We start from the raw sequence: 57,671 nt of genomic DNA, 5'->3' as shown, positions 1-57,671 counted from the left end.
TTTTTCCAGTATCCCCGCCCGCGCACGTTTAACCTGGGGCTGAATGTGACATTTTAACGTTTACGGTTCACGGTTTTCAGTTTACAGTCAACCGAAAACCGTAAACCGAGAACCATAATCTTCAATCATGAAAAAACACCTCATTTTACCCATACTAGCCGCCGGTTTGACGCTGACTTCCTGCGAAGATTTTCTCAAGGAACATCCGACCGGCTCCCTAACCACCTCGTCCTCGGTTTCCAGTCCGGAAATTGCCCGGGCGTTTGCCGACGGCGCTTACTCGAACATCACCACCTGGAACAACGGCGGGGGCGGCTGGGGCGGCAACAACGCGTCGCTGCTGGAATACATGACCGGCAAAGCCGACGGTAATTCGCAGACGGAAGCCTTCAAGTTCTACAACCTGGAATACACTTCCAACGCGTTTTACATCGACAACTGGTGGTCGGGCATGTTCTCCGGCATTGCCCGCGCCAACCTCGCGATTCAGAAAATCGGGGAAATTGCGACCTTGCCCGCGGCTACCAAAACCAACATGATTGCGGAAGTGCGAACCATGCGGGCGCTTTATTATTTTCAGTTGGTGCGCATGTTTGGTGATGTTCCGAAACTGACTACGCTCGTTACCGAACTGGGTCAGGTGGCCACCAAACGGTCGCCGGTGAAGGAAATCTACGACGAAATCATCATTCCGGACCTGCTGGAAGCGGAGAAGTCGACCTTGCCCTGGCGCGACACCGGTGGCCGGATTTCGATGGGCGCAATCAAGTCGATTCTGGCGGACGTATACCTGACCTACGCCGGTTTTCCGGTTAAAGCCGGGGCGCAGGCTTATACCGAATCGGCCAAACGTTCGAAGGAACTCCTCGACAACGGCACGTACACGCTGTTCACGGAATACACGGACATGATCGTTCCGGCCAACCGCAACACGAAGGAATTTATCCTACAGGTGCAGCACGAAAAAGACATCCGGAACAACGGGATGACGCCGGTTATTCTGCCAACACTACGCGGTATTGCCTCGTATTCAGACGAATACGGCGGTTTGATTCCGCGCAAGGAGTTCGTGGAGAGCTACGAAAAAGGCGACAAACGCACCCAGGAAAAGCAGTTCTACTATACGTTCTACAAAGGCCATCCGTCGGATTATCCGCTGGGCGACCCGCGCCGGGAGCGGCTGGATCTGGGCGGTTATTACATCTATAAGTACTTTGATGTTCAGGCCGTTGACAACGACGCCAAAGCCAATATCAACTTCACGATTTACCGGCTGGCGGACGTGATGCTGATGTACGCCGAAGCGTCGAACCGGGCGGAAGGCAAGCCCAATGCACAGGCTACCAAAGCGCTCAACGACATCCGGGCGCGGGCGAAGCTGGCTCCGGTGACGACCACCAACGTCGACGAGTTCGAGCAGGCGGTTTGGGCCGAGCGGTATTTTGAACTCGCTTACGAAGACAAAATGTGGTTCGATATGGTTCGGACGCGGAAAGTGCGCAACGACATTACCAAGAAATGGGATGATTTTGTCGGCCACACGACGGTTTACGGCAAGACCTTCACCGCCAATCAGTTGCTGCTGCCGATTCCGCTGCGCGAGATTAACAACAACCGCAACCTGGTGCAGAACCCCGGTTTTTAAGATTCCGAGTCATTCATCAACAACTAGCGTTTGCCGACCCCGCCGGAATACTCCGGCGGGGTATATTGTTTAACAAATCTTAACTTGGATGGAACTGACGGCTCCATCTATCTTTACCAGCGTACCGCAACCGACTTTGGCAGTGAAATACCTTCTCGCTCTTTTATTCAGTACTGCGTTCCTCCGTCCGGCTTTTTGTCAGCACCGCCAGCAGTATATTGGCGGTTATACCGTCTTCACCATTCCATTCAAGGGTGATTCCATCACGTTCGCCGTAGTGGCTAAGGAGAGTGAACTGAACCAGCAGAAACCGATTTTTCTGTTTCGGCAAGGCTCTTTACCTATTCCGCTTTTTACAATCAATCCTAAAAATAACCGCCCTTCTCTAACGGAATTACCCATCACCTGCTACGACCATGAAGCGGAGTATTACAGCATCCTAATTGCCAAACCGGGTGTTCCGCTGGTCGTTGCGGATTCCTATCTGGACACGTTGTTCAACACCCGCAGTAACCCCAAACCTGAGATGTACCCGGCTACCTACCTGGCGCACAACTACCTTGATTATTACGTTGATCAGACCAATGCCGTTCTGCAGTTTGTCCTCAGCCAGCCCTGGGCTGATCCGAAACGCGTTGTGTTAACAGGTGGTTCGGAAGGGTATTATGTAGCGATTAAAACCGCTTTTACGAACAGAAAGGTAACTCATTTAATTGCTTTTTCAGGTGGTTTGGAGGGCCGCCAGCAATCCATCATACGTCAGGAACGAATGAAAGGATACACGGGCGAATCTACCCAGGAAGAAGCCCAGCGCAGCGTTGAGGCTCGGCAACAGCAGTGGGCAGCTATTTGCCAGGATTCATTGAATGCAACCGCAACGCTCGGCGATCCAAACCGGACGACGTATTCGTTCTCTCACGGGCACAACAAAGACTTTTTGCTGGCATTGACTATTCCGATTTGTATCGCTTATGGTACTGCCGATATCGGTTCTACGTCCAACGATATTTTACCGATGGAATTTGCGCGTCGCGGCAAGACCAATCTTACGCTGAAGGTCTATCCCAACCATGATCACACATTTCATAAACTAATTTATAGCCCTGAAGGTAAGGTGATTAACAAAGTGTATAATGGGACAGCGGTGGCAAAAGATTATTTCGAATGGCTAAAGGCGCATTGAGTTTTAATTATTCTCCAACTAACAACAGCCTATCTGAGCGTACATCCTGCCCATATGTTACCTCAAAATAACTGTCCAATCGCATTCGGCATCTTCTTTGCTCCACTCAAACTTATTGCGTATTTTTACAAGAAAACTATTTTTCGTTTACTTTAGTATTTGTATATTGTTTACAAAAAAAGGATGAAAGAGGATTCGCTGGCCAATAAAGCATATACTGAACTACGGAAAAAGATATTGTCAAACCAAGTCGTATCCGGCACCCGGCTGAAAGAAGACATTTGGGCGACCCGGCTGGATGTCAACCGCATGGCCATCCGCGAAGCCCTGACGCGGCTTCTGGGTGAGCAGTTGGTGGTTTTGGGTGAGAAAGGCGGTTTTTTCGTTAAGTCCCTGGTGGCGGCCGACATTCAGCAGATTCGCGAGTTGCGGGAAATTCTGGAACTGGGCGCGATCCGGCTGGCGATTCAGAAAATCGACGACCAGCACATAGACGAGCTGGAGCGGATTTGCGATGACTTTACCTCCATGATTCAACGCGGTTATTTTGGTGGAGCCTGCGAAGCTGACGTAAAATTTCACGAAACGCTGATCGACAGTGCCGACAACGAAAAGTTGAGAAACCTCTATCAATCAGGTAATATTCCTCTTTTTCACCAGAAACTCGGGCAAACCCAGACCCATATGGACGATTACGAATTGACCGATATGGAACACCGGCAGATCCTGAAAGCCCTCAAAGAAAAAGACCTCAAGTTAGCCGAAGAAACCCTTACCAGACACTTAATTCGGGGCGAAGTATCCTCCCTTGACCTGGATTAATACCGGTTTTCCTCCAAATCCAGCTCCCCATCTTCCGCGCGGTTGTCCGGACTATTCCGATCCGCCTTTCCTTTTTCTCTTACTCTAAATTTGACTCGCTCTGGCGGTCCAGCCCTGTAGCTTCCATTGCTCCATATTGCTTTCGAAGCAAAACAGTTTCGTAGACAATGCTATGTCCCCGCTCGCGAAATCCTTTATTTTCTCAAATCGAAAAAAAATAATAGATAATTTTTTTGTAAACAAATTTACAATATATTTGTAAGCATAAATCGATTATTAATACTTCATCGCGTAAGCCAATCCAAGTTCAGTACAGCGAATAAAAGATACTTTTGGATTCTGCCTTTTTGAGATAGCGCCCCTGCTTCAGGAATCTAAAAGCCGATTTCAACGATAAATTCCGTAGCCAGCCTGGACCTCGCATTCAGGATTTGTTTACAATTTTCTTTCTGCCAAGACTGTATCCATTGCCAATTCCGGAAAACCGGGGATCAAAGAAATAGTGCGCTGAATACGAATTGCGAATCAGTTAGTCAATATCCCTTAATTAACCACAAAACGTATTGGTATATGAAACGAAGAAAATTTTACCAGATAGGGCCGGGCTATGTCCTGTTGCTTGCTTTTTTTCTCTGTACGTATGGGCCACTGGCCGCTCAGGATGCGCGGGAAATACAGGGCGTGGTGCTCGATAACGTTAGTCAGACACCACTACCGGGCGTTAACGTCGTCATAAAAGGCACAAGCAGAGGAACCGCTACGGGAGCCAGCGGTCAGTATTCGATTAGCGCCAAACCGAGCGATGTGTTGATCTTTTCGTTTATCGGTTACGTCACCCAGGAAATAGCAGTAAACAGCCAGACGGCCATTAATATTAATTTAGCCGCTGATGTACAGTCACTTAATGAAGTTGTGGTAACGGGTTATTCCAGCCAGCGTAAGAAAGATATCACCGGTTCCGTAGCGGTTGTCGACATGAAAGGGGTAAAATCTTTCCCGGCGGGTTCGGCCGTTCAGGCCCTTCAGGGGCAGGCTTCCGGGGTCAATGTCATCACGTCGGGGGTTCCGGGTGCCAGCAGCAATATTTTTGTTCGCGGGGTGACTTCCTTTGGCAATACGCAACCGCTGGTTTTGGTAGATGGCATCCAGGCCGATCTGAATAACATCAGCGCCGACGATATTGAGTCGATTCAGGTGTTGAAAGACGCCGGAGCGGCCGCTATTTACGGGGTCCGCGGTTCAAATGGGGTACTGATTGTTACCACTAAAAAGGGAAAATCCGGCAAACCGACCATTACCTACGACGCTTATTATGGAATGCAAATGCCGCTGCCCGGCAACCCGTTTGACCTCCTGAATTCCGAAGACTTTATGAAGGTGGTCAAAATCGCTACACCCAATAATGTCCTTTTTGCTAACGGAATGCCGGACTTTTTGTATGCAGGGCCGGGCGTGGCCGGAGCCGCAAAAGCCGGTGATCCTGCCGTCGATCCGGCTAAATACAGCTACGATCCGATCAATACGGCCAATAATTATTTGATTCAACAAGTCAATAAAACCGGTACGAATTGGTTCCAGGAACTCTTTAATCCGGCTCCCATGACCAGTCATAACCTGACGGCGAGTGGTGGAACCGATAAGTCTAATTATCTGCTTTCTCTGGGGTATATTAACCAGCAGGGAACGTTGATGGAAACGTACTTAAAACGGTACTCGGCTCGCGTCAATACGGCGTATAAAATTGGTAAAAATGCCCGGATTGGTGAGAATGTAAACGTGTTTTATAAAGATTCCCCCGGTTTTGGTAATCAGGCCGAATTTGGAACGCTTTCGGCAGTGTATAAAATGATGCCGATCATTCCGGTTTACGATATTAAAGGCAATTACGGAGGGACGTTTGCCGGACCCGGTTTGGGAAGTAATCAGAACCCGGTTGCCATGCAAAAACGGACACTTAATAACCGAACTTATTCCTGGAATATCGTCGGCAATGCGTACGCCGAAGTTGATTTCCTGAAAAACTTCACGGCCCGCACCAGCTTCGGTGCCACGATCGATAATAACTACGCCCAGAATTTTAACTACACGCAATACGAAAACAAACAGGGGAACAGTAGCCCGAACAGTTATTCGGAAAGTGCGAGTTTTAACAGCACTTTGACGTGGACCAATACATTGAAATATAATACCCTGATCGGGAAGCATTCCATCCAGGCACTGGTCGGTTCAGAAGCCATTAAAAGCTCGGGTCGCGGACTGGCGGGAGGTTCCCAGAAATTCTTCTCCACCGATTATAATTACCTGATTCTGGGCAACGGGACCACGGGCGTTACGAACTCCAGCAGTGGTTACATCAACAGCTTATTCTCGCTTTTTGGACGCGTTGATTACGCCTACGACGACAAATATTTAATCGGAGCCACCATTCGCCGGGACGGTTCGTCCCGCTTTGGTAGTGAAAGCCGGTACGGTGTCTTTCCGTCGGTTTCGGTGGGCTGGCGGGTTTCCAACGAAGCCTTCATGAAAGATGTCAGTTGGGTTAATGATTTGAAAATCAGAGGTAGTTACGGTGTTTTAGGTTCCCAGAATAACGTGGCGCCCGAAAATGCTTTCAGCTTGTACGGTGGTGGTTATGGCACGGCTTACTACGACATTGCCGGAACCAGCAATACCGTTCAACAGGGATTTATCCAAACACGGATCGGCAACCCGAAGGCGGGTTGGGAAGAAAATGTCGTTTCCAATTTTGGACTTGACGCGACCGTCCTCAACAACAAACTGGACATTTCGGTTGAATATTACAAGAAATCGATCAACGGTTTGTTGTTCACCCAGCCGCTGCCGGCCACCGTTGGCGGGGCTACCGCTCCGGTCGTCAATATCGGAGATATCCAAAATAAAGGGGTTGATGCTTCGGTGACTTATCGCGGCACAATCACCGACGGATTGCAGTTCTCGATCGGAGCCAACATCACAACCTATAAGAACCTCGTTGTCGATATCCCGAACCCCGGTTATTTTGAAACCTCGAGTTTGCAGGGAATGGGGAACCTGGTCCGGAATCAGGAAGGTCAGGCCGTCAGTTCGTTCTTCGGATATGACATTCTCGGGCTTTTCAATTCCGCAGCCGAAGTAGCCGAATCACCGGCGCAGAGTGGTGCGGCACCGGGTCGTTTTAAATACCGGGATGTGAACGGCGATGGCGTCATTACACCCGATGACCGCACGTTTTTGGGTAGCCCGAATCCGGATTTTACGTACGGAATCAATCTCGGATTTAATTACAAAGGCTTTGATTTATCGACTATTCTTTACGGATCGCAAGGCAACGAAATCGTCAATACAATCCGCTCGTATACGCACTTTTACGCCGGATATGTTGGTAATAAAAGCAATGTGTTGCTGAATGCCTGGACGCCGGAAAACAAGAATACGACTGTTCCTATTATTGAAACCGGTGCTTCGTTAAGCACATCGGGTGCGCTGAATTCATACTTTATCGAAGACGGTTCTTACCTGAGAATGCGGTCGTTAATTCTCGGATATACGTTTCCTTCGAGCATTTTACAGAGAATAGGTATCGGAAAACTGCGGGTTTACGCACAGGCCGCCAACTTATTTACCATCACAAAATATACCGGTTTGGATCCGGAATTAGGAGGTAGCAGCTCGGCTTTTGGGGTTGATTTCGGGAATTATCCGAACAACCAGCGGAATTTTCTTCTCGGCGTCAATCTCTCCTTTTAAAACAAACCCTGTTGAAAAATAAAATCATGAAAAGAATTCAGTTAAAACCGATTTTAACAGGCTGTTTCGTCACCCTTTTATCCTTATCAGCCTGCAAAGAAGAGTTTCTGGAGAAACAACCCATCGGCTCGATCAGCGAAAGCACCTTAGCCACGAGATCCGGCCTGAAAGGTGTATTGATTGGCGCTTATTCACTGCTGGACGGCGTTGGTGCTGTCGGCGGAAGTTTCTGGAGCAGCCCGACGGTTTTGTCGAGTATGGCGTCCAGCGATGCGCACGTCGGAACCGAACCAAACGGCTTGCTGGCGTCGTACGAGGCCTATACCCACGATCCGACCAGTTCGTCGACCAACGAACGCTGGCAATTTCTGTATGCCGCCGTGCAGCGGACCAACGACGTCTTACGTTTATTACCTAAGGTTACCGAAGTAACCGCCGACGAAGCGGCTCAGACGAAAGCCGAAGCCATTTTTCTGCGCGCCGTTTACCATTTCGAAGCGGCCAAATTATGGCGGAATGTGCCTTTCCTGGATGAATCGGTCACGTATGATGCTGGTAATTACAACGTTTCCAATACGGAATCGATCTGGCCGAAAATTGAAGCGGATTTCAAGTATGCCGCTGATAATCTGACGCCTACTAAATCCGACGTGGGCCGGGCGAACAAATGGGCGGCCAAGGCCTTTCTGGCGAAGGTCTACCTATTCCAGCAAAAATTCACCGAGGCCAAACCGCTGCTGGCCGAAATCATCGCGAGTGGAGTAACTTCCAACGGCAAGAAATACGCGCTGGCTGAGTTGTATAACGACAACTTCCGCACCGATAAAAAACACGGCCCCGAAGCGGTTTTTACCGTTCAGATGTCGGTATATGACGGAGCCAATGGCGCCAACGGAAATGCGGCCGACATGTATAACGGCCCGTTTGGTGGTCCGCCGTCCTGCTGCTACGGCTGGTTGCAGCCGTCGTTCGACCTGGTCAACTCGTACCAGACTGACGCCAACGGATTACCGATGATCGATACGTACAATAACAACCTGGTAACCAATGACCAGGGCTTGCAATCGTCGGCGCCGTTTACGCCCTACGCCGGTACGCTGGATGCACGGTTGGATTGGGTCGTGGGTCGCCGGGGTATTCCGTATCTGGACTGGGGCATTCACCCCGGAATGGCCTGGATTCGGCAGCAAAACACCGGTGGACCGTACAGCGTCATCAAAAACATTGCCTGGCAGGCCCGCATTGCGACCGATCGTGAAAATGCAAATACGAACAACCCGTACAGCCTGATTCGTTTTGCGGACGTGCTGCTCTGGGCGGCTGAGGTTGAAGTGGAAATCGGGAGTCTGGCGCAGGCCGAAACCTACGTGAACATGATTCGGGCGCGGGCGGCCAATCCGGCCGGTTTTGTCAAGAAATACATCGACAATGCGGCACCGCTGAAAGGGTTTACGAACGAACCGGCGGCCAATTACAAGGTTGGTTTGTATACCGGTCAGTTTGTGCAAAAAGGCAAGGAGTTTGCCCGCGAAGCCGTCCGGTTTGAACGCAAACTCGAGCTGGCTCTCGAACACCACCGGTTTTTTGATCTGCAACGCTACGACAACGGAAGCGGTTACATGGCGACGTATCTGAACAAGTATTTGAAGTACGAAGCCGCGGTTCCGAAGTATTTCAATCAGGATTACATGAAGGGCGCATTCTTTACGAAAGGCAAAAACGAAATCTATCCGATTCCGCAGGCTCAGATCGATTTGAGTACAAAAGATGGAAAACCGACTTTAAAACAAAACCCAGGGTATTGATAGCCAGCTGCCCCTAAATCCCGAAACGTCGGCCCGGCCTAAAGGGGACTTCAAATCTGGACATTCTGTGTCCAGGTCCCCTTTAAGGGATTTAGGGGCGGCCGGTAAACAAAACCATAAACTCATTCTGACTATTTCCGCCATGATCAACGATCACATTAACCCTCAGGCTTCGTCCGGCGGATCGGACGAGGCACCGAAAGAAACCAGTCCGTTCAACCGGCGTTCGTTTCTGCATTCGCTGGGACTGGGCGTAACGGCTCTGAGCGTTCTACCGGGCTGTTCGACCGGAAAGAAAACCACTCAGGCGGCAACTGCAAAACCGGCTATTCAGGGATTTGAGAAAACTGAGGAAACCGCCAACGCCAAAAAGTGGGTGGCGGTTTCGAGCCGGAAAATTCGCGTCGGTATCATCGGCTATGGTCTTTGCAAGTTCGGATCGGCCTTCGGTTTCCAGAACCACCCGAACGTCGAAGTAGTGGCCGTCAGCGATCTGTTTCCCGATCGTTGCGCCGAACTGGCGAAGGAGTGTAAATGCTCCAAAACGTATCCGTCGATCGAAGAACTCGTTAAAGACGACAACATTGAAGCGGTTTTTATCGCAACCGACGCCCCGAGTCATGCCAAACACGCCATTATGGCCTTGAAGCACGGCAAGCACGTTGCCACGGCGGTTCCGGCGGTTTTCGGGTCATTGGAAGATGCCGACGCGCTTTATGAAGCAGTGAAATCCAGCGGCAAAAAGTACATGATGTTCGAAACATCCTGCTTCCACGAGGATCTGCACGCCATGCGCCAGATTTACAACGCGGGCGGTTTGGGCAAACTGATTTATTCGGAAGGCGAATACTACCACTACATGGACGATCCGCTACCGTCGTACAAGGAATGGCGCGTGGGTTTGCCTCCGCAATATTATCCGACGCACTCCAACGCCTATTACGTGGGCGTGACCGGCGGCAGTTTTACGGAAGTTTCCTGCCAGGGCATGCCGAGTATCATCAAGCAAATGCAACCCGGTAATAACCGCTACAACAACATTTTTGGCTCCGAAATCGCCATGTTCCGCACCAGCGAAGGCGGTACGTCGCGGATGGCCGTGAGTTGGGACACGCCCGGCGACCACGGCGAACGGGGTCGGATTCGCGGTCAAAAAGGCTCGTTCTACGGAAAATACGAAGGGTTGGAGAAAAACTTGCCGGACCTGGTTCGCCCGGCGCTGCCCCCCGGCGTCGAATCCGGCGGCCACGGCGGTTCCCACGGTCGGCTGACCGACGAATTCATTACGGCGATTCTCCAGGATCGTCACCCGTTGGTCAACATTGCGATGGCGCTGAACCTGACGGTTTCGGGCATCGTCGCCCACCAGTCGGCGGTGAAAAACGGCGAAACGCTGAAAATTCCGCAATACAAGCTCTGGAATGTGTAAAGGCTGATTTTATTCCTAAACTTGATTAGCCCCTAAATCCCCTGAAGGACGGTCGGCCGCTGCCGGACTTTCTGATCGGATACAGTAGCGTCCAAGTCCCCTTTAGGGGATTTAGGGGCAAAATTCTCTCCACGGTATGAATAACAAAGCATCGAAGTTCTCCCTGAATCGTCGCCAGTTTCTTAGTATCGCCGGGACGTCGGCGGCCGCGCTGTCGGTTTCTTCCCGGTTTGCGTTTGCGGGGAATCTTTCGGCGGATCGGAAAGTGCGGATCGGCATTATTGGCGGCCGGTTTGGCCTCGGTTTTTATTTCCACGAACACCCCAATTGCATCGTCGAAGCCGTCAGCGATCTGCGTCCCGAGCGCCGGGATGCGCTGATGAAAACCTACAAATGTTCCAAAAGCTACGAGTCGCTGGACAAGCTGCTGCAGGACCCGAAAGTGGAAGCGGTTTTTCTGGCGACGCCCGCACCCGACCACGCCAATCACGTGCTGGCGAGTTTAAAAGCCGGGAAACACGTTTTGTGTGCGGTTCCGGCGGCTCTGAATCTGGAAGATTGCGCCAAACTGAAAGATGCCGTCAAGAAAAGCGGGCTGACCTACATGATGGCCGAAACCAGCGCCTTCATGCAGACGACGCTGTCGGTTCGGAAAATGTATAAAGCGGGCGAGTTTGGAAAGCTGTTCAGTGCAGCTGCCGAATACAACCACCCCGGTCTGGAGGTGCTTTATTTTGAAGATGGCAAACCGACCTGGCGACATGGGCTGCCGCCCATGCTGTACCCGACGCACTGCACATCGTTCCTGATTTCCGTCACCGGCGAACGGCTGACGAGCGTCAGCGGGCTTGGCTGGGGCGACAACAGCCCGGTTTTGAAAGGTAATCCCTATAAAAATCCGTTCTGGAACGAAACCGCTTTTTTTCAGACCAACAAGAATACGCCGTTTCGGGTGGAGGTTAACTGGCGCGGGGCGTTGCGGAACGTGGAGCGGGGCGAATGGCGGGGCGAGAAAATGAGCTTTTTCATGCCGCAGACCGAACCGGGCGAATCGACGATTGTCCGGTCTGAAGCGAAAGAAGGGCTGGATCACGGCGGTTTTCAGGTGGCTAAAAACGTTGTGGAAACCTACAAACAACCCATGTGGTGGGAAACCGAGCTATTACCGGCTCCCCTGCGTCACACCAGCGGCCACGGCGGCTCGCACACGTTCATCACCCACGAGTTTATCGACGCGATCGTCAATAACCGGCCGCCATTGGTGAATATTCACGAGGCCCTGGCCTACACCGCGCCGGGCATCGTAGCTCACCAATCCGCCCTGAAAGACGGCGAATATTTGAAAATCCCCAGTTTTGATTAGAGGTAAATAAACCTGTAAGGTCTTAAAGACCTTGCAGGTTTGTCGCCAGGGAAAGTTTTCGGTGGATCGTACCTACGGACTTTAGTCCATGTTTTTATTCACTCAATGGAATTGTGGGGATTTCACGGACTAAAGTCCGTGGGTACAATCCACCAAAAACCGTAAACCAAAAACAAATATCAACTGAATAAACCTGAATTAACAATGAATAAGTGGCCGAAATCAGAGGAAGTTCTCAAAACCAACGAGCAATGGATACCGGGCGGAGTTGTATCGCTGAACCGGAAATCGGACCCCAATATCTGTTTTACGCGAGGGAACGGGAGCCGGGTGTGGGATATTGAAGGAAATGAATACATTGATTATCAGGCGGGTTTTGCGGCTACATTCCTGGGGCACAACGATCCGGATATCAACGAAGCCGTTCGGCAGGCGCTGAGCACCGATACGGTTTTGATGGGGGCTGGCCCGACGAATCTGGAAGGACAATTTGCGGAATTATTCTGCCAGAGCGTCCCGACCGTCGAAAGCCTGCAGATCACCTCCACCGGTTCGGAAGCCACCTTCCACGCCATGCGGATTGCCCGCGCCGTGACGGGCCGCGATCACGTCATTGTGATTCAGGGCGGTTACAACGGCTGGCACAACGACGTGTCCTGCAACGTCATCAGCAGCCTGAGCGATGTGGGGCCGCGCGTCAGCCCCGGCGAATACCCGTTCGATGCGATGTCGGCCGGGATTCCGGAGGTGCATAAATCGCTGGTTCACATCATCAATTACAACGACCTCGACTCCGTCCGCTACATTCTGAAGCGGTTTCCGGTCGCCTGCCTGATCATCGAACCTATTCTGCAGAACATCGGCATCGTCAAACCGCAACCCGGTTACCTCGAAGGTTTGCGGCAACTGGCCGACGAAGAAGGGTTTCTGCTCATTTTCGACGAAGTTAAAACCGGTTTTCGCCACGCCATTGGCGGTTACCAAAGCATTTGCGGCATACAACCTGACTTAAGTACCTTCGGAAAAGCCGTTGCCAATGGCTATCCGCTGGGCGTGATTGGCGGCAAAAAGGAATACATGGACTATTTCGTCCACCCCGACCGGGCCAAACGCGTGTTGATTGCGGGAACCTACAACGCCTTTCCGCTGACCACCGTGGCCGCCCTTGCGACCCTGAAAAAACTGAAGTCGCCAGTTCACAAGGTCTACGAACACGTCAACGCGCTCGGCCAGCTGCTGGAGAACGGTTTGAACACGATCTTCTCGGCAACCGGTCGACCTTACTACCTGGCCCGGCAGGGTTCGGCGTATTGCCTCTATTTTATGGACCACGCGCCCGTCGATTTTCACGATATTGCCGAACACCACGATTTTGCGCTGGATAAAACGTACCGCGTGAAACTGATCGAGAAAGGAATTTTTAACTTTCCACTTCCGATCAAACAGGGCAGCATTTCGTTCGCCCACAGCGTACAGGATATTGAAGAAACGCTCGAAAAAACCGAGGATGTTGTCAGTCACCTGTTCAAGAAAACGCTGTCTACCCAAATCGCCTGATTAACAGTAAAATACGAATGAAGATTACGGCCATTGAAACGCAGGTTTGCCATGCCCGGATGCGGAATTGGATTTTTGTGAAAGTACTAACCGATCAACCCGGTTTGTGGGGCTGGGGCGAAGCGACGCTCGAGTGGCACACGCGGGCGGTGGTTGGAGCCATTGAAGATATTTCGCAACTGCTGATTGGCGAAGATCCCCGGCGCATCGAACACCTCTGGCAGATGATGTACCGCCAGCATTTCTGGCACGGCAACGGCATTGTGCGCGGAACCGCCATCAGCGGTATCGACATTGCGCTTTGGGACATTCTTGGAAAAATCCACGGCGTTCCCTGCCACGAACTCTGGGGTGGGCGCGTTCGGGATTACATTCGGTTGTATTGCCATTTGGGGGGCGGTAAAATGGAAGATTTTTACCAGACCAAACCCGACGATGCGAACCGCTTTGGCGAGCTGGCGCAGCAGGCCGTCGCCGACGGTTTTACGGCTTTCAAATCGATGGCTGTTCCCGAAACGATGCCGCTGGAAGGGCTGCAACCGATTCATTACGCTGAAGCCTGTGTGAAAGCCATGCGCGAAGCCGTCGGCGACAGCATTGACATCATGGTCGATTGCCACGCCCGGCCTTCCCCGCGCATGGGCATGCAGTTTGCCAAAGCCCTGGAACCGTACGGTTTATACTTTTTCGAAGAACCGTGCTGGCCCGAAACGATGGACGACATTGCCCTGATTCAGCGGGCCGTGAAAACGCCGATTGCCAGCGGAGAACGGCTGGTAGGCGTTCATGCGTTCCGCGAAATGCTGGAAAAACGAGCCGTCAGCGTCATTCAGCCCGACATTACGCACTGCGGTGGCCTGACCGAAGTTCGCCGGATTGCGGCTCTGGCCGACGCCTACCGGGTTTCGGTGGCTCCGCACAATCCGCAGGGACCGGTCAGCACGGCCGCGTCGATCGAATTTGGCTTTTCCGCCCCTTCCTACATCATCTGCGAAAGCGTCCACAACGACGTTCCCTGGCGGGTAGACGTGGTGAGCGAAGGGTTTACGGTCGAGCCCAAAGGTCGGGTTGTGTATCCGAACCAACGGCCCGGACTGGGCATCGAAATCAACGAAGACGAAGTAAAAAAGCATCCTTTCGAGCAGGAAGTCCTGCAACGAACTTTCTACAAAGACGGAAGCGTAGGCGATTGGTAAGCGATCAAAAGCCCTAAATCCCCTGAAGGGGACTTGGACACCGCATTCTCCAAATGCTATAAGTCCCCTTCAGGGGATTTAGGGGCAAACCATACGAATTAGTGGACAAATTATTCACAAAACGAACCGTCCTGATCAGCGGTGGCCTGGGCGACATCGGCCGGGCCACGGCGCTGGAATTTGCCCGACACGGAGCCGCCATCGCCCTCGGCGACATCAGCCCGCCGGCGAAAGCCGCAGCGTTTCTCGACGAACTGAAGCAACTCGGAATAGCTACCCATTACACCCAGGTCGACGTATCGGACGCAAAAGCCGTGCAGAATTGGGTGACGGAGGTGGAAAATAGCCTGGGAGTTGCGGACATTATTATTGCCAATGCCGCTACCGTCACCGTGGGAGGGATTCACGAAATCACGGCGGAGCAGTGGACGAACGAACTCAACGTCAACCTGAATGGTGCTTTTTTTCTAACCCAAAGCGCCACCGCCCGGCTGCTGGCTCACCAGCTTCCGGGGCGGGTGGTGTTCATCGGGAGTTGGGCGGCCCATTCGGTTCATACGCACATTCCGGCCTACAGCGTTTCCAAAGCCGGGCTGCGGATGCTCTGCCAGTGTCTGGCGCTGGAACTGGCCCCGCACCAGATTCTGGTCAACGAAATTGCGCCCGGCTACGTGAATGCCGGTTTGAGCGCCCGGTTTTGGGAAAAAGACCCCGAACTGAGTGAGGAGGCCCGAAACCGGGTTCCGATCAAAAAACTGATCAGCGCCGAAGCGGTGGCCCGGCAGGTCGTGCAGCTTTGCCACCCGGCGAACGAACACATGACCGGCAGCACGCTGCTGATGGACGGCGGACTTTCACTACTGACTTAACCCGAACCGATATGGCCTTTATTCTGACCGATGAGCAAGTGGAATCTTTTCAGGAGAATGGTTATTTAATCATTCCCGGTTTTTTAACGCAGGACGAAATTGCGAAGCTGTACCGGGTCGCGATTGAGGACAAAGCGATTCAGAAAAACAGTTTTGACCTGGACGATAAAGCCGGAAAAAAAACGAAACTGGCGCTGTGGTTTACGCCGGGCGACGACGTATACGGTTTGCTCACCCGTAGTGAACGCATGGTCGATTCGGTGAATAAACTGCTGGACGGAAAGGCTCCTGTTTGCCATTTTCATTCCAAATTGATGCAGAAAGAACCGAGGGTTGGCGGGGCCTGGGAGTGGCATCAGGATTACGGATATTGGTATAAAAACGGCTATTTATTTCCGGATCAACTGATCTCCGTAATGGTGGCTATCACGGAGGCAACGAAAGAAAACGGCTGTTTGCAGGTCATTAAAAAGTCGCATAAAATGGGCCGGGTCGAACACGGTTTTTCCGGCGAACAGGTCGGTGCGTCGATGCAATATGTGGAGTTTGCGTTGCAAACCATGGAGCTGGTTTATGTCGAGTTAAAACCGGGTGATCTGCTCTTTTTTCACAGCAATCTTTTGCACCGTTCCGAAGCAAATCTTTCCGATACGCCCCGTTGGTCGCTCATTTCGGCATATAATCGCCAGTCGAATCCACCTTATATTACAGAAACACCGTCGAGTATTACGCCCTTGCAAACCGTGCCGGATGATGCGTTATTTCTGCACGACGATGCATCCGGTATTCTGGAAAGTACGACTCAATTTCTGAGCGTAGAAAAGGCGAAAGCGAAGTAGGATACCCACCTAACTTTTACGTAAAATGGCTTTGGTACTGGCGACAACCGAGACAATTTCTTCCGGCGGTTTTCTTTATAACAAAGGATATATCTATCGCATTAATGCAATAGCCGCGTTGGGTGGAATTCTGTTCGGTTTCGACACGGCCATTATTTCGGGAACCATTCATTTTTTCAGCCAGCATTTTCAGCTCGACGACCTGCAAACCGGCTGGGCGGTCGGCTGCATCAGCATCGGAGCCGCCATCGGAGCGCTGGGTTCCGGGCGGCTGAGCGATCTGATTGGGCGTAAGAAAATGTTGTTAATCAGCGCTTTTCTGTTTGCAATCACGGGCGTTGGTACGGGCTGGGCGGCCACGTTTCCGCTCTTTGTGGCTTTCCGGATTTTAAGCGGTATGGCCATCGGTTGTGCCGCTCTGGTTTGTCCGATTTACATCGCCGAAATGGCTCCGGCTTACCTGCGCGGGCGGCTGGTTTCGTTCTATCAACTGGCCGTTACGGTCGGGGTTTTGCTGGCTTATCTTTCCAATTATTTATTGCTTTATACGGGCGATAATAACTGGCGATGGATGTTTTCGTCGCAATCGGCACCAGCTTTATTATTCTTTCTTGGGCTGTTTTTCGTCTCCGAAAGTCCGCGTTGGTTAATCAGTAAAAAGCAAGAAACTGAGGGCCGGAAAGTACTCGATAAAATCGGCGGACTAGCCTACGCCGAAGCTGAAAGTGCCGCCATTCGTGCCAGTTTTTCGGAAATTAGAAAAGAAAATTTTAGTGAGGTATTTCGGAAAGATATTTTCCATATCGTCCTGATTGGAATGGTCATTGCGTTTGCTTCTCAGCTGGGCGGACCGCTCGTTGCCTACGCCCCCGAGATTTTCAAACAGGTCGGAATTGCGGAAGATTCAGCTTTTCTGCAATCGGTTATTCTGGGCGTTATCCTCTGCGTATTTACGTTCGTCGCCATTGCAACCATCGACAAAGCGGGCCGAAAAAAGCTTTTGTTATTCGGATCGGCGCTGCTATCGGCCGATATTCTGGCTTTGTCGCTCGCTTTTTATTTCCAGCTTTCCGGTTACTTGGCTTTGCTATTTATTCTGGTTTTTATTGCGGGTTATGCCGCGACCATCGGTCCGGTTACCTGGGTCATTCTGTCCGAAATTTTCCCCAATCGCATTCGCGGAAGTGCCATGTCGCTGGCAACTTTGTCGTTATGGCTGGCGAATTTTCTGGTGATTGGTTCGTTTCCCGTCATGAAATCGACTTTCGGAATGCCGGTTACATTCGGAATCTATGCGGTTTTGCTGCTGGGTTATTTCGTATTTATCCTCACCACCGTTCCCGAAACGAAAGGCAAATCCCTGGAAGAAATTGAACAGTTATTAACCCGAAAAGCCGGATAGTAATGTGGAATATGGATGATTGTGTGAAAAATAACAGCCCACGATTTTAATCGTGGGTTCACAAATCGAAATCGTAAGATGCTAACCGTTTTAACGGTTTTAGAATTTTCAAACCGTTAAAACGGTTTATGTCTATTTGATAAAATTGGCGTTGGTCCCACGGTTAAAACCGTGGGCTGATAATTATAAAATGAATTAAATTCTTGTTGAATGGAATCGCAAAAATACCCTGATTATAAGCAATCCTCCTTCACTGGTTTGATCGGTGTGGCGCAGGAAGACATTACGCCACCGGTGGGCATTTACGCCCGCAACTGGGGAGCTGCTACGCACGAAGCCGCCGAGGGCATTCACCGCCCGCTGGTGCTGACCTGTGCGACGTTTCAAACCACCAGCGAAGAAAAACCGCTCGTGTTGATCGGGGCCGATCTGGGTTGGTGGCGCAGTTCCGACGACGAGCGGTTTTTGCGCAACGGCATTCTGGAAGCCGTATCGCTGGACGCATCGCGGCTGCTGTTTTGCCTGTCGCACACCCACGCCGGGCCGAGTCTCAGCCGTGATGACGCGACTAAAACCGGCGGGCATCTGGTCGAAGCATACCTCCGGTTGGTGCAGCAACGGGCCATTCAGGCCATTCAAACAGCTTTGGCCAAAACCGAACCGGCCACGCTGACCTGGAATTACGGCAAGTGCAGTCTGGCCAGCAACCGGGACTTGCCGGACGTCGACAAGGACCGGTTCGTCTGCGGCTGGAACCCCGAAAAAAAGGCGGACGATACCCTTCTTGTCGGACAAATCGTCAACAGAGAGGGAAAAACGATGGGAACATTGGTCAATTATGCTTGTCACCCAACGACGCTGGCGTGGCAAAACCGCCTGATTTCGCCCGACTACATCGGGGCCATGCGCGAAGTGGTGGAAACCGCTACCAACGCACCAACTTTGTTCCTGCTGGGGGCTTGCGGGGAGCTGGCTCCGCGTGAACAATACGTTGGCGATGTCAGCATTCCGGATGCCTACGGGCGGCAGTTGGGCTACGCGGTTTTGTCGACACTGGAAACCATTTTACCCCCCAAAAAGCAGCTTTCCTTTAGCGGAGTCGTTGAATCGGGTGCGCCCCTGGCGATTTGGAAAAAAGCTGATTATGAGCCCTCTGTCGCACTTTCAGTCGAACTAATTGAGGTTGAATTGCCGTTAAAACCGCTGCCGTCGCTGGCCGAAATTGAAGCGCAATGGGCCGCGTGTACCGACAATGTTTTGAAGGAACGACTGTGGCGGAAACGCGGAATTCGCAAAACCGTGGGCGATGGCAACACGACCAAAATGCCGCTCTGGGTCTGGCGAATTGGCGATGCGATTCTGGTTGGTCAACCGAACGAAGCGTATTCCGAATTTCAGCAAATCCTGCGGGAACAGCTGGCGCCGAATGCTGTCGCCGTTATGAACATTGTGAATGGTTCGACCGGTTATTTACCACCCAAAGATTTATACAATACTGACATTTATCCTGTCTGGCAATCTCCCTTTGAAAAAGGTTCATTGGAACTGCTGACCGAAACCGCCATTCGTATTACCCGCTCGCTGATCCAACATGAATCTATCCACGCTTGACCTGATTATTTTTGGCGTTTACATTCTGGGCGTTATTTCGTTGGGCATTTACGCGTCCCGCAAGGGCGAGAAAACCAAGCGGGATTACTTTCTGGCGGGCGACAAACTGCCGTGGTGGATGATCGGCGGCAGCATCATTGCGTCCAACATCAGCAGCCACCACCTGGTCGGGGCGATGGGCGTAGCCTACAGCCGTGGTTTTGTGGCGATTGCGATGGAATGGGGTGCGATTTTGATCGGTTTTAACGCCCTGCTCTGGATTTTTCTGCCGTTTTACATCCGCAACGGTTTTTACACGATTCCCGAATTTTTACAAAAACGCTTCGGGGCCGCAGCCCGCACGACCTACGCGTCGCTGATTTTACTGACCTACGTTTTCGTGGAAATCGCTGCGGTGCTTTACCTCGGCGCCCTTTCGCTGCATTCCCTGCTGGGTATTCCGGTGGTGGCCAGTGTGCTGGTTTTAGCGGTTTTTACCGGTATTTACACCATTGCGGGCGGTTTGCGGGCGGTGATCTGGACCGAAATGCTGCAACTGATCGTGCTCGTGCTGGGCGGGGTGGCGCTGACGATTGCGACCGTCAAGGCCGCTGGTGGCGTCGACGCCGTCATCGAAACGTCTAAAAACTGGGATTTGATTCTGCCCGCCAGCGACCCGGATTTTCCGTGGACGATGTACCTCGGCGGTACGCTCTGCATCAGCGTTTTCTACTGCGCGACGAACCAGTTTATCGTGCAGCGGGTGCTGGCGGCCAAAAACGAGTGGCACGCGCGGATGGGTGTCGTGTTTGGCGATTACCTGAAATTTTTGATTCCGGTCATCATCACGGTTCCGGCGCTGGTGGCGCCCAAATTATTCCCGAATCTGGAAAAACCGGATCTGCTGTTTTCCACGCTGGTCGAAAATCTGCTGCCCGCTGGGTTGGTTGGGCTGGTCATGGCGGGTTTGATTGCCGCCGTGATGTCGCACCTGTCGGGCGCGATCAACTCCTGCACCACGATTCTGACAGTCGATGTCTACCTGACTTATTTTAAAAAGGATGCTTCAGAGCAGCAGGCGGTGCGGTTTGGGCGAATGGCGGGCGCGGTAATCATTGTCGTCGGCATTCTGTGCACCGGTTTATTCATGACTCAATCCGACAAACCGGTTTTTCTGTACCTGATGAATGCCTACGGTTTGTTCACGCCCGGCATTGCCGTGATGTTCCTGCTCGGCATCCTCTGGAAACGCACCACCCACGCCGGAGCCCTGGCCGCCGGAATCCTGACGATTCCGCTGTCGATCGCGCTCGAAATCCTGTTCCCGGCGATGCCATTTTTCAACCGCACTGGCATCGTCTTCTGGACCTGCATGCTTATCTGTGTTTTAGTGAGTCTGGTGACCAAACCCAAGCCCGAAGCCGAGCTGGTCGGCCTGATCTGGAACAAGGAAAGTCTCTCTCTTTTGCCCGCCGAACGCGACCAGCAGCGCGGATTTCGAAATCCTTTCATCTGGTGGGCCATTGTTACCGCGATGGTTTTGTACTTTTACATCCGGTATGCTTAGTTAGCCCCCAACCCCCTTCAGGGGGCTTCGCTTCGACCTTTTTAAGCCCCCTTCAGGGGGTTGGGGCTAAATAAACGCGTTATGAATCATAACAAGTATGAAGTTGTGCTGGATCATGCCTGCCAGTTGGGTGAAGGCCCGGTTTGGGATGCGGATCAGCAGCGAATTTTGTGGGTGGATATTCTGCCGGGAGAAATCCATTCCTTTTACCCGGCCAGCGGGGAACACCGGATTTTTAAAACCGGTCAGATGACGGGAGCCATTGCACTTTTGCCTTCCGGTAACTTCATTGCGGCTCTGCAACACGGTTTTCACGAGATTTCGCTGGAAAACGAAACCGTTGTTCCCATTGCCGATCCGGAAGTTCATTTGCCCGAAAACCGGTTCAACGACGGCAAGTGCGACCCCGCCGGGCGGTTTTGGGCGGGAACGATGGCGGTGGACGAGCGGCCCGGTGCCGGGGCTTTATACATGCTGGACAACGACCAGTCGGTTTCCATCAAAGTGGAGAATGTAACCTGCTCCAACGGCCTGGCCTGGAGCCTCGACCATCAATTATTATACTACATCGACTCGCCAACCCGGCAAGTGGTTGCCTATGAATATGATGTGACAACCGGGACGATTGCCAATAAACGAGTTGTGATTCAGTTCCAGGAGGAAGATGGTTTTCCCGACGGCATGACCATCGACGAAAAAGGCATGCTCTGGATTGCGTTGTGGGACGGCTGGAAAGTCATTCGGTGTAACCCGAATACCGGCGAACGGCTTCAGCAGATCGATCTCCCGGCCGCCCGGATTACATCCTGCACCTTCGGGGGCGATTCACTGGAGGATTTGTACATTACGTCGGCCAAAACCGGTCTGAGTCAGCAGGAACTGGCCGAACAGCCGCTGGCCGGATGTCTGTTTATTGTTAAAAATACGGGAATTAAAGGGATACCTACCCACGGACTTCCGAAACCGTGACGGCTTCCTGCTTGTAATCACCGGTTTTGTAGATTTCGACCATAAATTTGGCCACGTTGGACCGGCTGATGGTCAGACTTGGTTTCGGCTGGTTATGGGTCGTCAGGCGGATTTTGCGGTTTTTTCGGGAATTGGTCAGGCCGACGGGCCGGACGATCGTCCAGTCGGTTGGGGAAGCCTGTAGCAGATTTTCCTGAATTTCATGGTCGCGGTAGGCTGCGCCGACGTTGCTGTAATTGATCAAAAACCGGAACCAGCCCGGAATGTCTTTTTTGGTTTCGTGAACGCCCCAGGCCGTGGTGATGATAATGCGCCGGATGTGGAGTTCGTTCGCAATTTCGAGAACGTTGCGCAGGGTGTGCGACAGAAAATCTTTCGGCGATTTCAGGCCGCTCCACGGAAACTCGGATTTTCGGGAGATGCTCAATGTACTCAAAACCGCATCGCAGCCCTGCATCGCCAGCCGGAGAGCGGTGCGGTCGAGCGTTTTGCTTTCGTAAAGTTTCAGGTTTCGGTCGATCACTTTCACTTTATCGGTGTCCCGGACCAGCGCATGCACCAGAATACCGGCTTTTAGCGCCTGCTCCAGGAGCAGTTTTCCCGTGCGACCGGTGGCACCGAGTATCAGTATTTTCATAAAAACCGGAAAGTGATCACGTAAAGAAAACAAAAAAACCGCCATCAGAATGTTCTAATGGCGGCTTTTTCAGGGGTAGATAGGAATTATTTCTTACCGTACCGCTTCAGGAACTTGTCAACACGACCTGCGGTGTCGAGCAGAACGTTCTTGCCGGTATAAAAGGGGTGCGACTCAGAACTTACTTCGACTTTCACAACCGGATAGGTATTCCCTTCGTATTCGATTGTATCCTTCGTTTGAATGGTTGAGCGGGAAAGAAATTTGTGGTCGCTGGTCAGATCCCAGAACACCACTTCTCTATACTCCGGGTGTATGCCTTTTTTCATGACAAAATATAGTATTACAAAAATAAATCGGTTCTTGAACGAATCTCTTTACCACCTAACCAATTGCGGTAGTGGATTTAAGGAGTGCAAAGGTACAGACTTTCTAATTGGATTCCAACCACTTCGATAGCTTTTGTTTTCGTCAAAAAAAGTATGTTACTCTTGATTGATTTTTTATTGCTTTTTCGGCAATTTGGGTAACAATTCAGTAACAATCAGTGTTTTAGAAAGGGGCCAATACCGTTAGCTAAATTATCCCTATCAAGTTTTTTAGACTGTTTTCCCGATAGGCTTTTCATAAGTAATTCTGCGTAAGCTCTTAACAGTTTCTTAACACGGCCCAAAGTTAGAACATTTCTAAGTTGTTCGAACACTAGCGAACATTCCGCTTTGTTTTGTTGTAATACTCCGTAGTACCTTTAGGAATCAATCAAAAGAGTCCATCTATTCAACATATATTTACTACAACATTCCACATATATTATGTACGTAATCAAGCGTGACGGCCGCCGGGAATCGGTCAAACTCGACAAAATCACCGCCCGGATCGAGAAATTGTGCTACGGTTTAGACCCCGCTTATGTTCAGCCGATCGAGGTGTCAATGAAAGTGGTCAATGGGATTTACGACGGTGTCAAAACGACTGAACTGGACAATCTGGCGGCCGAAACGGCGGCCTCGATGACCACCCGTCACCCGGATTATGCGATTCTGGCCGCCCGCATGGCCATTTCCAACCTGCATAAAGAGACCAACAAGTCCTTTTCGGGAACGATCAAACGGCTGTACAATTATGTGGACCCCAAAACCGGTGAAAATGCCGCGCTGATCTCGAAAGAAGTCTACGATGTGGTTCGGAAAAATGCCGCTCTGCTTGATTCTACGATTATTTATGACCGCGATTACGGCTACGATTATTTCGGGTACAAAACCCTGGAGAAATCGTATCTGCTGAAGATGGAAGGCAAAATCGCCGAACGTCCGCAGCACATGCTGATGCGCGTGGCCGTCGGGATTCACATGAGCGATGTGGAAGCGGCCGTTGAAACCTATAACCTGCTGTCGGAGAAGTGGTTTACGCACGCAACGCCGACGCTGTTCAACGCCGGAACACCCAAACCGCAGATGTCGAGCTGCTTCCTGCTGACGATGAAAGACGACAGCATCGAGGGCATTTACGACACGCTGAAACAAACCGCCAAGATTTCGCAGTCGGCGGGCGGTATCGGTCTGAGCATCCACAACATCCGCGCGACCGGTACGTACATCAAAGGAACCAACGGAACTTCGAACGGGATCATCCCGATGCTGCGCGTGTTCAACGACACGGCGCGGTACGTTGATCAGGGGGGCGGAAAACGCAAAGGCTCTTTTGCGGTTTACCTGGAACCCTGGCACGCCGATATTTTTGATTTCCTGCAACTGAAGAAAAATCACGGCAAGGAAGAAAACCGCGCCCGTGACCTGTTCTACGCCCTTTGGGTGCCGGATCTGTTCATGAAACGTGTGGAAGACAACGACGTCTGGTCGCTGATGTGTCCGCACGAATGCCCTGGTCTGGCTGACACCCACGGCGAGGCTTTTGTCGAACTCTACGAACAATACGAACGCGAAGGCCGGTTCCGTCGGCAGGTGAAAGCGCAGGATTTGTGGTACGAAATCCTGGAATCGCAAACCGAAACCGGTACACCCTACATGCTGTTCAAGGATGCGGCCAACTCAAAGTCGAACCAGAAAAACCTGGGTACGATCAAGTCGTCGAACCTTTGCACTGAAATCATCGAGTACACCTCGGCCGACGAAGTAGCGGTTTGTAACCTGGCGTCGATTGCCCTGCCGAAATACATCGTGAGAGGTGCCGACGGCATTATGCGGTTCGATCACCAGAAACTGTACGAAATCACGAAGGTTGCGACCAAGAACCTGAACAAGATCATCGACATCAACTACTATCCGGTGGAAGAAGCCCGTCGCTCGAACATGCGCCACCGGCCAATCGGTCTGGGGGTTCAGGGGCTGGCCGATGCCTTCATCATGCTGCGGATGCCGTTCGAATCGGACGAAGCGAAGCAGTTGAACAAGGATATTTTCGAGACGATTTACTTTGCCGCCATGACGGCGTCGATGGAACAGGCGAAGCAATACGGTCCGTACCAAACCTGGAAGGGTTCGCCGATTTCACAAGGCATCTTCCAGTTCGATATGTGGGGTGTGACGCCGGATTCGGGTCGCTGGGATTGGGAGTCGCTGCGGAAAGAAGTGGTTCAGCACGGCGTTCGGAACTCGCTGCTGCTGGCACCGATGCCGACGGCTTCGACCAGCCAGATTCTGGGCAACAACGAGTGTTTCGAGCCGTTTACGTCCAACATCTACGTCCGTCGCGTGTTGTCGGGCGAGTTCGTGGTCGTCAATAAATACCTGCTGAAAGACCTCGTGAAGCTGGGCATGTGGAACGACCGCATGAAAAACATGCTGATTGCCGCCAACGGCTCGGTGCAGAACATTCCGGGTATTCCGCAGAATATCAAGGACTTGTACAAAACCGTTTGGGAGATCAAGCAGAAAACCGTCATCGACATGGCCGCCGACCGCGGTGCGTTCATCTGCCAGTCGCAGTCGCTGAACATCCACATGGTGGATGCCAACTTCGGCAAACTGACGTCGATGCACTTCCACGCCTGGAAGCGCGGGCTTAAAACCGGTATGTACTACCTCCGCACAAAAGCTGCAGCCGACGCCGTGAAGTTCACGGTCGAAAAACAGGCGACGGCGCAACTGGAGCCGGTGCTGGTCGAAACGATGGAAAAACCGCTGAACTACGAGAAATACGCCCAGGAGGGAGCCGCTGCGCACCCGGTGCAGGTCAGCGAAGCCGAAACCGCCTATGCCGCGATGGTCTGCTCGCTGGACAATCCGGAAGGGTGTGAGGCTTGTGGAAGTTGAGAAGCTTCATACTATTTTTATACAAAACCCCTGATATCAGGGGTTTTGTCGTTATAATCATTTACATATTCATGGAAAACAGCAAAACGCCCGATCATTCTATTTTGCTAGCAGTATAAAGAGCATAGAACAAGGATATTCATGCAGACGAATTATTGCCGAAATGGCTTAATTAAAGTAGAAGCTTGGATATAGTTATTAAATATTATTTCTTTTACTAGAAAATGAAATTCCTATGAACGCCATACGAAAAATTATTCAACGGCAAGGGCGGAATACCATAACCGTTGAGCTTCCGGAAGACTTTGAGGCTGAAACGATTGAAATGATTCTACTGCCGGTTGAAGACCCGGTGAAGGAAGCATTACCGGAATTGGAAGGTAATCTAACAGAGCTGCAAAAACTATTGCTGAAAGCTCCGTCTATGACTGTTGAAGAAATGAATGAAATTGAAGAAAAGCGGAACGCATTGAACCAATGGCCGAAAAAATCTGCGTAGATACCAATCTGTTGATCAACCACCGCCGAACCTTGCAAAAAGGCAGTTCTGAGTTGTTTGATCTAACAATAAAATACGAGATTGTGACCACATCAATTAGTGTTTTTGAGTTGTGGCGAGGAGATCAGACCGATGAAAGTTTCTTTTGGGAGAAATTATTCCAGATTTTGCCGGTGCTTCCTTTTGATACAGAGTGTGCTAAAATTGCCGGTCAGGATTTTCTGCTATTGAGAAAGCAAGGTTTGACAATTGGAGTAGAAGATGTTTTAATCGCAGCTGTTGCCAAATGTCACGGTTTACGGTTAGCCACATTAAACACAAAACATTTTAGTCGGATACCCGATTTAAAACTGGTTGACCTTTGAAATGTTAGGGACTCAATCCGTTGCTAAGTAAACTTTCGTTAACCCATCGACAGAAACCGCCAGTTAATTTACTGTAATGAAAACCGCAACGAAACAGACTGTACAGTTGCCGAAACCGACGGTCACCACCGATCCAATTCTGGACGAAGTGTTCGGAGATAGCCCATTATTCCCGGAAAAGCTTAAACAGGCCGAGGAGCAGATTCACCAACATGGATTGCCGAAGGAGCTCTACCCTTTACAAAAGAAACAAAAGTAGAAGCGTTGAGCCTGATCCCCACTTGGTCTTTAAATCTTGGCTCGTGAAAAAACCTTCATAAAGCCAGCCCCTCGCGCTTGACATTGTGATACAAAGGACTGGAAAGCTTGTTAAACTGCTTTTTTGTGGTGGGAACAATTTGAATGGGTTTTTCGTGAGTTAATTCCAGTTCGAATGTGAAATCGCCCATTGTTTCCAGTTCCTGAAAAGGTGAAATCATTTCATCATTGAGAACCACCAGAATATCCACGTCCGAATAGTCGCCGGCATCTCCACGGGCGTATGAACCAAATAAGTACAGCGCAGCCAGACGATCCTGATAAAGTCGCTGGGCTTCTTTTTTAAACGAAGTCAATAAAGGCTGAATGCTGGTTTGGTCCATATGAATCTAAAAGTACGGTTTTATAAACACATTAGCGCTGAACAAATTACGCAAAATCCGGTAATAACAGATAAATACTGACCTTATCAGGCGATTTCACAAACCGCTCCTGAGAATGATGACAAAACCGGTATCCGTAAAAATGGGCCTGAAGGCCGGATTTCGTGCGCTGTTCATCAACGCGCCCGCTGAGGCTGTTGACGCAATCGAGCTGCCAGACCTTACCATCGAAACTAACCTGACGGGTAAATTCGATTACCTGCACATCTTTGCAATCAAGCAGACCGAGCTTTACGAGAAATTGCCGACGCTGAAAAACCACCTAAAAACCGGCGGCATGCTGTGGGTGTCGTGGCCAAAAGCCGGACAGAAGGGTACTGATCTGACGCTGACCAAAGTGATTGAAATCGGGTATGACTGCGGACTGGTGGAAAGCAAAAGCATACGCATCGACGACACCTGGTCAGCTTTGAAATTTACGCACCCCAAAGAAGGAAAAGCCTATCACAATAGTTACGGAAAACTTAAAGATTGACTACCAATCCGGTTTCTCAAACCGGATCACTTTGCGTTTTTCCAACCAGACCGCCCGTTTCACTGCCCTGGATAAGCGGTTTTTCCCTCTTTCGGAACAACTCAGAAAACCGGTCAAAGACAAAACCGGGGTCGGTGATTTACTTTGTTAACTTCCTGCGTATTTTTGGCGTAGATCACCCCGCTATTCCTCGCAGCCTGCAACCCTTCTATGAAAAAATCGCTTCTCCTCCTTGGTGTATTCATTTACCTGAATTGCGTACCGGTTTTTGCCCAAGCCCCAACCGAATATGTCTGGTGGAACCCCACGCAGGCCGATTTCCCGGTCATCGAGGGCCAGGGCTGGCGGGGCAAGGACATCCAGAATCCGTATGACCGCTTGCCCGCCGAATCCGAAAAAAGCGTTCGCAAAGCCGTCTGGGATTTGTCGCGCAACTCCGCCGGATTGATGATCCGGTTTCGGGCCAATACCGACAAAATTGTGGTTCGGTACGCGGTGAGTGGCCGCCACAGTTTGCCGCACATGCCCGCAACCGGCGTCAGTGGCGTCGATCTCTACGCAGCCAACTACGATGGCGACTGGTTGTGGTGCAACGGAAAATACGCGTTCGGAGATACCATCCGGTACGAATACGCCAATATGGAACCCACCGAAAAAGGCCGGGAATTTCGCTTGTACCTGCCGCTTTACAACACGCTGAAATGGCTCGAAATCGGCGTTCCGAAAGGCGTAACGCTCACGCCCCTGCCCGTTCGGGTCGATAAACCGATCGTGGTGTACGGCACGTCCATCGCACAGGGTGGTTGTGCGTCGCGGGCGGGAATGGCCTGGACTGCAATTCTGGGCCGGAAAATGGACCGACCGCTGATCAACCTGGCGTTTTCGGGCAATGGTCGGCTGGAAAAGGAAGTCGTGGACCGCGTAGCGCAGCTGGATGCGAAAATCTACGTGCTGGACTGCCTGCCGAACCTGATCGCCAACGGCGACCGGAAGCTGGAGGATGTCTACACCCTGATTGTGGATGCGGTGAAGAACCTTCGGCAAAAACAACCGACCACGCCGATTCTGCTGGTGGAACACGCGGGATATACCGACGGCGGCATCAGTCCGCTGCGCCGGAATTATTACACCGAGGTTAACGAGGTGATGCGACGGGCGTTCACGCAGTTGAAAGGCGAAGGAATCGACCAGCTGTTTTTGCTGCCCAAGTCGCAGATCAACCTGGATTCGGACGCGATGGTGGACGGCACGCACCCGTCGGATCTGGGCATGCAGCAATATGCCGAAGCGTACGAGAAGAGCCTGCGCGCCATTCTGAACGAACCGTCCGGGATCTTTTCGACAACAAAACCGCGTACCCAGACCCGCGACTGGCGTATTTACGACTGGCAGACCCGCCACCACGAGATCATGGCCCGGGTAAAAACCAATCCGCCCCGCATCGTTTACATGGGCAATTCGATCACGCACTACTGGGGTGGTGAGCCGGTGGCGCCCCGCGCGGCCGGTGCCGATTCCTGGAAAGCCGTCATGGAACCGCTGGGTGTGCAGAATCTGGGCTACGGCTGGGACCGGATCGAAAACGTACTCTGGCGGGTGTATCATGGCGAACTCGATGGGTACAAAGCGGCTCAGGTCGTGCTCATGATCGGCACAAACAACCTGGGAATCAATACAGATGCGGAAATTACGGCCGGACTCAAATTTCTGGTGCAGGCCATCAAGGTGCGGCAACCCACGGCCGAAATCCTGCTGATTGGCATTCTGCCGCGCCGGAACGAAGAAAAACGCCTGACGAACCTCAACGAAGAACTGGCGCAAATGGCCGGAGAAGCTAACATCCGGTTTGCCCAGCCCGGTACGGTTTTTCTGAAACCGGACGGCAAAATCGACGAGGCCCTGTTCAGCGACGGTTTGCACCCGAATGCGGAAGGTTACCGGCAGTTTGCGGCCAAACTTCAGCCGTTTCTGAAAGCCCCGGAGCAGGCCCTGAAACCCGCCGAAACCGGTCAAAAACGGAAAAAGTAAGGACTACTCGGGATTATCCGTTTGCCGGACGCGCGGCCCTTTGATTTCCTTTTTACCGAGTTTATACGAGAACGTCAGCCGCATGTGCTGGTTCTGCACCCGGAACGTCTGGGTTTGATAAAAGGAATCCGAGACGGTTTCTTCCGTGATAAACGTGAAGGGCGTGAAGATGGTATCCAGTCGCAGGCTCAGGTTAAACCGCTCATTTTTAGATTGTTTGCTGAACGTCAGGCTGTAGTATTTCCAGCCCGTCCGGGTGCCCTGGAGCCGGATGTTTTTCGCGTCGAAAAAACCGTAAAAATAAACGCTGAATCCGTGGGGTAGTTTATACGTAATGGTCGGCACAAACTCGCGCATCAGGCCCCGGTTGGTGATGCGGAGCGCGCGGCTTTCCAGCCAGACGTACTGCGCCGTAAGCGTTGCGCCCACCGACAGTTTCGACGACGGTTTCCAGCTCAAGGTGGCCGATAAACCCAGCCGCCTGTTCCGGCCGATGTTCTGCCAGGTGTTCTCAAAAACGCCGTCGGGCCGGGTCGTTCGGATGCTCTCGATGCTGTTCCGGTTGTGGTTGTAAAACAGCGCGATGTCCGTGAATAAGTGGGTGGTGGTTCGGGAATAACTCAACTGAAACCGGCGCGTAATTTCCGGACGCAGGTACGGATTTCCGAACTGGATGATGAGTGAATCGCTGTTGTTTACCGTCGGGTTCAGGTAGGAAAAATAGGGGCGTACCAGCTTCAGGGTATAGCCCAGTTTGAGAATGCTTTTTGGGCCCACTGTCCGGCTGATCAGCAGGTTCGGAACCAGGTTGTCGAACGAGGGTATCCGGAGCGCGGTGTCTTTAAACCTGGCATTCAGGCTGGTTTTTTCGTAACGCGTTCCGGCAACGAACTGCCATTTTCCGGTTTTCAGGTTGAAACTCGTATACAAAGCGTACACCGAGCTTTGGTAAGCGAAATCATTGGAGCGCGTTGGATCGTTTACATATTCCGGATGATCAAAGTTGTAAATGCCAAACCGGCTGTCGCTTTTCAAAATTTTGCGCGTCAGTTTAGCCCCGGTTTCCCACTTCAGACGCTCGTTGAAAGCCTGTGAATAATCGGCCTGAAGCGTAAAATCGCGGTTTTCGGTTTTGCTGTTGAAATTCTCCCGGTAATCGGGCTGATCGGCGCCGGTTTGTCCGAGTTCGTAGCGGTTTGTCCCTTTAAACCGGAACGACATGGCCAACAGGGAAAATTCCTTCTTTTTGTCTTTGGAATTACCGGTATACCCCACGCTGAACGTACTTCCGTGGTTGCCCAGCGGAACATCCAGGTTTCGTTGAAAGCCAGGTGAAAGCGTCTCATTTTCAACGAAATAATTATCGATAATCGTCTTCGTTCGATTGGGTGTCGAGCGCAGACGATACCCTGCGCTGAGCGTATGGTTGGAATCCAGGCTGTAGATGACGTTCGTTCCGCCAAAAAAGTAGCGGCCCGTTTGCCGGGTTTCGCTTTTCTGAACAATGCGGAAATCATTCATTTCCCGTTCCAGCACGGCCCCGTTCCGGTTCCGGTAGAGCTGGTAAAAACCGTCGGCTTTGACCAGCCATTTGCCGTGTTTGTGCTGCAAATCAGCCAGGATGTTTTGGGTACGGTTTCCCAGAATACCGCCCAGATTGCCGTTGGTGGCATTAGTTTGCGCTTTTCGGGTGATGATGTTCACCACGCCATCCGTTCCTTCGGCGTCGTAACGGGCCGACGGATGCGTAATCACTTCGACCTTCACAATATTTCCGCCCCCGATGGATTTGAGCGCATCCGCCACCGACGAGGCATACAGATCGGACGGTTTTCCGTCGATAAACACCCGAACCTGCGAACTACCCCGGATGGAAAGACCGCCGTCGGCATCGACGTTCAACAGCGGCACTCTCCGCAGAATATCCGCAGCGCTGCTCCCGGCAATGGGCGGCAAACTTTCCACATTAAAAACAATTCCGTCGGCCCGCTGCTCGATCAGCGGTTTTTGTCCCCGAACCGTCACCAGTTGCAGCGTCCTGACGTCCGGACTGAGGACGAACGTTCCCAGATTCAAAACCGGGTTCAGCGAATCGATCACCAGCATCGGGATTTGCAACGATCGGTAGCCTACGGCGCTTAAGGTAACGCTGTAGGAACCATACGAAAGATTTTTCACCGCAAACTGCCCCAGACTATCCGCCAGGGTTCCATCCGCCATTTTATTCGTTCGGAACAGCGAAACCGTGGCAAAACCGACCGGTTTTCTGCTGATCGAATCCACCAGAAAACCGTGGACTTCCCCCAAGCGATCAGCGGTCTGGGCGTTCAGTCGAAACGAAATACCGCCGGAAACGAGCACGATAAAAACCAGGTATTTCATGACAGATGGGCTCGAAGCGAATGGGCTAACGGTTTTCAATCAGGGCAATAGCTTTCCCGACCGGCTAAAAAACCGGGAGCGGATAGCAGGCAGAAAAAGCGGTTTTAGGGTTTGGCGGGGTAATTCGGGATGTTTTTGCCCAGGTAAATGTTGCGCTCGCCTTTGTACATATTGCCGACATCGATCAGTTTCACGATGCCGCTGCCACCCCGGTTTTCCAGCTTCCGGCGTTTATCGGCGGTCAGCAGCGGGTCGTCGTCGAACACAAATTCGTCGATGTAGTATTCGTTGAGTCCCGGTTCTTTGATGGTAACGTGGATATGCGCCGGGTCAGAATGCCCGGGGTAGGGGGCCGGTCGGAGCGTCCCGAACTTATAAAAACCGTTGGCGTCGGTGCGCATCCAGCCCCGGATTGAGCCGTGCCGTTTTTCCCAGCCCTGCGCACCGGCTTTGGCTTTATAATGACCGGTTTCGTCGGTGTGGTAAATGTAAATAATCACCCCCGCAGCGGGCGTTCCGTCGGCTTTGTAAACGGTGCCGTTGATGCCCAGCGGTTTTTTGCCTTCCCAGGTCACGCCCGGTAGTTGGACGAAACTGGGTAATTGATCGAACGCGATGGGCGATTCATGAATCGCTTCACAACCTTCGCAGGGGCCGCCCACTTTTTTACCGGGATCCGAACCGGGTAACGAAACTACCTGGCAGGTCAGAACCAGCCCAACGAGTAATGCTTTCATGGTGTACGTGGTTATGTTGACGATTGACGATTGACCGCTGACCACCGTCAATGGTCGATCGTCAATCGTCGATTGTCAAGTTTGATGCAACAAACCAACACTGGTTTCGGAAAACCGCCAAAAAAAGTAGAGGAACGACCGAAAAAGTAGATGAGCCATTTCGCACGTGATTTTCCTCTACTTTTTGGGTCGTTGGTCGATATAATTTCGCCTGCATGCTCCTTTTGCTTTCATTTACAGCGAACTACCGGGAAACTTTATCGACAGCCTGCCATGGACTTTCTGGACCGACCCCTGAAACTGCCGCTTTCCAACCGCATCGTGCCCCTCAAGTACGCGCTGCTGCATTCAGCCTACTGGATTCTTATTACCGGTTTTTTTCTGTACGAAAAGCGGTACCTGATTTACAAGGCCAGCCTGTCGTATTTTACGATTTGCGTGGTGATGCGGGTGTCGCTGCTGATCGGTATTGCGTACCTGAACCTGCATTATTTTCTGCCGCGCTACCTGCTGAAACGACGCTATGGCCGGTATGTTTCGATGGTCATGCTGTCTGTTCTGGGGTATCTGCTGGTGCAGTGTTTGTTTGATTTTTATTTGTACGGCTACGTCATCGGCCCGATGCGCAACAGTGATTTATGGGAAAGTCTGTCCTACAATTTTTTCAGTACGTTGTGGTATCTGGGATTGATGCTGGCGCTGAAACTGAGCATCGACTGGTACGAACAACAGCGGATTTTGCAGAAAATCACCGTCGAAAAATTGCAGGCCGAAGTCGATTTTCTGCGCTCGCAGGTCAACCCGCATTTTCTGTTCAATATCCTGAATAACCTCTACGCCCTGACGCTCAAGAAGTCCGATCTGGCGCCGGATGTGGTGCTGAAACTGTCGGAAATGATGGAATACATGCTCTACGACAGCGACGACGCCCGCGTGCCGCTGGAAAAGGAACTCCGGTATTTGCAGAATTATATCGAACTCGAACGAATCCGCTGCGGAGACCATGCCGACATTGCTTTTCAGATTGAAGGCAATCTGAACGGTCAGGAAATCGCTCCGCTGTTGCTGCTGCCGCTGGTCGAAAATGCATTCAAACACGGCGTTGGGAAGCAATCCGAAAAAGCCTGGTTACACGGAAAAGTGAGCCTGGACCGAACGGCGGTGGAAATGAGTGTGGAAAACAACAAACCGGTTACGACGCAAAACGGAGACAAGGGCGGCATTGGCCTGGCCAACCTGCGGAAGCGGCTCGAACTACTCTATCCCGGTCGGTATACGCTGCAACTGGAAGATAATCAGGATGTTTACAAAGTATTGCTGAACATCGTTTTTGCCGAAAATGGACGTTGACAAAATTTTCCACACTGCTTATGTTAAAATGCGTGGTCATTGACGACGAATCGCTGGCGCGGGACATCCTGACCGACTATTTGGGTCGGCTGGATTTTGTGGGACCGGTTCACAAATTTGGCAATGCGCGGGAGGCCCTGGTGCATCTGGAAAACCACGAAGCCGATGTGTTGTTTCTGGACATTGAAATGCCCGGCCTGAACGGCATTGAGTTTCTGAAACTGCTGCCGCAGCCGCCCATTACGGTTTTTACGACGGCCTACCGCGATTATGCGTTCGAAGGTTTCGAACTGGGCGTGATCGACTTTCTGTTGAAGCCCATTTCATACCCCCGGTTTTTGCTGGCGATCGAAAAAATCCGGGATTTTCTAAGCCTGAAAGACCAGAATACCAGGCTCGACGGCCCAACGGAAGAACCGCTGGGATCGGTTTTCGTAAAAAGCGGGGTGCAGCGCATCAAGCTGAATTTCGACGAAGTCACCCACATTCAGGGACTGAAGGATTACGCCATCATTTATACCCTGACGGGCAAAATTGTGCTGAAGGGCTCGATCAAATTCATGCACGCTATTTTTCCCGAAAACCGGTTCATCCGCGTTCATAAATCGTTCATCGTAGCAGTTTCGCGAATCGCCCGCATGGAGCGCAGCCGCCTGATTGTTAACGAAAACCAGATCCCTATTGGCCGGAATTACAAAGAAGAAGTGGAGCGGGTGTTGAGGAGAGGTGACGAAGGAGTGAGAAAGGATTTGACGATTGACCGCTGACGATTGACCGCTGACGATTGACCATCGACGATTGACTATTGTCGATTCTTCTTCTGACATAATCTGTCGTCGATGGTCAATGGTCAATCGTCAGCGGTCAATGGCCAAATCTTTTCTCACTCCTTCGTCACCACCTCATCCAGATTCAGCATGGCGTTGGCGGTGACGGCCAGGGCGGCCAGTTCGGGCGTGCCTTCGGAACAGGAAAGTAACTTCCGGGCGTCTTCGGGTTGCTGCTGGTAATGGCGTTGGGTCGTTTGGTACAATTTGGTCAAAACCGCCAGTTTTGCCTGGGGTAATGGGCGTAACATAATCCGCTGAAAACCGGCCTGAATTCGCTGTTCCGGCGTTTTCCCCTGATACCACATCCAGTCCGCCAGGTGTTGGGCCGCTTCCACATAAACCGGGTCGTTGAGCGTTACGAGGGCTTGCAGAGGGGTGTTGGTGCGCAACCGGCGCAACTGGCAGAACTCCCGGCTGGGGCTATCGAAGGTGATCATCGACGGATACGGCGCGGTGCGTTTCCAGTAGGTGTACAATGCCCGCCGATAGCGGTCTTCGCCCTGACTCAGTTTCCAGCTCTCCGGGCTGTAGGGCGACTGCCAGATGCCATCGGGCTGGATCGGCATCACACTCGGGCCAAACTGTTTTTTACTCAGTAAACCGCTGGCGGCCAGCGTTTGATCACGGACCTGCTCCGCCGTCAGCCGAACGCGCGGCCCCCGCATCAGAAACTTATTCCAGGGATCGTGGGCCAGCGCTTCAGGCGAGGCTTTGGAATGCTGGCGGTAGGTCGCCGACAGCACCATTTTCTTCAGTAATTTCTTGACACTCCAGTGGTCGGTTTCCATGAATTCGGCCGACAGCCAGTCCAGCAATTCCCGGTGCGTGGGCGGAATGCCCTGCGTGCCGATGTCTTCGACGGTTTCGAAAATACCGGTTCCGAACAGCTGCTCCCAAAACCGATTGACGGCCACCCGCGCCGTCAGCGGATGTTCGCGACTCGTCATCCATTTCGCCAGCCCCAGGCGGTTTTTAGGTAGCTCTTTCGGCATCGGCGGCAGCGATTTGGGTACATCGGGCGTTACTTTTTTCCCTTTGACCAGCCAGTTGCCGCGTTGAAAAATAAAGGTTTCCCGCACCTGATCGCCGGTATTTTCCTGCATCACGGGCAGCAGTTCGGCTTTGGCGTTCAGAATTTCGGTCAATCGGGCATCCATTTCTCCCAAAGCCGTCTCCGGCTGACCCGGCAGCGCGGGCTGTACCGAAACCCATTTCACCATCACCCAATCCTGCGGACCTTTCGGATTGTCGAGCGTCAGATACAGGTGATGCCGCCCCGAAACCTTGGGCAGAGCATAAACCAGCGTCGTATCGCGCCACGGACTACCGGTTTTGGGAACCGGCTGCTGCAACAAAACCGGCCCGTCGGGGCTGTCCTGATGGACGGTCATGACGGCTTTTTCGGCCTTGGTTCCCCAGGCGATAATCAGGCGGTTTTTGCCGTTGAGGTCCATGTCTTTGATGCGCGCCGAACCACCGTGCTGAATGGCCGTATACATCGCGCCCATCAGCGAGGCATTGACGTACTGATCGAAATAATGCGAATTGACTTTCGGTTCGGTGAGTCGGGTAAAACGCAGAAAATTCGAACCCACTCGGGGGGCAATTTTCTGATGACCAATCCAGTTTTCTAACGCCCGGAATTTGACCGAATCGGCTTCCTTGTAAAACCGCAGGGTCGGCGTATCGCTCGGGACGTCTTCGTCGCGGGTATTGTTGAAGAACGCCATGTACTTGTAATACTCGTCGTGCGTGAACGGATCGTACGGATGACTGTGGCATTGCACGCAGCCGAAGGTCGTTCCCTGCCAGACGTCCCAGGTCGTGTTGACGCGATCCAGCACCGCAGCCACCCGGAACTCTTCGTCCTGCGTACCGCCTTCATCGTTCGTCATCGTGTTTCGATGAAAACCAGTTGCAATTAGTTGATTATCAGCTAGGGGTTTGCCATTGCGGTTAGGAAGCAGGTCGCCCGCCAGTTGTTCGACGGTAAAATCATTGAACGGTTTGTCTTCGTTGAAGGCTTTGATGAGCCAGTCGCGGTACCGCCACATCGGACGCGACAGATCCGCTTCGTAGCCTTTGGTGTCGGCGTAGCGGGCCAGGTCGAGCCACATGCCGGTCCAGCGTTCGCCGTAGGCCGGATTGGCCAGCGCCCGATCGACCATTTTTTCGTAGGCATCCGGTGACTTATCGTTTATGAAATTGGCTACTTCCTGTTCGGTGGGCGGCAAACCGGTCAAATCGAGTGAAACCCGGCGAATAAGCGTAACTTTATCGGCTTCGGGCGACGGTTTCAGCGATCCGGCCAAGTCTTTTTCGTGCGAAATTTTATCCAGGACAAAGTGATCGATTTCGTTTTTCGCCCACTTCAGTTCGTCGTTTTCCACCACGCCCAGGCGCGACCAGAACGTCCCGATTTTCGGTACATCCGGTTTTGTAACCGGTTCATACGCCCAGTGTTTTCCCCAGTCGGCACCCTGGTTGATCCAGTTGCGGAGCAGTTCAATTTCTTCTTTTTTCAAAGGTGGCGCTTCCAGCGGCATCCGCTCTTCGGGGTCGGTGAGCGACAACCGGCGGATCAGCTCGCTGGCGTCGGCATTGCCCGGAACAATCGCGTGTTTACCGGATTTGGCTTTGGCAAGTGCCTCATGTTCAAAGAGAAGGCTGAAATTCGAGGCTTTTTTGACGCCCCCGTGGCAGGCAATGCAGTTTTTGTTGAGCAGCGGTTTGATCTGCGTATTGAAATCGACGCGTTCTTCCCGCATCGTGAGCCAGGCCACCGACGAAAGCGTGAGCAGAACAACAATTGCAATACTTAATCGAAAGAGCGGTTTCATGAAACGGGAAAGTAGCGAATGGGCTGCTTTACATGAAAAGATAGACAGACTTTAAAAATACTGAAATATACGCAAATCCGCCTGTTTTCTTTCTTTTTTGTACCGTATTTTGCTGACCAATCACCCGTTTTTGCCCCTATTATGGAATTTTTTGACCAGCATTTCGACCCGACAACGGATACGCCCGACGCCTTTCCGTACCACGATTTTGAGCAATGTACCTTCAAAAATCTCCCGTTGGGCAAAGCGGTGCTGGCCAATGCCAATTTTGTCAATTGCCGGTTTGAAAGCTGTAATCTGGATCTGGCGCTGGTTAAAGGGACCAAGTTCAACGACGTAAGTTTCGTCAAATGCATACTGGTCGGGGTTAATTTTGAACATTGCAACCCGTTTGCGTTCTCGGTTGGTTTTGAAGAATGCAACCTCGATCAAAGCTATTTTTTCAATCGCAACCTCAAAAAAACGAAGCTGATCGGCTGTTCGCTGAAAAGCGCCAGTTTTATCAATTGCGATCTGGCCGGGGCGGTTTTCAAGGATTGCAATCTGGAACTGACCGTTTTTGTCAACAATACGCTGACGCAGGTCGATTTTTCGACTTCGTATAACCTGACCCTCGACCCGGAGCAGAACAAGCTGAAAAAGGCAAAATTCTCGCTCCACAGCCTGCCCGGTTTACTGACCAAGTACGATCTGGTGATCCGTTAGCCGAAAACCGTATGCTGTCTTTTCGTCACGAACTCTTCACGGAAGTGGCCCGGCAACTGAGCTTCACCAAAGCCAGCCAAACGTTGTTCATCAGTCAGCCCTGAGCAAACACGTCAAGGCGCTGGACCAGCACCACCATTAGCCCGCAGGGCTTGACTATGGATAACCCCGGATGCAATCCGGGGATCGGGGCGGGATGATCACGGCCCACGCAAGCCCGCAGGGCTTGACTATGGATAACCCCGGATGCAATCCGGAGGCCGGGGCGGAATGATCACCAACCTGCAATCTACAACCCCGGATGGGGTTGACCTACATCATCGTACTGAGTCAACCCCTCCGGGGTTGTATACATTGTCTTTACGCTATCCGATCCCCGGATTGCATCCGGGGTTATCCATAGTCAAGCCCTTCGGGCTTCATTCGGTGTACTGCGATGATCATTCCGCCCCGGTCTCCTAATGGCATCCGGGGTTATCCATAGTCAAGCCCTGCGGGCTTGTGTGCGCCGTGATCATCCCGCCCCGGCCCCGGATGGCATCCGAGGTTATCCACAGTTAAGACCTGCGGGCTTCATTTACACCGAACAAAACCGGGTTTTGACGGGTAAATTCTGTCGGTTTGCAGAGTGGTTTTTGAGCAGGAGGGAAGTTTCAGCAAATTTGATGACATTTCAATCTGATTTACAACATCATGAAAAAGCTCCTTGTTCTCCTCGCCCTGCCGCTTCTTCACCCGGCTTTTGGGCAAACCGGCGGACCCATCAAAGACAAAGACTATCGGCAGGCGATTCTGCGGGCCGAGCGGTTTGTTGATTCCCTGCGTACAAAACAGGACATTCCGGGTATCTCGGTGTGCGTCGGAACGGCCGGAAAAATTCTGTGGGCGGAAGGCTTCGGTTTTGCCGATCTGGAAGCGCAGTTGCCTGTGACGATTGCGTCTAAATTTCGGATGGGCTCGGTTTCCAAATCCATCACTTCACTGGCCGTCGGTAAACTGGTGGAAGATGGCAAACTGGACCTCGACGCACCGGTTCAGCAGTATGTTCCCGGTTTTCCGGCGAAAAAATATCCGTTCACGCCCCGCCAACTGGCGACGCATACGGCGGGCATCCGGCATTACCGGAACAGCGATCCGCTGGCGTGCCCGAAACGCTATGCGAACGTGCAGGAAGGTCTGACGATTTTCAATCAGGACAGTTTGTTGTTCAAACCGGGAACGGCGTTCAATTACTCGACCTACGGCTACTCGCTGCTGAGTGCGGTGATCGAAGCCGCCAGCCAAACCGATTACCTGTCGTACATGCAGCAGGCGGTTTTCACGCCGTATGGCATGACCAGCACCGGCGCGGATTTCAGCGACAGCATCGTGACGAATCGGGTGCGGTTTTATGAGCATCAGGGCAAAAACCGGGTCAACGCGCCCCAGGTCGATAACAGCTACAAATGGGCGGGCGGAGGTCTGTTGTCCACGCCGATGGATCTGGTGAAAATGTGTGGCAGCGGTTTGCTTAGACCCACCGTGCTTAGGAAAGAAACCGTGGCTTTGCTGTTTACTCCGCAGCTGCTGACGACTGGCAAAAACACGCAATACGGTTTTGGTTGGCGCATCGGCATCGGTCGGCAGGGCCGCAAGGTTGTTCACCACGGCGGGTTGATCGACGGCGGCCGAACGTTTCTCTTGCTCTATCCCGAAAATGATCTGGTTGTCGCCATCACCGCCAACATGAGCGGGGTAAACATCAATCAGCCGGAAGCCGAAGCCATTGCGGGCTACTTTTTTGCGCCTAACCGATGAACACGACAATCATACGACTCCTGCACCTTGGCTACTGGTTCTTCTACTGCCTGATTATTACCTTTCTGTTTGTCCTTTCCAGCGAAAATATCCAGTCGGCATTTGAGAATTGGGACGATTGGCTGATTATTCTGGCGACTATGCTCCTCACCGGATTTATCAGTTTTTACGCTTTTTACGGGTGGCTGGTGCCGCGGTATTTGAAAAACCGGGAAATACAGCAGTTCCTCAGCTGGGGGTTGGGGGTGAGCATCGCCATTACGGGACTGATTATCGCGTTCGTGATTGCCGGGCTTTCGGTGGTCGTGTCCTTTGTCTTTGGCAAGGTTTTCTTCGTTTCGGTTTCCTTCGGCGAATTGCTTTTTTTACTGATCGGCAGTGCGCTGGTGGCGGTTGTTAATGGTCTGATTGGCACGGTTATTCGGGGTTCCATTATGTGGTATCAGGATATTCACGTGAAGGAAATGTTGGCAAACAAGACGTTACGAACCGAACTGGCTTTGCTGAAGGCCCAGATTAATCCGCATTTTCTGTTTAACACGCTGAATAACATTGATATCCTGATCGAGCGGGATGCGCCGAGGGCGTCGTTGTACCTCAACAAGCTGTCGGATTTGCTGCGGTTTGTGCTGTACGAAACCCAGGCCGAGCAGATTCCGTTGGCGAAGGAGCTGGAATACATCCGAAAGTACATCGAGTTGCAGAAAATCCGGACCACCAACGGGCAGTTTGTATCACTGCAAATCGACGGAAAACCGGACGGTTTGCTGATTCCGCCGATGTTGTTTGTGCCGTTTATTGAAAATGCGTTCAAATACGCGACCAACAAAAAGGTGAACGACGCGATTCGTATCCGGATCAGTGTGGATGACGAACAGATTCATTTTCAGTGTGTCAACGTCATCGACCGGGGAAAAACCGCTCAGGATGCGCACGGCGGACTGGGGAACGATCTGATCCGGCAGCGGCTGACGCTTTTATACCCGAACAAACATACCTTAACCATCCGGGCCACCGACGACGACTATTCGGTTGATTTGCGGGCCCCTGTAAAAACCCATGAACTGTCTCCTTATTGAAGATGAACCGCTGGCCATGTTGCGGCTGAAAGAATACGTTCAGCGGGTTCCGTTTTTGCAGCTTTGTTTTGCGGTCGATAACGGGCTGGAAGCACTTCCGTTGCTGCAACGTGAGAAGATTGACCTGGTTTTTCTCGATATTGAAATGGACGGTTTTTCGGGAATTCAGTTGCTGGAAGCCCTGCCCAGCCGCCCCGCCGTGATCCTGACCACGGCTTTTGACCAGTACGCGCTCAAAGCCTTTGATTTACAGGTGGTTGATTATCTGCTGAAACCATACTCCTTCGACCGGTTTTTGCAGGCCGTGATGCGGGCGCAGGAAAACCGGAAAACCACTCCGGTCGAAAACCGCAACGCGTTTCTGTTCGTAAAAACCGAATACCGCCTTCAGAAAGTCAACTTCAGCGACATTCTGTACATCGAAGGCATGCGCGACTACCGGCGCATTCATACGGGCGACGAAAAAATCATGACGCTCGAAACCTTCGGGGAACTGGAACAGAAGCTGCCCCGTCCGCAATTCTGCCGGGTTCACAAGTCGTACCTGGTGGCGCTGGATAAAATCGATTCCGTCGAGCGCGACCGTATCAAACTGGGCCAGGCGTTTATTCCGGTTTCGGACACGTACCGGGAACGGTTTTATCAGCTGATCGGACGGGCGCTGGGCTAATTGAAAACCCGTTGTCGTTCACCAGATGCGCGCGACAACGGGTTCTGCGGGCGGTCGTTACCGGCGGATCAGAATCTTCCTGCTGCGCAGCTGTTGCCCCTGCCGAACGCCAACTACGTAAATACCATTGGCGCCGGATAACCGCACCTTGTGCCGTTGCAAGCCCACTCCTTCCACGGTTTTACTGTACCACGACCGGCCTAATTCATCCACGACTGACACGTCGGAGGTGGTTCGGGTCGCGGTGTAAAAATGCACTTCAAATTCACCACCTGTTGCCGGATTGGGCGTTACCAGCAAATCGTTCGCCGCATTAAGGTCGTCGGAAGCAGTACTGAGTCGGCTGGCAGGCGCACAATTCAGTGGTTTTGGAGCCTGTTTCAAGGTATACGTGCTGCCCTGTACTTTGGCACTGATCTGAAAAGTCTGCCCGGTTTTTACCTGATCAGGGGTCGTAAAGGTGTAGACGTGGTTGCCATTGCCTTTGCCGGCAGCCAGTAAATCCTGCCGAAAGATGTCGGCCCGGGCCGTTCCAATCGATTGGCCATCCGCAAAAAACTCAACCGTAAACGGTTCATTGGGTTTGTTGCGATCCCAGACCCAGCCACGGATCGAGCCACATTCGACTTTGTCCAGATAACCTTCAAAATTGCCTGTCACGGTCGGCGGGGGAGTAGCCTCATCCGTCACGGTCAGCGTCACGGTCACACTGCTTGTATTCGATCCGTCGCTGGCGGAGTAGGTCAGGTTCAGAACGGCCGCCGAAGCAGGCATTCCGGTAATGGTTCGGCTGCTGGCCGAAAAGGTGAACTCGCCGGGTAAACCGGTCAGGGTATAGGTCAGGGAAGGCGAATCGGGGTCAGAAAAGGCGGGCAGAACAGCCGTAAAGACAGTATTGATTCGGGCCGACAAGGACGCAATCACCGGCGCAACCGGGGGCTGGTTGGTGGGCGTAGGGTTGCTGGTTCCCTGACAAGTCAGCTTTTTCGGCGTATCTTTCAGGATAAAGTCCGTTCCGGGTACGCGGACGCTAATGGTGTGTAAAGCGTTGTCTTTCAGGGTTTCCGGGATGACGAAGGTAAAGCCATGCAGACCGTTGCCTTTTCCGGCGTTCTTCAGATCCTGGCGGAAATCGTCGGCAATGGCGGTCGAAATCACCGTCGGTCCGTCTAGTATTTCGACATAAACCGCCGTATTGGGTTTGTTGCGATTCCAGGCCCAGCCCCGCAGCGAGTTACAGTCAATGCCACCCAAATACCCTTCAAAATTTCCCGGAAGCGACCCATTCGGGTAGACGTTCACCTTAACCGAAGCCGAGGGTTTACTTTCACACCCCACATCCTGACGACACTGGGCGGTATAAACGGTCGTAACTTCGGGCCTGACCATCACCGAAAAACCGGTTTGACCCGTGTTCCAGACAGCCGTTTGGGCGCAGCCGCTGGCCGACAAAACAACGGTCTGACCTTCTGTAATATCCGTTAGATTGGCACTGATGACGGGAGCCGCCGGAGCTTCGGCACAACTATTACTGCCAATTTGAATAGACGAGCTGTACGTAAATCGGTCATCGTCAGTCACCAGTTTCAGCCTGTAAAAGGCCCGGGGACCGGAATTTTCGTGAATGAACTGGTACGTTTGCCCGGTTGGGCTATTGCCGGTTGCAGGTACGGATGTTACCGCACTGAAATTGACGCCGTCCGGGCTGAATTCAACGTCAAACTGCCTGGCTCCCGCTTCCTGACGGGTCGCCCATTTCAGGCTTTTCCCTTCGGGTACCACTTCTCCCCGAAAATAGGTCAAATCAATTTCGGGGCCGTTTCCCGGAAAAAGTGCGAAATATTCATCCAGGAAATTCAGCCGTTTTTCCAGCCAGGAATTCACAACGGCCATATCCGAAAGTTGGACGGTTCCGGGCCATTTCATCGTTTCGCGTTCATATACTCCTTCGCTGGTCAGCAGATTATAATTGGCACCCAGCTTGTTTTTCAGGGTTTGCAGCGAAAAATCGTTTTGTCTGAGTGCAAACCAGCGGTTTCGCATTTTACTTTTAAAACCGTTCGGGTCCAGCGTAAACAACCTGTCAAAAAGGCCGTTGCTGTAAATCGTTCGCGTATCTTCCGAGCGGTCAAAAGTCGTTGAATAGCCATACGTTGCGTCTAAATCCCAGGGAATAAAAAAGTAAGGTTCACCGGGCTTGTAGCGGGCCAGAAACTGGTTATTTCCAATGTTGTCGTTGGCATTGACAAGATTCAGGAAGATAAAATAATCGATCAGGTTGTCGGTATTCAGCTTTTGGGAAAGCCCAGCCTTGAAATCTTCAGGGGACGAATTCACCACGAATTTCACCAGATCGTAAATATTATTCCAGTAGGGATCCGGATAATCCATTTCCCATTCGGCCCACTCTTCACTGCCCGGATTCGCCGGTGGATCGGGTAAACTGGTAAATTTAGTTGCCCCGGTCCAACCCCCGGATTTGTATAATTCACCATTTATCTCCCCATTAGAACCGGTTTTTTTCAGTTTAAGCTGTTTCCGGTCCATCGGTTCGGTAAACAAATACACTCCCGCGTAGGCATTGTTGACAAACACATCACAATACCGGGTTCGAATACCCGGTTTGGCATCCGGTTCCTTGGCGGCATAATAAAGCTTGTGCATGTTCAGCCACAAGGCATGGGAAGTCGCGTTGTTGATCCGCAGCGGCTCATTATACATCGCCAGCAAATACCATTTGCTATCTTCCCGCATGTTTAACAGGGATGTTTCCAGTTCTTTGTTTCCATCGGGATCTTTCCAGAGTTCCATGTTGTAGGACTTCTTGAGAAACTTTCGTGAAACATTTCCCCGGACTCGGATGCCCATGTTGGAAGTAAAAAGCGGATCGTTTCCGTTCGTGAGTGTAAATGTGCCCTTCGTTCGGTCGTCGGTTGTACTGATAGTCTGACTACCCTGAGTCTTAATTTCGATGAGCGGCAAACCCGTAAAATATAATGTAAAGGTCGTGCTGCCGGTTTTTACTTTGTACGATTTCCCGATTTCAAAGGCGCTGACCGATTGATCGAAGACATAATCTTTGTCAAAATGAATAATGGGGAACTGCTGCCCCGTCGGGAAATCCGGCAACTGGTTACAGACAATGAGTTTCAGGCTGTTATCAATCTGATAACGCCCGGATTCTACGGTAATTGCTTGGGCGAATACGGTTGTAAATGGAAGAAAGGAGAGCAGAAATGCTGAAAAAAGGCTAAATAGCCGCTTTGCGGAAATAGATTTCCAGTTCATACAAGGTAGAGTTTTTCAGTTGAGTTAGTATTATTTCAGAATCCAAAGCGGATTTTCGGGAGACAGAGAAAGAAGGGCAGTGAGTTAAACTTATCAAATGATATTTAATTATTATCATTTGATCTGGTTTTATTACTGTGTGGCCCTTGTTTCTGACGCAGAAAGACTAAAAAAGAGGCTGTATCAGTCCAAGTAACCGCTTCCCTGCGAATAGCGATACCAAAGCGGCCAGGAGTTTATCTTCACAAAATACCATAAAAAAGCCTGTGACAACATGTCGTCGTCACAGGCTACCCAGCTTATTTTCAATACAATGCAGGAGGTATTGACTAATTACTTCAAACTGGATAGAAACTCCACCACATCCCGGATTTCGCGTTTGGATAAAATATAACCCATCGGCGGCATGCTCGACGGCAGGTTTTCCCGCTTGTCGATCCGGGCAACCGGCACCTTCAGCGGTTCCGCTTCGGAGGTTTTCAGGATCAGTTCGTGGGTGTTTTCCTCCGTCAGAATTCCGCTGACGGTTTGCCCATCTTTCAGCGTCAACGAAACCATGCCAAAACCGGGTGCCAGCCGGGCGCTGGGCTCAATGAGGGCCTGCAGGATTTGTTCGCGGGTCAGGGTTTTGCCGATGGTCGTCAGGGATGGGCCCACCGCTCCGCCCTGCCCGCCGATGGCGTGGCACCGAACGCACTGCGCGGTGGAGTTGGTGTTGAAAATCCGGCGACCGATCTGCGCATTTCCGCCAAAAAGGGCCTCCTGATAGTCGGCAACGCCGGTTCCGGTTTTACGCATCGGGGCCAGTTTGGCAATCAGGGCCGCCGATTTGGTCGAATCCACGGCTTCGCCGAGCTCCAGCGCCAGGCTGGCCGGCAGTTGCTTGCTGGCCATTTTATCAATTACGCTGGCCAGAATCGGTTCGGTTTTAGCCACGGGCATACCGCCCAAAACCCGCAGCAACTGCTGTTGTTCCTTGACGGTCCCTTTCTCGAAAATGACGTTGGAAATATCCGCCAGCGCGCCCGCCGACAGGTTCAAGCCGTTGACCAGTCCCAGCGCCGTTGTCCGGACGTCCGCATCGGAATCACTCATGCCTTTTCGGATCACCGATTCGATGTCTTTGTATTTCAACTGACTCAACGCCGTCAGCATCGCCGACCGCACCTCGGCCGACGAACTTTCGGTCATGATCCGGGCCAGGCTTTCGGCTTTCTCTGTAATTCCCAAATTGCTCAGCATCTGGGCCGTAGCGACCAAAACCGCCGGATCGGAGTCCTGCAGCAGGCCGTCAACCTGGCTCTGGATTTTGGCTTTGACAACCGCCGGATTTCGCTGTACAACGCCCCGATACCGACCGTCAACCCGGTCGAGCACCGACGGATTGGCCCAGGTACCGATGGTCGCCAGGGCTTCGGCCCGCAGTTCTTTCGCCACGTCTTTACGTTTGGTAAACGCAATCAGCGCGTTCAACTGCTCTTCGCCACCCACGCGCAGACTCGCGTTGATCGCCCGGCGCAACAGCGCTTCGGACGTAAACCGGTTTTCGTTCAGGGTTGCGGCCAAGGCGGGCAACGCGCTTTCGATGGACAAATCGTCGTTGATGGCCCGGGCGGCTTCGGTCGCAATGTATTCGTCGCTGTCTTTCAGGAACAACGCAACTTTATCGCTGCTCAACCGGCGCAGAACCAAAACCGCTGCCAGCCGCAGTGATTTGTTCGAATTCGTAGCCAGCGCGGCAATGGGCTCAACCTGCCCGATGCGCGAGAGTGCCAAAACCGCAGCGTGCCGCAAATAGACGTCTTCGTCGTTGTTCGCTTTGATCAGGTTCAGCAATGGTTCAACGGCGGGCTGGTACTTGATACGTCCGAGCGCCTGAGCGCCAAAAAACTTCACCCGCGGATTCTGGCTGGTCAGCAACGGAATCAACTGCGAACCGGCTTCCGAAGCATTTGCATCGCCCAGCACTTTGGCGGTTTGGGCAACGATTTCCAGATCTGCATCTTTGAGCAGCGGCAGCAGCGACGCCGTGTAGGATTTATCGCCCCGCTCGAGCTGACCAATGCCCCAGATGCCGTGAATACGAGCCAGTTGATTGCCGGTTTGGGCGATGGCTTTCTGCAAAACCGCAGCTCCTTTGGCCCCCCGGTTCACCAGTTCAAACTGGGCTTTCTGCCGAATCCGCATGTCCGGGTTCGACAGCAGCGGGAGCAGCATGTCTTCCGTTTGCGAACCGTAGTTCAGCGTCATCAGCCGTTTGGTTTCGGCCCGCAAGTCTTTCAGGTCGTTTTTGTCGTCGGTTACGTCGAGTTTCCAGACGCGACCGTAATTTTTGGTATCCCAGCCGTTGATCCAGTCCGCAATGTACAGCGCACCGTCGGGGCCAAACCGGATACCGGTGGGCAAAATCCCGTTCAGAATGTTTTTCTCGCCATCCAGGACAAACGACGCGCCTTTCGGTTTCAGTCCGAACGACCAGATGGGCGACCGGGCCGGGTTTCCGACAAATTCAACCAGGAAAAACTTGTTCTTCCATTCTTTTCCCAGCGCCGTGCCGGGGTTGTACACCATGCCCGTCGGCCCGTTGTGGAAATTCTGGATCGGCGGAATGATGTAAGCCGCCTGTCCTTCCCAGCGCGGTTTATACAGCTTTTCATCCATCCAGACCTTGTAGCTGTTGTTCTTCGGATCAGTGTATTTGCCGTATTGCCAGTTGGACCGCCAGCCCGCATCCGAGCCTTCGACAACGTGCACCAGCCGTTCGCTCTCGCCGGGGTGGTCGCCGTCGTTGTCGGAGCTGATCAGGTTGCCGTATTCGTCGAACACAAATTCGTGGGTGTTGCGCAAACCGCCCGCAAAGATCTCAAAATCAGAGCCGTCGGGGTTTGAGCGGGCGATGATACCTTCGTTGGAGCGGTTGTGATTCACACCCTCTTTGGTGGTGATGTTGGCCCCGATGTCGCCGATGTTCCAGTAAATCTTGCCGTCAGGTCCTTCAATCGGGTTTGACATACCGTGACCGCTGAAACCGATGTGAACGCCGTAGCCGTGGCTGATGGACGTTTTCTGGTCCAGAATACCGTCGCCGTTGGTGTCTTTCAGCCGCCACATATCCGGGGCAATGGCCACAAACGCATCCTGGGCCCGGATGAGTAAACCGCCCGCTACGTCGGAAACTTCTTCAAAAAAGTCGTTGAGGATGCGGGTCGCCTTGTCGGCAATACCGTCGCCGGTCGTATCTTCCAGCCGCCAGACTTCGTCTTTCTCGACGGCCAGATCCTTCCAGTCGTGGCTGCCGTCGCCGTTGAGGTCTTTCAACCAGCTGTTTTCCTTGCTTTTTTCCGGTGCAAACGTGCTGTGCAGAAACGCCCGCCGGTCTTCTACGGTTTTCAGGGCGATGGAGGGCGTCATCCAGTGGCGGTAGCCACGAATGTCGAATTCGGAGTTTTTCTGCCGGTTAGTTCGCGTCAGGTAGACCCGCCCCTGGTCGTCGATGGACATGGCAACCGGATCGGGAGCCAGCGAATCCGACGCCCACAAATCAAGTTTCAGGCCGTCGGCCAGTTTGACAACGACATTGTCCCGGATTTCTTTGGCCCGGGTGCGGGCCTGGGCGGGGTCCTCTTTCACCACGAGCGGGGCACTGGTTGCGGTTTTTGACGAACCGGTCGGTCCCATTTTCATACACGACACGACGGCCACGGCAAACAAGCCCGACACGATCAGCGGTGTTCGAAAGCGTTTGGATTGGATCATTTAATAAGCGGTTGATGCGGTTTTTTAGGCCAGTATTTCGGGACGGGTTAGTCCGTTTGTATTTAAGTACGAATATACAGGAACTATTCCATGAAACCGGTTACCGTTTTGGGTTTTTAACGAACAGACTGGCGAATTTCCGTTCGGTCTGGCAGAGCTGAATTGGCTGAGGTACCGAAACCGGTATTCACCGAAATACGCTTTTGATCGGATAAATGAGGAGGGCGGGAAAGTTGATCATCATTGTAAAATAAAAAAATAGACAGACTTGTCTATATGAATTTATCCGTTACCTTTGTTGCATGAAAGAGTCAGCCGTAAAAGACCGGATTGTTGCCGTAGCCTCCCGGCTTTTTTATCAGCAAGGCTATAACCTGACCGGCATCAACCAGATTATCGACGAAGCTGAAATTGCCCGGGCCTCGCTTTACAATCACTTTGATTCCAAAACCGCCTTGTTGCTGGCGTATCTGGAGCGGGCAGAGCGGAACTGGTTTGCCCAACTGGAAGCGTTTTTAGCGCCGATCGCCGATCCAAAGCAGAAGTTGCTGGCGCTTTTCGATCAGCGCGTTAAACGTCAGCAGGAATCCGGTTTTGGCGGTTGCCAGTTTATTAAAATCAGTGCCGAGGTGAGCCGCGACGAAACGGACGTTCTGGAGCTGGTGAAGGCTCAGAAACAGCGGTTTAAAGATTTCATCGGGCAGCTTGTGCAGCAGGTCGATCATTCCGCGGTTCTGACGGATGAGCAGTTGACGGATCTGATTTTTTTGCTGCTGGAAGGGGGGGCGGTCAACGGCTCAATTGCTAAAAATTCCTCATCGTTGCACAACGGAAAAACCATTGTGGAAAAATTTCTTTAAGCGTATAGATCCCGCTTAATTGACAGACGACAAATCAATTTTTTAAATATAGACAGACTGGTCTATTCAATATGAATCAGAATAACTCCAAATGGGTCGCGCTACTGGTGGTATTGACGGCCCCCCTGCTTTCCGTCATCGACGTATTTATCGTCAATATTGCCATTCCCGCCATCAAAACCGGGGTTCGGGCCACCGACGGGCAATTACAACTGGTCATTGCCGGGTATCTGCTGGGTTACGCGTCGTTCCTGATCACGGGTGGCCGGGCGGGCGATGTGTTGGGTCGTAAAAAAGTATTCATGTGGGGCATGGCATTTTTTACGATTACGTCCGCTTTATGCGGGCTGGCCCAAACCCCGCTTCAACTCAATCTGGCGCGTTTTCTGCAGGGCATCAGTGCGGCTTTCATGGTGCCGCAAACGATTTCCTACATTCAGGTCCTGTTTACGCAGTCGGCGGAGCGAACCAAAGCCGTCGGTTTTTTCGGCCTGACGCTGGGCGTTGCTTCCATTACGGGCCAGTTTTTAGGCGGTTATTTCTCGGAAAGTCACTTCGCCATCGAGGGCTGGCGGCTGATCTTCTTCATCAACCTCCCGATTGGTCTGATCGCGTTGCTGACGGCGGCCGTTTACTTGCCCGAAACCGCCCGAAACCGTTTGCAATCGTTCGACTATTCAGGAACTGCTATCCTAACGTTTGCTCTCGTTTTCTTGATCTACCCCCTCATTCAGGGGCGCGAAACCGGCTGGCCGTGGTGGACCGTTGGGATGTTACTGGCTTCAGCGGGTATTTTTTATTATTTCATCCGCCATCAGCGGGCGAAACTGGCGAACGGAAAAGCCCCACTTGTCAACATGAATCTGTTTCAGTTCCGGGATTTTACGATTACGCTGGTAGCTACCCTGTTCTTTTTCATGGTGCATACGTCCTACTTGCTGATCAGCACGCTTTATTTTCAGAACGGAATGCGGATTTCGCCGTACCAGACCGGCCTTAATTTCGTGTTGCTGGGCCTCGGTTTTATGACGTCTTCGCTGTTGTCGATCCGGCTGGTGGTGCGTTACGGGAAAGCCGTTTTGCAGGTGGGCGTACTGCTGATGACCACCATTCTTCTGCTGCAACTGAATCTGCTGACGCCCCAATCGCCCCGCTGGCTGCTGCTGACGACGATGGTCCTGTATGGATTTGGGAACGGTTTTGTGTTGCCGTCGTTGGTGAACATGGCGCTCAAAAGCATACCGATTCAATTTGCCGGTGCCGCATCCGGCGTTTATTCCACCATTCAGCAAACCGCTTCGGCGCTCGGGGTGAGCCTGATCGGCGGGTTGTTTTTCTCGAAATTGCCGGGAAATCCGGACAGTTATCATTATCTAGCGGCTTTTCAATCAGGCGCGTGGGTCGAAGTCTTTTGCCTGATTCTGGTAAGTTACCTGCTTTACCGGCTGCCGGATCAAAAGCTGGCCCAGCCCGTGGTTTCGGTCGCGGAGTGAATCCGGAGATTGATTCCTACCGCAACAGAAACGCCCGTTCCCAGGCGGTGTCCGCGCCCAGTTGCGACAGTAAAATCATGCCAATGCTGGCTTCTCCATCCAGGAAACTCAGGTCCCCACGGATTGACAGCGGAATGGGTTGCTGCAAAATGTCATTCTCCGATGACGGCAGGGCGTGATCGAGCGTAACCTGCAACCAGAACCGGGCGGTTTCGTCCAGAACCGGGTTCGGATGTGATTGCGCAAATCGGGCAAACAGATGGCTGATACCGCCCGAACCGTGGCAGAACGCGGTGTCGGACACCAGCGTTTCCTTCCGACTTCGGCGGGTGGCGGCTTTCAGCATGGTCAGTTCGGCAATCTGCTTCCAGCGGTTATGGTTGAAGATTTCGCCCGCCAGCTGAAACGTGTGCGCAATGCCCAGATCGCCGTAGCACCACGCCATCCGGCTGAATTCGTCGCGCGGCTGGTCGTCAAACAACTGCCGGGGAAAAACCGCCGGATTGTTCTCATTCCGAACGCTCCACAACCACTGCAAACCGCCTTCGATCAGCCGGGCGCACTGATTCTGGGCGTATCCATGCCGGTACAGCAAACTCAGCACGGCCACAATGCTGGCCGTGCCGTGCGACAACCCCAGGTTGTACGAAACCGACCGATCGTCCGGCCGGTCGAAATTCCGGAAATACCAGGTGATCGATCCGTCGGTTTTTTTGAGGGCAATTTTTTCCAGTTGATTAACGATTTCCGTGAGGTAATACACGGTTTCGGCCGAACGCGGGCGTTCCAGAAAATACAGACAGGCGCCCAAACCGCCGTGTAAATAATCGAAACTACCGGCATACAGATCGTCCATCGACAGCAGAAACAGCGGCTCGTCGAGTGCGGCTACAATGTCGTGCGGATCGTCCGAACTGTCGGCTAAAAAACCGTGGTTGTGTAAATGCAGAAACGCCCAGGCAATGCCCGAAATGCCACCGGCAAACGTGTGGTCTACGTCACCCGATTGAATGGCGTTGATCCCCGCGCCGAGCCGTTCCCAGACGCGGCTGTTGTCGGTTAATCCGAAATGACGCAGGTAGTAACTTTCAAAAACCGCATAGCCTGTCTGTCCCGACAGCAGGGAAAAATTACCGCCAACCGGCTCGGCGGCAATCCGTTCATAAATCCGGTGGAGCTCGGTTTCCACTAATGTTTGTGTGTCGGTCAGCAATTCGTTCATGATTATTGGCTGGGAATCAGTGCGTTATTCCGTGACTTCGGAAGCTATTTTTTTGAAATGACGGAACGTGTAGTCAGACAGTGTTCGTTCGTCGAAAATGATGTTGCAATGGCCCTGCATCCCGATCCGGACGCGCTTGTCGAGCCGCTGAAAGTCCGTTAATTGCACCTGAACATTGAACAGTCCCTTTTCGTCGGGCGTAATCGAAACCTGGCTCACCCGCCCGCGCACCGTTCCCCATTCGTAAACCGGGTAGGCATCCAGTTTCAACACCACTTCCTGTCCCACTTTCACCTGTCCGATGCGCGACGAATTGACCTGCGTATATGCGTAAAGCGGAGCGTTCTGATAAATCATTTTGAGAACCATTGCGCCGGGTGCGGCCTCTTTTTCGCCATCGAATACAAACGAAACCGTACCGGCCCGCTCGGCCTTCAGAATCAGGTGGTTATTCGGGGTAATTTCGAACTTTCCAAACCGCCCTTCAATGCGTTTGTGAACGGCATCCAGCGAACTGCGAAGTTGGGCGCCCTCGCCCCGGAAATCGGTTTCTCTCTTCGTCAGCTGTTTTTCCAGACTCAGCATTTCCAGCCGTTTGGTTTCGATTTGCTGGCGTAAGGAGCGGTCTTCGTGGCCGAAATTCTGCGTGCCGCTCTGGTAAGCCGCCTGCGCCCGCAAGAGCGTGGCTTCGTAATTATTGAGGTCGTTTTTGCTGATGTCGCCGGTGCGGTACAGGTCCTGATTGATCTTGAAAATCCGCTGCGCGTCTTCCTGTTCAAACTTCAGTTTCGCCAGTTCGGAGGTCCATTTCGCCTTTTGCACCTCAATCTGCGTTTCTTTTAAGCGAATGTCTTCCCGAATCTGGGCCACCGTCAACGCAATGATCTGACGTTCCTTATCCGCCGAAACCGTCCGGTATTTTTCGTATTGTCCCACGGCCGTGCGGGCCGCCGACCAATCGCTCACCAGCGCGGCCACATCGGGCGCACTCACTTCGAGCAGGGGTGTTCCGGCCGCTACGGTTTGACCCGGTTTGACGAAGGTTTTTTCCACGTAAATCGTCGATGGAAACCGGTACATGTCTTCGGCAACTTCGGATTTGACCACGAACGGAACGGCGATCATATCCGGAAACCGAATGACAAAAGCCAATCCGGCACCGACCATTGTCAGCACCACGGCCAGCCAGCCCAGGCGGCTCAAAATCCGCTGGCGAACGTCGGCAATGGGCGCATCGTCGACGTGGTATAAACTCTCGTACTGGGTGACTTCCAGTTCTGCCAGGAGCGAATGCATGGATTAGTAGTCGATATAGGTTTTGATGAAATCGTAGTAAAGTCCTTGTTTGTCAATAAGTTCGACATGGGTGCCCTGCTCGGCGATGGTGCCTTCGTCAAATACCAGAATCCGGTCCACGTTCTTGAGTGTGTTGAGCCGGTGCGCAATCGAGATAATGGTTTTGCCTTTAAACTGCTCGTAAATGTTGTTCAGAATCCGGCGCTCGGTTTCCACGTCCAGCGCGCTGCTGGCTTCGTCCAGAATGATGATGTCGGGTTGGTCGGCCACGAAAAGCCGGGCAAAACCGATCTTCAGCACCTGACCGCCCGACAGATTGCTGCCAAAACTGCCGATCATGTGGTTGTAACCCAGGTGGTTCGACTTCACAAACTGGTGCAGATCCGCTAGCTGAGCGGCTTCCGCAATCTGCTCCATCGAGGCCGACAGGTTGGCGCAGCGGATGTTTTCCCGGATCGTGTCGTTGAAAACGTAGGTGTCCTGCGGGAACAAATGAACGTGCTTCCGCAGCGTTTTCGGGTGAATGGTCCGCAGTTCGGCGTCGTCGCAAAAAATCTGGCCTTCATAGTCGGGATACAGATTCATCAGCAGCTTGACGAAGGTGGATTTTCCGGTTCCGTTCCGGCCCACAATCCCGATGCGTTCGCCCTGCCGGATTTCGCAGTTCAGGTTTTTCAGGACGTATCGGGCGTCTTTTTGCTGGTAGCGGAACGACACATTTTTGAACCGGATCGACTTGCCCGAAAACCGGGAAACCTGCTTTTGCACGTCGGCGGCTTCTTCGTCTTCCAGAAAAATCTCGTTTACTTTTCCGAAACTGACGCTCAACTGCGTCACCATCATCCAGAGCATGCTGACGCTGTTGATGGAGTTCATCAGAATCATGAAAATGGCCGTAAACGCCATGTATTGCCCGATGGTCAGTTCGCCGGTAAAGATCTGGTAGGCACCGACCCAATACACCGCTATCTGGCTGAAAATGAAGATTAACCGCTGGATCGAATTGATCAGAATCTGCTTTTCTTCGTCGGCCATCACGGAGTTGATCGATTCGCGGTGCAGTTGCTTCCACCGAACCAGTTTGTATTTTTCGAGCGACAGCAGCTTGACGGTTTTGATGCCCAAAACCGTATCCAGAAAACCGCCCAGCGACGCCTGGTTTTTGTGGTAAACCTTCGACCGCAGGTTTTTCACAATCGGAATGAAATAAACCGTTGTCAGGCCGTACGACACGAAACAGACCAGCGCGATGGTCGCCAGTTGCGTGTTGAAACTGAACAGAATCGGGAAGTAGATCAGCATGAAAAACACGTCCAGAAACTGCTGGATGATGATCGGGTTGGTCAGCGCCCGGATGCTGATACCCTCCTGAAACCGCGACATAAATTCCTCGCGTTTGCGGCTGTCGTAGTATTTCTGTTTCAGCGAAATCAGTCGCTCGAAAAACTTGCCCATGAACTCGGTTTCGAAGCGAAACCGGTAGTGCATCATCAGCATGCTGCGCCCGCAGGTCAGCACCACCTGCACGACAAAAACCAGCATCAGACCGGCCAGAATTCCCACCAGCAGCTTTTTGTTCTGGTTGATCAGCACGTTGTCGAGCATGGTTTGCGTAAACAGCGGTAACACCAGCCCGACCAGTTCCAGAATCAGCGAAAACAGGAAAATCTCGGCCAGCACGCGCTTGCCTTCCTTCAGAATCGGGAAATACAGTTGCCGGAAAACCGAGGCTTTTTTAACCTGATGTTCCTGAACGGCTTCGGTCAGTTCACTGCTTTCGTAGAACTTGGGCGTCGGCGTCAGTTCCAGCACAATCCCGCTCCATTTGTTGCAGAATTCCTCCTGCGAATACCGGGCCTTGCCAAAAGCGGGGTCGGCCACCCGGACGTAAGTGTCGGTGGCTTCGTAAACGACCACAAAATGCTGGCCTTCGTAGTGGGCGATGCAGGGCAGCTGAATCTTTTGCAGGTATGGATAATCCAGTTCGTAGCCTTCCGCCTTGAAACCGAAACTTTCCGAAATTTCCATCAGGTCATACAGGCTGCTGCCTTCGGTGTTCACTTCGGCCAGTTTAGTCAATTGATGCCGCACATCCGCCGAACCGTAATACCGGAAAACCATCGCCAGACAGGTGGGGCCGCAGTCCATCCCGGCGCTTTGGTCGAGGTGCGGAAACCGGTCGACCAGTGCGTAAGGGCTCATTTTGCCGCCGAAGATGGATTTTAAAACGTTCTTCATCGGTTTCATGGCTAAAAAGTTACGGCTTCGAGCAGCGCGTTTTTCTTCGCCAGCACGGCGCGTCCGTAGGTAGTCCGATAATATTTATGGAGATGGTAGTAGAGCGAATATTCGACAAACCGCTGCCGCGTGCGGAACAACCGGTTGGTCGTCATGTGAATCAGACTGCTCAGGAGCGAGAACAGCGGCACTTCCAGCTTGCCCTGATTGGCCAGTTGCGAGATGGTCTGAATAAACGGTTGCAGCGTTTCCCGACGCTGGCGGTTCAGGTCGTAGAAAAACTGGTGTTCTTCGTTGGTTTCGGTCCACAACTCGCCGATGGCGGTTTCAATTTCCCGGTAGCGGGTGTCGAGTTGTTTTTTCAGCACCGAATTGTAGCCAAATTCCCGGCCAAACTGGGCGGCTTTTTCGTCCGCAAAATCCAGTTTCTGTTTCAGGTCAAAACCGAATTCGTCCAGCAGCGTATCGATGAGCTTCATGCCAAACCGCCAGCGGCATTCTTCGCCCTCGGCTCCTTCAATCAGACTCAGGAATAGCAGAATAGACTGGCTGTCAAGGTGGAAATACGTCTCAACGGCGTCGATGGAAGTGCGGCCGTAGCGTTCCAGTTCCCGGTTGTAGGTGTCGTTGACGATGCCCGTAATCACCTTTTTGGCCAGGAAAGGCGCCAGCGCGTCGTGCAATTCCTGAATGACCTGACCCAGAAAAGCCGGGTTGATGAGGTGAAACCGGAACCGGATGTGAAGCTGCGGATCGCCGTAGCGGATAAAGAAAAATTTGTCCGTCCAACCCTGATTTTCAAACCGTTCCGCCAGCGGATACAGCACATTGGTCAGGATCGTATCGGCGGTTTTGATGCCGGTGTAAATCTTGTAATAGAGCCATTCCGAACCGGAAAAAAACGTCCGGGAAACCCCTAAATCCCCTAAAGGGGACTTTACGCATTCGGTTGTTGCCAGGTCCAAGTCCCCTTTAGGGGATTTAGGGGCTAAAGCATCCGGCTCGTTTTTAAAAGCCACGATAAACTGATTCGTGTGCCAGCTCGTGGAGGATTGCACCACGGCGTTGTCGGCGTGGTGCAGAAACTCCTTGATCTGAAATTTGTCCTGCGATTTGATCTCGTTGACGAACGTTTCGACCAGCCACGGATTTTCCAGATCGATGTACA

The 57,671-nt window shown here is 52.3% G+C and carries 43 protein-coding genes (2 of these 43 running past the window's edge); 31 read left to right on the top strand and 12 right to left on the bottom strand.

Annotated features, from left to right (window positions below; genetic code table 11):
- The 16 genes from GJJ30_RS18210 to GJJ30_RS18135 all read left to right on the top strand — a co-directional run.
- Window positions 1-57 carry the end of a SusC/RagA family TonB-linked outer membrane protein gene (locus GJJ30_RS18210; protein ID WP_229313222.1) on the top strand. 3,387 nt of this gene lie to the left of the window's left edge, so the window shows 57 of its 3,444 coding nt (coding positions 3,388-3,444); its start codon lies beyond the left edge, outside the window; its stop codon occupies window positions 55-57.
- A 70-nt stretch (window positions 58-127) separates the two neighbouring features.
- The gene (locus GJJ30_RS18205) at window positions 128-1,645 is read left to right on the top strand and encodes a RagB/SusD family nutrient uptake outer membrane protein (protein ID WP_154176611.1); all 1,518 of its coding nucleotides are present in this window, start codon (window positions 128-130) and stop codon (window positions 1,643-1,645) included.
- A gap of 142 nt (window positions 1,646-1,787) precedes the next feature.
- Window positions 1,788-2,828, top strand: a complete 1,041-nt coding sequence (locus tag GJJ30_RS18200; protein WP_154176610.1) for an alpha/beta hydrolase family protein — start codon at window positions 1,788-1,790, stop codon at window positions 2,826-2,828.
- 183 nt (window positions 2,829-3,011) lie between these two features.
- Entirely contained in the window at window positions 3,012-3,650 is a 639-nt protein-coding gene (locus tag GJJ30_RS18195; protein ID WP_154176609.1) for a GntR family transcriptional regulator, read from the top strand.
- A 570-nt stretch (window positions 3,651-4,220) separates the two neighbouring features.
- The gene (locus tag GJJ30_RS18190) at window positions 4,221-7,397 is read left to right on the top strand and encodes a SusC/RagA family TonB-linked outer membrane protein (RefSeq protein ID WP_154176608.1); all 3,177 of its coding nucleotides are present in this window, start codon (window positions 4,221-4,223) and stop codon (window positions 7,395-7,397) included.
- A 26-nt stretch (window positions 7,398-7,423) separates the two neighbouring features.
- Window positions 7,424-9,202: a RagB/SusD family nutrient uptake outer membrane protein gene (locus tag GJJ30_RS18185; RefSeq protein ID WP_154176607.1), complete on the top strand. Its 1,779-nt coding sequence runs from the start codon at window positions 7,424-7,426 to the stop codon at window positions 9,200-9,202.
- 142 nt (window positions 9,203-9,344) lie between these two features.
- Window positions 9,345-10,631: a Gfo/Idh/MocA family protein gene (locus GJJ30_RS18180; RefSeq protein WP_154176606.1), complete on the top strand. Its 1,287-nt coding sequence runs from the start codon at window positions 9,345-9,347 to the stop codon at window positions 10,629-10,631.
- Between the two features lie 136 nt (window positions 10,632-10,767).
- Window positions 10,768-11,994 (top strand): Gfo/Idh/MocA family protein, encoded by a 1,227-nt coding sequence (locus GJJ30_RS18175; protein WP_154176605.1) that lies wholly within the window; start codon window positions 10,768-10,770, stop codon window positions 11,992-11,994.
- 204 nt (window positions 11,995-12,198) lie between these two features.
- Window positions 12,199-13,551 carry an aspartate aminotransferase family protein gene (locus tag GJJ30_RS18170; protein WP_154176604.1) on the top strand — a complete coding sequence of 451 codons (1,353 nt, stop codon included), beginning with the start codon at window positions 12,199-12,201 and terminating at the stop codon, window positions 13,549-13,551.
- 17 nt (window positions 13,552-13,568) lie between these two features.
- Complete coding sequence (gene dgoD, locus GJJ30_RS18165) at window positions 13,569-14,747, top strand: galactonate dehydratase (RefSeq protein WP_154176603.1); 1,179 nt, start codon at window positions 13,569-13,571, stop codon at window positions 14,745-14,747.
- Window positions 14,748-14,848: 101 nt separating this feature from the next.
- Window positions 14,849-15,616 (top strand): SDR family NAD(P)-dependent oxidoreductase, encoded by a 768-nt coding sequence (locus tag GJJ30_RS18160; RefSeq protein ID WP_310588328.1) that lies wholly within the window; start codon window positions 14,849-14,851, stop codon window positions 15,614-15,616.
- 11 nt (window positions 15,617-15,627) lie between these two features.
- On the top strand, window positions 15,628-16,455 hold the full coding sequence (locus tag GJJ30_RS18155) for a phytanoyl-CoA dioxygenase family protein (protein WP_154176602.1): 828 nt from the start codon (window positions 15,628-15,630) through the stop codon (window positions 16,453-16,455).
- A gap of 25 nt (window positions 16,456-16,480) precedes the next feature.
- Window positions 16,481-17,857, top strand: coding sequence for a sugar porter family MFS transporter (locus GJJ30_RS18150; RefSeq protein WP_154176601.1), 1,377 nt, complete (start codon window positions 16,481-16,483; stop codon window positions 17,855-17,857).
- A 210-nt stretch (window positions 17,858-18,067) separates the two neighbouring features.
- The gene (locus GJJ30_RS18145; RefSeq protein ID WP_154176600.1) at window positions 18,068-19,468 is read left to right on the top strand and encodes a neutral/alkaline non-lysosomal ceramidase N-terminal domain-containing protein; all 1,401 of its coding nucleotides are present in this window, start codon (window positions 18,068-18,070) and stop codon (window positions 19,466-19,468) included.
- Window positions 19,449-21,014 carry an SLC5 family protein gene (locus GJJ30_RS18140; protein ID WP_154176599.1) on the top strand — a complete coding sequence of 522 codons (1,566 nt, stop codon included), beginning with the start codon at window positions 19,449-19,451 and terminating at the stop codon, window positions 21,012-21,014. The genes GJJ30_RS18145 and GJJ30_RS18140 overlap by 20 nt, the downstream gene beginning before the upstream one ends.
- A gap of 81 nt (window positions 21,015-21,095) precedes the next feature.
- Window positions 21,096-21,983, top strand: a complete 888-nt coding sequence (locus GJJ30_RS18135; RefSeq protein ID WP_154176598.1) for an SMP-30/gluconolactonase/LRE family protein — start codon at window positions 21,096-21,098, stop codon at window positions 21,981-21,983.
- On the opposite strand, the gene GJJ30_RS18130 is transcribed toward GJJ30_RS18135, so the two are convergent.
- Entirely contained in the window at window positions 21,958-22,620 is a 663-nt protein-coding gene (locus GJJ30_RS18130) for an NAD(P)-dependent oxidoreductase (RefSeq protein WP_170299224.1), read from the bottom strand. The genes GJJ30_RS18135 and GJJ30_RS18130 overlap by 26 nt on opposite strands.
- Window positions 22,621-22,706: 86 nt before the next feature.
- Window positions 22,707-22,949, bottom strand: coding sequence for a type B 50S ribosomal protein L31 (locus GJJ30_RS18125; RefSeq protein WP_124878823.1), 243 nt, complete (start codon window positions 22,947-22,949; stop codon window positions 22,707-22,709).
- Window positions 22,950-23,432: 483 nt separating this feature from the next.
- Between GJJ30_RS18125 and GJJ30_RS18120 the strand changes: the two genes are divergently transcribed.
- The 4 genes from GJJ30_RS18120 (at window position 23,433) to GJJ30_RS18105 (ending at window position 27,015) form a co-directional block, all read left to right on the top strand.
- On the top strand, window positions 23,433-25,892 hold the full coding sequence (locus GJJ30_RS18120) for a ribonucleoside-diphosphate reductase subunit alpha (protein WP_154176596.1): 2,460 nt from the start codon (window positions 23,433-23,435) through the stop codon (window positions 25,890-25,892).
- 235 nt (window positions 25,893-26,127) lie between these two features.
- Window positions 26,128-26,391, top strand: a complete 264-nt coding sequence (locus GJJ30_RS18115) for a hypothetical protein (protein ID WP_154176595.1) — start codon at window positions 26,128-26,130, stop codon at window positions 26,389-26,391.
- Window positions 26,370-26,756, top strand: coding sequence for a type II toxin-antitoxin system VapC family toxin (locus tag GJJ30_RS18110; RefSeq protein ID WP_154176594.1), 387 nt, complete (start codon window positions 26,370-26,372; stop codon window positions 26,754-26,756). The genes GJJ30_RS18115 and GJJ30_RS18110 overlap by 22 nt, the downstream gene beginning before the upstream one ends.
- A gap of 76 nt (window positions 26,757-26,832) precedes the next feature.
- Window positions 26,833-27,015: a hypothetical protein gene (locus tag GJJ30_RS18105; protein ID WP_154176593.1), complete on the top strand. Its 183-nt coding sequence runs from the start codon at window positions 26,833-26,835 to the stop codon at window positions 27,013-27,015.
- A 55-nt stretch (window positions 27,016-27,070) separates the two neighbouring features.
- Here the strand turns inward: GJJ30_RS18105 and GJJ30_RS18100 are convergent, their stop codons facing one another.
- Window positions 27,071-27,397, bottom strand: a complete 327-nt coding sequence (locus tag GJJ30_RS18100; protein WP_154176592.1) for a nucleotidyltransferase domain-containing protein — start codon at window positions 27,395-27,397, stop codon at window positions 27,071-27,073.
- 115 nt (window positions 27,398-27,512) lie between these two features.
- Here GJJ30_RS18100 and GJJ30_RS18095 point away from each other — a divergent pair, with 115 nt between their 5' ends.
- Window positions 27,513-27,932 (top strand): DUF3052 family protein, encoded by a 420-nt coding sequence (locus tag GJJ30_RS18095; RefSeq protein ID WP_154176591.1) that lies wholly within the window; start codon window positions 27,513-27,515, stop codon window positions 27,930-27,932.
- 210 nt (window positions 27,933-28,142) lie between these two features.
- Complete coding sequence (locus tag GJJ30_RS18090; protein WP_154176590.1) at window positions 28,143-29,960, top strand: SGNH/GDSL hydrolase family protein; 1,818 nt, start codon at window positions 28,143-28,145, stop codon at window positions 29,958-29,960.
- Window positions 29,961-29,963: 3 nt separating this feature from the next.
- Here the strand turns inward: GJJ30_RS18090 and GJJ30_RS18085 are convergent, their stop codons facing one another.
- Together GJJ30_RS18085 and GJJ30_RS18080 are read right to left on the bottom strand one after the other, a co-directional pair.
- Entirely contained in the window at window positions 29,964-32,342 is a 2,379-nt protein-coding gene (locus tag GJJ30_RS18085; protein ID WP_154176589.1) for a TonB-dependent receptor, read from the bottom strand.
- 104 nt (window positions 32,343-32,446) lie between these two features.
- Window positions 32,447-33,079: a dioxygenase family protein gene (locus GJJ30_RS18080; RefSeq protein ID WP_154176588.1), complete on the bottom strand. Its 633-nt coding sequence runs from the start codon at window positions 33,077-33,079 to the stop codon at window positions 32,447-32,449.
- Between the two features lie 273 nt (window positions 33,080-33,352).
- Here GJJ30_RS18080 and GJJ30_RS18075 point away from each other — a divergent pair, with 273 nt between their 5' ends.
- Together GJJ30_RS18075 and GJJ30_RS18070 are read left to right on the top strand one after the other, a co-directional pair.
- Window positions 33,353-34,429, top strand: coding sequence for a sensor histidine kinase (locus GJJ30_RS18075; RefSeq protein ID WP_154176587.1), 1,077 nt, complete (start codon window positions 33,353-33,355; stop codon window positions 34,427-34,429).
- A gap of 20 nt (window positions 34,430-34,449) precedes the next feature.
- The gene (locus tag GJJ30_RS18070; protein ID WP_154176586.1) at window positions 34,450-35,196 is read left to right on the top strand and encodes a LytR/AlgR family response regulator transcription factor; all 747 of its coding nucleotides are present in this window, start codon (window positions 34,450-34,452) and stop codon (window positions 35,194-35,196) included.
- Window positions 35,197-35,312: 116 nt separating this feature from the next.
- Here the strand turns inward: GJJ30_RS18070 and GJJ30_RS18065 are convergent, their stop codons facing one another.
- Entirely contained in the window at window positions 35,313-38,099 is a 2,787-nt protein-coding gene (locus tag GJJ30_RS18065; RefSeq protein ID WP_154176585.1) for a DUF1553 domain-containing protein, read from the bottom strand.
- Between the two features lie 141 nt (window positions 38,100-38,240).
- Between GJJ30_RS18065 and GJJ30_RS18060 the strand changes: the two genes are divergently transcribed.
- The 5 genes from GJJ30_RS18060 to GJJ30_RS18040 all read left to right on the top strand — a co-directional run bounded on the left by GJJ30_RS18060 (window position 38,241) and on the right by GJJ30_RS18040 (window position 42,350).
- Entirely contained in the window at window positions 38,241-38,804 is a 564-nt protein-coding gene (locus tag GJJ30_RS18060) for a pentapeptide repeat-containing protein (protein ID WP_154176584.1), read from the top strand.
- Between the two features lie 11 nt (window positions 38,805-38,815).
- Window positions 38,816-38,908 (top strand): LysR family transcriptional regulator, encoded by a 93-nt coding sequence (locus tag GJJ30_RS18055; RefSeq protein ID WP_229313220.1) that lies wholly within the window; start codon window positions 38,816-38,818, stop codon window positions 38,906-38,908.
- A 589-nt stretch (window positions 38,909-39,497) separates the two neighbouring features.
- A complete protein-coding gene (locus GJJ30_RS18050) occupies window positions 39,498-40,601 on the top strand; it encodes a serine hydrolase domain-containing protein (protein ID WP_154176583.1) in 1,104 nt (367 codons plus the stop codon).
- Window positions 40,598-41,680, top strand: coding sequence for a sensor histidine kinase (locus GJJ30_RS18045; RefSeq protein ID WP_154176582.1), 1,083 nt, complete (start codon window positions 40,598-40,600; stop codon window positions 41,678-41,680). Before GJJ30_RS18050 ends, GJJ30_RS18045 begins: the two co-directional genes overlap by 4 nt.
- Window positions 41,661-42,350, top strand: a complete 690-nt coding sequence (locus GJJ30_RS18040; RefSeq protein ID WP_154176581.1) for a LytR/AlgR family response regulator transcription factor — start codon at window positions 41,661-41,663, stop codon at window positions 42,348-42,350. The genes GJJ30_RS18045 and GJJ30_RS18040 overlap by 20 nt, the downstream gene beginning before the upstream one ends.
- 57 nt (window positions 42,351-42,407) lie before the next feature.
- Here the strand turns inward: GJJ30_RS18040 and GJJ30_RS18035 are convergent, their stop codons facing one another.
- Window positions 42,408-45,638 carry a CotH kinase family protein gene (locus tag GJJ30_RS18035; RefSeq protein ID WP_154176580.1) on the bottom strand — a complete coding sequence of 1,077 codons (3,231 nt, stop codon included), beginning with the start codon at window positions 45,636-45,638 and terminating at the stop codon, window positions 42,408-42,410.
- 333 nt (window positions 45,639-45,971) lie between these two features.
- Window positions 45,972-49,394 (bottom strand): DUF7133 domain-containing protein, encoded by a 3,423-nt coding sequence (locus GJJ30_RS18030; protein WP_154176579.1) that lies wholly within the window; start codon window positions 49,392-49,394, stop codon window positions 45,972-45,974.
- Between the two features lie 302 nt (window positions 49,395-49,696).
- Between GJJ30_RS18030 and GJJ30_RS18025 the strand changes: the two genes are divergently transcribed.
- Complete coding sequence (locus tag GJJ30_RS18025; protein WP_154176578.1) at window positions 49,697-50,254, top strand: TetR/AcrR family transcriptional regulator; 558 nt, start codon at window positions 49,697-49,699, stop codon at window positions 50,252-50,254.
- Between the two features lie 71 nt (window positions 50,255-50,325).
- The gene (locus GJJ30_RS18020) at window positions 50,326-51,747 is read left to right on the top strand and encodes an MFS transporter (protein ID WP_154176577.1); all 1,422 of its coding nucleotides are present in this window, start codon (window positions 50,326-50,328) and stop codon (window positions 51,745-51,747) included.
- Between the two features lie 16 nt (window positions 51,748-51,763).
- On the opposite strand, the gene GJJ30_RS18015 is transcribed toward GJJ30_RS18020, so the two are convergent.
- The 4 genes in view from GJJ30_RS18015 to GJJ30_RS18000 are tightly spaced (at most 24 nt apart) and all read right to left on the bottom strand, a layout consistent with a single transcriptional unit that may run on beyond the window.
- Entirely contained in the window at window positions 51,764-52,969 is a 1,206-nt protein-coding gene (locus GJJ30_RS18015; protein WP_154176576.1) for a lanthionine synthetase C family protein, read from the bottom strand.
- Between the two features lie 24 nt (window positions 52,970-52,993).
- A complete protein-coding gene (locus GJJ30_RS18010) occupies window positions 52,994-54,265 on the bottom strand; it encodes an HlyD family secretion protein (RefSeq protein WP_154176575.1) in 1,272 nt (423 codons plus the stop codon).
- Between the two features lie 3 nt (window positions 54,266-54,268).
- Window positions 54,269-56,503, bottom strand: coding sequence for a peptidase domain-containing ABC transporter (locus GJJ30_RS18005; protein ID WP_170299223.1), 2,235 nt, complete (start codon window positions 56,501-56,503; stop codon window positions 54,269-54,271).
- Between the two features lie 11 nt (window positions 56,504-56,514).
- Window positions 56,515-57,671: the 3' portion of a lantibiotic dehydratase gene (locus GJJ30_RS18000; RefSeq protein WP_170299222.1), read on the bottom strand. The gene runs 2,044 nt beyond the window's last position; only the last 1,157 of its 3,201 coding nucleotides appear in the window; its start codon lies off the right edge, out of view; the stop codon is at window positions 56,515-56,517.

Origin of the sequence: Larkinella terrae, assembly GCF_009668025.1 — a bacterium.
GTDB lineage: Bacteria > Bacteroidota > Bacteroidia > Cytophagales > Spirosomataceae > Larkinella > Larkinella terrae.
Note: the sequence above shows the minus strand (reverse complement) of the source record. Positions and strands in the feature narration are given on the sequence as shown.

Excerpts from the sequence above, each read along its gene's own strand:
- GJJ30_RS18205 (WP_154176611.1), top strand. The coding sequence starts at position 128 with ATGAAAAAACACCTCATTTTACCCATACTAGCCGCCGGTTTGACGCTG.
- GJJ30_RS18195 (WP_154176609.1), top strand. The coding sequence starts at position 3,012 with ATGAAAGAGGATTCGCTGGCCAATAAAGCATATACTGAACTACGGAAA.
- GJJ30_RS18190 (WP_154176608.1), top strand. The coding sequence starts at position 4,221 with ATGAAACGAAGAAAATTTTACCAGATAGGGCCGGGCTATGTCCTGTTG.
- GJJ30_RS18185 (WP_154176607.1), top strand. The coding sequence starts at position 7,424 with ATGAAAAGAATTCAGTTAAAACCGATTTTAACAGGCTGTTTCGTCACC.
- GJJ30_RS18180 (WP_154176606.1), top strand. The coding sequence starts at position 9,345 with ATGATCAACGATCACATTAACCCTCAGGCTTCGTCCGGCGGATCGGAC.
- GJJ30_RS18175 (WP_154176605.1), top strand. The coding sequence starts at position 10,768 with ATGAATAACAAAGCATCGAAGTTCTCCCTGAATCGTCGCCAGTTTCTT.
- GJJ30_RS18170 (WP_154176604.1), top strand. The coding sequence starts at position 12,199 with ATGAATAAGTGGCCGAAATCAGAGGAAGTTCTCAAAACCAACGAGCAA.
- dgoD (WP_154176603.1), top strand. The coding sequence starts at position 13,569 with ATGAAGATTACGGCCATTGAAACGCAGGTTTGCCATGCCCGGATGCGG.
- GJJ30_RS18155 (WP_154176602.1), top strand. The coding sequence starts at position 15,628 with ATGGCCTTTATTCTGACCGATGAGCAAGTGGAATCTTTTCAGGAGAAT.
- GJJ30_RS18150 (WP_154176601.1), top strand. The coding sequence starts at position 16,481 with ATGGCTTTGGTACTGGCGACAACCGAGACAATTTCTTCCGGCGGTTTT.
- GJJ30_RS18145 (WP_154176600.1), top strand. The coding sequence starts at position 18,068 with ATGGAATCGCAAAAATACCCTGATTATAAGCAATCCTCCTTCACTGGT.
- GJJ30_RS18140 (WP_154176599.1), top strand. The coding sequence starts at position 19,449 with ATGAATCTATCCACGCTTGACCTGATTATTTTTGGCGTTTACATTCTG.
- GJJ30_RS18135 (WP_154176598.1), top strand. The coding sequence starts at position 21,096 with ATGAATCATAACAAGTATGAAGTTGTGCTGGATCATGCCTGCCAGTTG.
- GJJ30_RS18130 (WP_170299224.1), bottom strand. The coding sequence starts at position 22,620 with ATGAAAATACTGATACTCGGTGCCACCGGTCGCACGGGAAAACTGCTC.
- GJJ30_RS18125 (WP_124878823.1), bottom strand. The coding sequence starts at position 22,949 with ATGAAAAAAGGCATACACCCGGAGTATAGAGAAGTGGTGTTCTGGGAT.
- GJJ30_RS18120 (WP_154176596.1), top strand. The coding sequence starts at position 23,433 with ATGTACGTAATCAAGCGTGACGGCCGCCGGGAATCGGTCAAACTCGAC.
- GJJ30_RS18115 (WP_154176595.1), top strand. The coding sequence starts at position 26,128 with ATGAACGCCATACGAAAAATTATTCAACGGCAAGGGCGGAATACCATA.
- GJJ30_RS18110 (WP_154176594.1), top strand. The coding sequence starts at position 26,370 with ATGGCCGAAAAAATCTGCGTAGATACCAATCTGTTGATCAACCACCGC.
- GJJ30_RS18105 (WP_154176593.1), top strand. The coding sequence starts at position 26,833 with ATGAAAACCGCAACGAAACAGACTGTACAGTTGCCGAAACCGACGGTC.
- GJJ30_RS18100 (WP_154176592.1), bottom strand. The coding sequence starts at position 27,397 with ATGGACCAAACCAGCATTCAGCCTTTATTGACTTCGTTTAAAAAAGAA.
- GJJ30_RS18095 (WP_154176591.1), top strand. The coding sequence starts at position 27,513 with ATGATGACAAAACCGGTATCCGTAAAAATGGGCCTGAAGGCCGGATTT.
- GJJ30_RS18090 (WP_154176590.1), top strand. The coding sequence starts at position 28,143 with ATGAAAAAATCGCTTCTCCTCCTTGGTGTATTCATTTACCTGAATTGC.
- GJJ30_RS18085 (WP_154176589.1), bottom strand. The coding sequence starts at position 32,342 with ATGAAATACCTGGTTTTTATCGTGCTCGTTTCCGGCGGTATTTCGTTT.
- GJJ30_RS18080 (WP_154176588.1), bottom strand. The coding sequence starts at position 33,079 with ATGAAAGCATTACTCGTTGGGCTGGTTCTGACCTGCCAGGTAGTTTCG.
- GJJ30_RS18075 (WP_154176587.1), top strand. The coding sequence starts at position 33,353 with ATGGACTTTCTGGACCGACCCCTGAAACTGCCGCTTTCCAACCGCATC.
- GJJ30_RS18070 (WP_154176586.1), top strand. The coding sequence starts at position 34,450 with ATGTTAAAATGCGTGGTCATTGACGACGAATCGCTGGCGCGGGACATC.
- GJJ30_RS18065 (WP_154176585.1), bottom strand. The coding sequence starts at position 38,099 with ATGAAACCGCTCTTTCGATTAAGTATTGCAATTGTTGTTCTGCTCACG.
- GJJ30_RS18060 (WP_154176584.1), top strand. The coding sequence starts at position 38,241 with ATGGAATTTTTTGACCAGCATTTCGACCCGACAACGGATACGCCCGAC.
- GJJ30_RS18055 (WP_229313220.1), top strand. The coding sequence starts at position 38,816 with ATGCTGTCTTTTCGTCACGAACTCTTCACGGAAGTGGCCCGGCAACTG.
- GJJ30_RS18050 (WP_154176583.1), top strand. The coding sequence starts at position 39,498 with ATGAAAAAGCTCCTTGTTCTCCTCGCCCTGCCGCTTCTTCACCCGGCT.
- GJJ30_RS18045 (WP_154176582.1), top strand. The coding sequence starts at position 40,598 with ATGAACACGACAATCATACGACTCCTGCACCTTGGCTACTGGTTCTTC.
- GJJ30_RS18040 (WP_154176581.1), top strand. The coding sequence starts at position 41,661 with ATGAACTGTCTCCTTATTGAAGATGAACCGCTGGCCATGTTGCGGCTG.
- GJJ30_RS18035 (WP_154176580.1), bottom strand. The coding sequence starts at position 45,638 with ATGAACTGGAAATCTATTTCCGCAAAGCGGCTATTTAGCCTTTTTTCA.
- GJJ30_RS18030 (WP_154176579.1), bottom strand. The coding sequence starts at position 49,394 with ATGATCCAATCCAAACGCTTTCGAACACCGCTGATCGTGTCGGGCTTG.
- GJJ30_RS18025 (WP_154176578.1), top strand. The coding sequence starts at position 49,697 with ATGAAAGAGTCAGCCGTAAAAGACCGGATTGTTGCCGTAGCCTCCCGG.
- GJJ30_RS18020 (WP_154176577.1), top strand. The coding sequence starts at position 50,326 with ATGAATCAGAATAACTCCAAATGGGTCGCGCTACTGGTGGTATTGACG.
- GJJ30_RS18015 (WP_154176576.1), bottom strand. The coding sequence starts at position 52,969 with ATGAACGAATTGCTGACCGACACACAAACATTAGTGGAAACCGAGCTC.
- GJJ30_RS18010 (WP_154176575.1), bottom strand. The coding sequence starts at position 54,265 with ATGCATTCGCTCCTGGCAGAACTGGAAGTCACCCAGTACGAGAGTTTA.
- GJJ30_RS18005 (WP_170299223.1), bottom strand. The coding sequence starts at position 56,503 with ATGAAGAACGTTTTAAAATCCATCTTCGGCGGCAAAATGAGCCCTTAC.